At 42.6% G+C, this 57,671-nt stretch carries 47 protein-coding genes (2 of these 47 running past the window's edge); 33 read left to right on the plus strand and 14 right to left on the minus strand.

The window, feature by feature from the left end; all coding sequences use genetic code 11:
* The 4 genes from dpdE to V7L01_RS05125 form a co-directional block, all read left to right on the plus strand.
* Positions 1-360, plus strand: partial view of a protein DpdE gene (gene dpdE / locus V7L01_RS05110; RefSeq protein WP_335032525.1) — the 3' portion only. 2,949 nt of this gene lie to the left of the window's left edge; the window shows 360 of its 3,309 coding nt (coding positions 2,950-3,309); the start codon falls outside the window, past its left edge; the stop codon is at positions 358-360.
* A 508-nt stretch (positions 361-868) separates the two neighbouring features.
* Positions 869-1,960: a DUF4350 domain-containing protein gene (locus V7L01_RS05115; protein ID WP_335032527.1), complete on the plus strand. Its 1,092-nt coding sequence runs from the start codon at positions 869-871 to the stop codon at positions 1,958-1,960.
* Between the two features lie 53 nt (positions 1,961-2,013).
* Positions 2,014-2,964 carry an AAA family ATPase gene (locus V7L01_RS05120; RefSeq protein WP_335032529.1) on the plus strand — a complete coding sequence of 317 codons (951 nt, stop codon included), beginning with the start codon at positions 2,014-2,016 and terminating at the stop codon, positions 2,962-2,964.
* A 154-nt stretch (positions 2,965-3,118) separates the two neighbouring features.
* Positions 3,119-3,592, plus strand: a complete 474-nt coding sequence (locus tag V7L01_RS05125; RefSeq protein WP_335032531.1) for a hypothetical protein — start codon at positions 3,119-3,121, stop codon at positions 3,590-3,592.
* 153 nt (positions 3,593-3,745) lie between these two features.
* Here V7L01_RS05125 and V7L01_RS05130 read toward each other — a convergent pair whose 3' ends face one another.
* Positions 3,746-4,066 (minus strand): hypothetical protein, encoded by a 321-nt coding sequence (locus V7L01_RS05130; protein ID WP_335032533.1) that lies wholly within the window; start codon positions 4,064-4,066, stop codon positions 3,746-3,748.
* Positions 4,067-4,146: 80 nt separating this feature from the next.
* Between V7L01_RS05130 and V7L01_RS05135 the strand changes: the two genes are divergently transcribed.
* From V7L01_RS05135 to V7L01_RS05145, 3 genes are all read left to right on the plus strand, one after another.
* Complete coding sequence (locus tag V7L01_RS05135; protein ID WP_335032535.1) at positions 4,147-4,626, plus strand: YbjN domain-containing protein; 480 nt, start codon at positions 4,147-4,149, stop codon at positions 4,624-4,626.
* A gap of 158 nt (positions 4,627-4,784) precedes the next feature.
* Positions 4,785-5,447 carry a lipoate--protein ligase family protein gene (locus tag V7L01_RS05140; RefSeq protein ID WP_335033162.1) on the plus strand — a complete coding sequence of 221 codons (663 nt, stop codon included), beginning with the start codon at positions 4,785-4,787 and terminating at the stop codon, positions 5,445-5,447.
* Between the two features lie 61 nt (positions 5,448-5,508).
* Positions 5,509-5,925, plus strand: coding sequence for a hypothetical protein (locus V7L01_RS05145; RefSeq protein ID WP_335032537.1), 417 nt, complete (start codon positions 5,509-5,511; stop codon positions 5,923-5,925).
* Positions 5,926-5,943: 18 nt separating this feature from the next.
* Here the strand turns inward: V7L01_RS05145 and V7L01_RS05150 are convergent, their stop codons facing one another.
* On the minus strand, positions 5,944-6,996 hold the full coding sequence (locus V7L01_RS05150; RefSeq protein WP_335032539.1) for an aldo/keto reductase: 1,053 nt from the start codon (positions 6,994-6,996) through the stop codon (positions 5,944-5,946).
* 91 nt (positions 6,997-7,087) lie between these two features.
* Positions 7,088-7,822, minus strand: a complete 735-nt coding sequence (locus V7L01_RS05155) for an SDR family oxidoreductase (RefSeq protein ID WP_335032541.1) — start codon at positions 7,820-7,822, stop codon at positions 7,088-7,090.
* A gap of 325 nt (positions 7,823-8,147) precedes the next feature.
* On the opposite strand from V7L01_RS05155, the gene V7L01_RS05160 reads away from it, so the two are divergent.
* On the plus strand, positions 8,148-9,068 hold the full coding sequence (locus V7L01_RS05160; protein ID WP_335032543.1) for an AraC family transcriptional regulator: 921 nt from the start codon (positions 8,148-8,150) through the stop codon (positions 9,066-9,068).
* 1,160 nt (positions 9,069-10,228) lie between these two features.
* Here V7L01_RS05160 and purH read toward each other — a convergent pair.
* Positions 10,229-11,749, minus strand: a complete 1,521-nt coding sequence (purH, locus tag V7L01_RS05165; protein WP_335032545.1) for a bifunctional phosphoribosylaminoimidazolecarboxamide formyltransferase/IMP cyclohydrolase — start codon at positions 11,747-11,749, stop codon at positions 10,229-10,231.
* Positions 11,750-12,089: 340 nt separating this feature from the next.
* Here purH and V7L01_RS05170 point away from each other — a divergent pair, with 340 nt between their 5' ends.
* Positions 12,090-12,875 carry an RNA ligase family protein gene (locus V7L01_RS05170; RefSeq protein WP_335032547.1) on the plus strand — a complete coding sequence of 262 codons (786 nt, stop codon included), beginning with the start codon at positions 12,090-12,092 and terminating at the stop codon, positions 12,873-12,875.
* A gap of 77 nt (positions 12,876-12,952) precedes the next feature.
* Positions 12,953-14,089, plus strand: coding sequence for an AAA family ATPase (locus tag V7L01_RS05175; RefSeq protein ID WP_335032549.1), 1,137 nt, complete (start codon positions 12,953-12,955; stop codon positions 14,087-14,089).
* A 62-nt stretch (positions 14,090-14,151) separates the two neighbouring features.
* Here the strand turns inward: V7L01_RS05175 and V7L01_RS05180 are convergent, their stop codons facing one another.
* Entirely contained in the window at positions 14,152-16,536 is a 2,385-nt protein-coding gene (locus tag V7L01_RS05180) for an ankyrin repeat domain-containing protein (RefSeq protein ID WP_335032551.1), read from the minus strand.
* 578 nt (positions 16,537-17,114) lie between these two features.
* The gene (locus tag V7L01_RS05185) at positions 17,115-17,282 is read right to left on the minus strand and encodes a hypothetical protein (RefSeq protein WP_335032553.1); all 168 of its coding nucleotides are present in this window, start codon (positions 17,280-17,282) and stop codon (positions 17,115-17,117) included.
* A 47-nt stretch (positions 17,283-17,329) separates the two neighbouring features.
* Here V7L01_RS05185 and V7L01_RS05190 point away from each other — a divergent pair, with 47 nt between their 5' ends.
* The 10 genes from V7L01_RS05190 (at position 17,330) to V7L01_RS05235 (ending at position 32,267) form a co-directional block, all read left to right on the plus strand.
* Positions 17,330-18,349 (plus strand): helix-turn-helix transcriptional regulator, encoded by a 1,020-nt coding sequence (locus V7L01_RS05190; protein ID WP_335032555.1) that lies wholly within the window; start codon positions 17,330-17,332, stop codon positions 18,347-18,349.
* Positions 18,350-18,475: 126 nt separating this feature from the next.
* Positions 18,476-21,031 (plus strand): TonB-dependent siderophore receptor, encoded by a 2,556-nt coding sequence (locus tag V7L01_RS05195; protein ID WP_335032557.1) that lies wholly within the window; start codon positions 18,476-18,478, stop codon positions 21,029-21,031.
* Positions 21,032-21,126: 95 nt separating this feature from the next.
* Positions 21,127-22,218: an iron-siderophore ABC transporter substrate-binding protein gene (locus V7L01_RS05200; RefSeq protein WP_335032559.1), complete on the plus strand. Its 1,092-nt coding sequence runs from the start codon at positions 21,127-21,129 to the stop codon at positions 22,216-22,218.
* Positions 22,219-22,512: 294 nt separating this feature from the next.
* Entirely contained in the window at positions 22,513-23,511 is a 999-nt protein-coding gene (locus V7L01_RS05205; protein ID WP_335032561.1) for a helix-turn-helix transcriptional regulator, read from the plus strand.
* A 130-nt stretch (positions 23,512-23,641) separates the two neighbouring features.
* Positions 23,642-26,206, plus strand: coding sequence for a TonB-dependent siderophore receptor (locus tag V7L01_RS05210; protein ID WP_335032563.1), 2,565 nt, complete (start codon positions 23,642-23,644; stop codon positions 26,204-26,206).
* A 14-nt stretch (positions 26,207-26,220) separates the two neighbouring features.
* Positions 26,221-27,174, plus strand: coding sequence for an ABC transporter substrate-binding protein (locus tag V7L01_RS05215; RefSeq protein ID WP_335032565.1), 954 nt, complete (start codon positions 26,221-26,223; stop codon positions 27,172-27,174).
* Between the two features lie 87 nt (positions 27,175-27,261).
* Positions 27,262-27,693 (plus strand): EamA family transporter, encoded by a 432-nt coding sequence (locus V7L01_RS05220; RefSeq protein ID WP_335032567.1) that lies wholly within the window; start codon positions 27,262-27,264, stop codon positions 27,691-27,693.
* A 309-nt stretch (positions 27,694-28,002) separates the two neighbouring features.
* Entirely contained in the window at positions 28,003-28,380 is a 378-nt protein-coding gene (locus tag V7L01_RS05225; protein ID WP_335032569.1) for a DUF1636 family protein, read from the plus strand.
* 142 nt (positions 28,381-28,522) lie between these two features.
* On the plus strand, positions 28,523-29,521 hold the full coding sequence (locus tag V7L01_RS05230; RefSeq protein WP_335032571.1) for an AraC family transcriptional regulator: 999 nt from the start codon (positions 28,523-28,525) through the stop codon (positions 29,519-29,521).
* A 133-nt stretch (positions 29,522-29,654) separates the two neighbouring features.
* A complete protein-coding gene (locus V7L01_RS05235) occupies positions 29,655-32,267 on the plus strand; it encodes a TonB-dependent siderophore receptor (RefSeq protein ID WP_335032573.1) in 2,613 nt (870 codons plus the stop codon).
* 139 nt (positions 32,268-32,406) lie between these two features.
* Here the strand turns inward: V7L01_RS05235 and V7L01_RS05240 are convergent, their stop codons facing one another.
* Positions 32,407-33,669 carry an RNA-guided endonuclease InsQ/TnpB family protein gene (locus tag V7L01_RS05240; protein WP_335032575.1) on the minus strand — a complete coding sequence of 421 codons (1,263 nt, stop codon included), beginning with the start codon at positions 33,667-33,669 and terminating at the stop codon, positions 32,407-32,409.
* Between the two features lie 144 nt (positions 33,670-33,813).
* On the opposite strand from V7L01_RS05240, the gene V7L01_RS05245 reads away from it, so the two are divergent.
* The 4 genes from V7L01_RS05245 (at position 33,814) to V7L01_RS35340 (ending at position 38,581) form a co-directional block, all read left to right on the plus strand.
* Entirely contained in the window at positions 33,814-34,797 is a 984-nt protein-coding gene (locus V7L01_RS05245) for an iron-siderophore ABC transporter substrate-binding protein (protein WP_335032577.1), read from the plus strand.
* Positions 34,798-34,801: 4 nt separating this feature from the next.
* On the plus strand, positions 34,802-35,173 hold the full coding sequence (locus V7L01_RS05250) for a DUF1636 family protein (RefSeq protein ID WP_335032579.1): 372 nt from the start codon (positions 34,802-34,804) through the stop codon (positions 35,171-35,173).
* Positions 35,174-35,434: 261 nt separating this feature from the next.
* Positions 35,435-37,216: an ABC transporter ATP-binding protein gene (locus V7L01_RS05255; protein WP_335032581.1), complete on the plus strand. Its 1,782-nt coding sequence runs from the start codon at positions 35,435-35,437 to the stop codon at positions 37,214-37,216.
* Positions 37,217-37,579: 363 nt separating this feature from the next.
* Positions 37,580-38,581, plus strand: a complete 1,002-nt coding sequence (locus V7L01_RS35340; protein ID WP_442936938.1) for a sensor domain-containing phosphodiesterase — start codon at positions 37,580-37,582, stop codon at positions 38,579-38,581.
* A 209-nt stretch (positions 38,582-38,790) separates the two neighbouring features.
* Here V7L01_RS35340 and V7L01_RS05270 read toward each other — a convergent pair whose 3' ends face one another.
* Positions 38,791-38,946 carry a hypothetical protein gene (locus V7L01_RS05270; protein ID WP_335032583.1) on the minus strand — a complete coding sequence of 52 codons (156 nt, stop codon included), beginning with the start codon at positions 38,944-38,946 and terminating at the stop codon, positions 38,791-38,793.
* Between the two features lie 380 nt (positions 38,947-39,326).
* On the opposite strand from V7L01_RS05270, the gene V7L01_RS05275 reads away from it, so the two are divergent.
* Positions 39,327-40,451: a WD40 repeat domain-containing protein gene (locus V7L01_RS05275; RefSeq protein WP_335032585.1), complete on the plus strand. Its 1,125-nt coding sequence runs from the start codon at positions 39,327-39,329 to the stop codon at positions 40,449-40,451.
* A 54-nt stretch (positions 40,452-40,505) separates the two neighbouring features.
* Here the strand turns inward: V7L01_RS05275 and V7L01_RS05280 are convergent, their stop codons facing one another.
* The 4 genes from V7L01_RS05280 to V7L01_RS05295 form a co-directional block, all read right to left on the minus strand.
* Entirely contained in the window at positions 40,506-42,644 is a 2,139-nt protein-coding gene (locus V7L01_RS05280; RefSeq protein ID WP_335032587.1) for a serine/threonine protein kinase, read from the minus strand.
* 395 nt (positions 42,645-43,039) lie between these two features.
* A complete protein-coding gene (locus V7L01_RS05285; RefSeq protein WP_335032589.1) occupies positions 43,040-43,504 on the minus strand; it encodes a DUF1392 family protein in 465 nt (154 codons plus the stop codon).
* Between the two features lie 2 nt (positions 43,505-43,506).
* On the minus strand, positions 43,507-43,683 hold the full coding sequence (locus tag V7L01_RS05290; protein WP_335032591.1) for a hypothetical protein: 177 nt from the start codon (positions 43,681-43,683) through the stop codon (positions 43,507-43,509).
* A gap of 695 nt (positions 43,684-44,378) precedes the next feature.
* The gene (locus V7L01_RS05295) at positions 44,379-45,746 is read right to left on the minus strand and encodes an amidase (RefSeq protein ID WP_335032592.1); all 1,368 of its coding nucleotides are present in this window, start codon (positions 45,744-45,746) and stop codon (positions 44,379-44,381) included.
* 142 nt (positions 45,747-45,888) lie between these two features.
* On the opposite strand from V7L01_RS05295, the gene V7L01_RS05300 reads away from it, so the two are divergent.
* The 3 genes from V7L01_RS05300 to V7L01_RS05310 all read left to right on the plus strand — a co-directional run bounded on the left by V7L01_RS05300 (position 45,889) and on the right by V7L01_RS05310 (position 49,638).
* On the plus strand, positions 45,889-47,643 hold the full coding sequence (locus V7L01_RS05300; RefSeq protein WP_335032593.1) for an asparagine synthetase B family protein: 1,755 nt from the start codon (positions 45,889-45,891) through the stop codon (positions 47,641-47,643).
* Between the two features lie 251 nt (positions 47,644-47,894).
* On the plus strand, positions 47,895-48,149 hold the full coding sequence (locus V7L01_RS05305; RefSeq protein ID WP_335032595.1) for a DUF7219 family protein: 255 nt from the start codon (positions 47,895-47,897) through the stop codon (positions 48,147-48,149).
* A gap of 757 nt (positions 48,150-48,906) precedes the next feature.
* On the plus strand, positions 48,907-49,638 hold the full coding sequence (locus V7L01_RS05310; RefSeq protein WP_335032597.1) for a hypothetical protein: 732 nt from the start codon (positions 48,907-48,909) through the stop codon (positions 49,636-49,638).
* Positions 49,639-49,675: 37 nt separating this feature from the next.
* Here the strand turns inward: V7L01_RS05310 and V7L01_RS05315 are convergent, their stop codons facing one another.
* Positions 49,676-50,707 (minus strand): VOC family protein, encoded by a 1,032-nt coding sequence (locus V7L01_RS05315; protein ID WP_335032599.1) that lies wholly within the window; start codon positions 50,705-50,707, stop codon positions 49,676-49,678.
* 202 nt (positions 50,708-50,909) lie between these two features.
* Here V7L01_RS05315 and V7L01_RS05320 point away from each other — a divergent pair, with 202 nt between their 5' ends.
* The 5 genes from V7L01_RS05320 (at position 50,910) to V7L01_RS05340 (ending at position 57,452) form a co-directional block, all read left to right on the plus strand.
* Complete coding sequence (locus tag V7L01_RS05320) at positions 50,910-51,533, plus strand: DUF3859 domain-containing protein (RefSeq protein WP_335032600.1); 624 nt, start codon at positions 50,910-50,912, stop codon at positions 51,531-51,533.
* A gap of 5 nt (positions 51,534-51,538) precedes the next feature.
* A complete protein-coding gene (locus tag V7L01_RS05325; protein ID WP_335032602.1) occupies positions 51,539-53,413 on the plus strand; it encodes an asparagine synthetase B family protein in 1,875 nt (624 codons plus the stop codon).
* Between the two features lie 29 nt (positions 53,414-53,442).
* A complete protein-coding gene (locus V7L01_RS05330; RefSeq protein WP_335032604.1) occupies positions 53,443-54,702 on the plus strand; it encodes a diaminopimelate decarboxylase family protein in 1,260 nt (419 codons plus the stop codon).
* 64 nt (positions 54,703-54,766) lie between these two features.
* On the plus strand, positions 54,767-56,068 hold the full coding sequence (locus tag V7L01_RS05335) for a hypothetical protein (protein ID WP_335032605.1): 1,302 nt from the start codon (positions 54,767-54,769) through the stop codon (positions 56,066-56,068).
* 127 nt (positions 56,069-56,195) lie between these two features.
* Positions 56,196-57,452 carry a hypothetical protein gene (locus tag V7L01_RS05340; protein WP_335032607.1) on the plus strand — a complete coding sequence of 419 codons (1,257 nt, stop codon included), beginning with the start codon at positions 56,196-56,198 and terminating at the stop codon, positions 57,450-57,452.
* A 76-nt stretch (positions 57,453-57,528) separates the two neighbouring features.
* Here V7L01_RS05340 and V7L01_RS05345 read toward each other — a convergent pair whose 3' ends face one another.
* On the minus strand, positions 57,529-57,671 hold the 3' portion of the coding sequence (locus V7L01_RS05345; protein ID WP_335032609.1) for an rRNA large subunit pseudouridine synthase E. Its footprint extends 457 nt past the window's final position; the window shows 143 of its 600 coding nt (coding positions 458-600); its start codon lies off the right edge, out of view; its stop codon occupies positions 57,529-57,531.

The following is a 57,671-nucleotide window of genomic DNA, read 5'->3' on the forward strand; positions in this document are numbered from 1 at the left end:
GATTACAATCTGGCAAAAGAGCGCTTAGGAATTATTGACGATTTTGTTGACCCTAGTAAATGGCAAAATTTCTGTTATCAAGTACGTAACACTTCTGCGGAATTACTCTCTAATCGTCCCGATTTTATTGACTTATGCCAAAGTTGTGCTAAGGTTGCCGAAAAGAAATTAGCTAATAGAGTAGAACAATTTCGCCTGCGTCTGAACCAGCAAAGTTGGGATAATGCCTTAGCTGAAGAATTGAAGATAGAAACTGCTTTAAATGCAGCCATTCTTGAGGGAATTCGCCAGCCCCAGATTAGGCTTGATTCTGTCGGTTTCATTATTGTATCGGGGCGATCGCTTGTGCAATTTGAGTGATATTATCTGCGGTTAAATAGCCTTAGTCACTGTACTCACCGCGCCTCAATATGGTTCGGTTAAGGCAAGAGACGCGATAAATCGCCGTCTCTACAAAGGACTGATTATTGTAAAGACGACGATTTATCGCGTCTTTGCCATCTAGGGTGTGTCATCAAAAAACCTTATCCGAACCGTATTGAACCCCGCCCTGTCTCAGGGGTGGGGTTTTTTAGGACTTCCAATTCAATAATTTTCACTGCTGTTGCAACGCCATTTTATGAGCGGATTTTTTCACCAAGTGCAGTAGCGCGATCGCGTATACTTTGATCCAGCGCTTTGCAAACCTACCGCCACGCGCCAATCGTTAGGATTGTAATGTGCATAATTCAAATCACTTGTATGGTTTATTACCACAGGTGTTTTAATGCAGGATTTAATAAAATTAATGATATTTTTGACTTTACCTGAAAAATAAGTAAGTATTAGCACTAGCGATCCAGAAACGAAGTGATTATAGCGATCAAAAATGAAACGTTCAAATCGCCTTGCTTGGATGGGAGCGATCGCACTCGCTGCGATCGTTTTACTGAGTTTGTTTGCGGCTCCCAATAATACTAAAATTAGCACTGGCTCTACTTATAACCGCGCCTCTGATGGCTATGGTGCTTGGTATGCTTTTATGCAACAGCAGGGCATTTCTATCAAGCGCTGGCAAAAGCCTTTTAGTGACATTCAGCCAGATAACAAGCCAGTTACCTTCTTACAGGTAAGCAGCTATCCAAGGGAGACGACACTGGATAGTCAAGAGCGTGAATGGGTAGAAAAAGGGAATACTTTGGTAATTTTGGGTGCGGGAGCGCGGGTTACAGAAGCGGAGTTTAGCACTATGCAAAAATCCCCCCAAGGTGATATAAAAATTGATACACGTAGACGATATCAGAAAGCTAACTCTCAGCAAGTTGATTTAGGCGATCGCTTTGGTGCTGTTGTCTGGGAAAAAAATTACAAAAAGGGAAAGGTAATTTTTTCTACCACTCCTTATTTAGCCGCCAACGCCTACCAAGATTACTTAAATAATTTCAAGTATTTAGCCAATTTGGTTACCGAAAAAGGTAACACAGTATTTGTCGATGAATACATCCACGGCTATAAAGATGCCGATGTCAGGAAGAAAGAAAGTGAAGGAGATTTATCTAGTTTTTTTGCTAAAACTCCTTTATTTCCAATATTAGTGCAGGTAAGTATCCTGCTATTGGTGCTAATTTGGGCGCAGAATCGCCGCTTTGGCAAGCCAGTAGCTTTAGATACACCAGTTGTAGATAACAGCGAGGCATACATCCAAGCTTTAGCGGGAGTGTTGCAGAAAGCTGATACCACCGACTTTGTTGTAGAGATGGTGGGTAAACAAGAACAACTACAACTCCAAAAAGCCTTGGGATTAGGGCAAGTACTTTTAGAACCTCAAGCCTTGATCGATTTCTGGGTAGAAAAAACAGGCGCAAGTGCAGCAGAACTAGATGCAGTTTTAAAGTTACAATCTCGCAAACAACCCATCAGCGAACGAGAACTGTTAAGCTGGTTGGGGAAATGGCAAAACATTAGATTAATTCGTAATTAATTTTTAGAATTATGCATAATATTTATGCGTTAGTTATTTATCAATAAAAAAATATGAGCGAAACTCATCCTATCTTAATTCGCCTTGGTCAAGGTCTTAATCAAGTAATTGTCGGACAATCTAGCCTCATCCAACAACTTTTAGTAGCACTGCTAGCGGGTGGACACGTAATTTTGGAAGGTGTACCGGGAACTGGTAAAACTCTTTTAGTAAAAGTGTTAGCGCAGTTAATCCAAGGAGAGTTTCGCCGGATTCAACTAACACCAGATGTTTTACCTTCAGATATTACTGGTACAAATATTTTTGACTTGAATAGCCGCAATTTCACTTTAAAAAAAGGGCCAATATTTACTGAAGTGCTGCTAGCAGACGAAATCAATCGTACTCCTCCCAAAACACAAGCGGCGCTGCTGGAAGCGATGGAAGAGATGCAGGTAACGCTGGATGGTGAAAGTTTGCCCTTGCCAGATTTATTTTGGGTGATTGCAACCCAAAATCCCCTGGAATTTGAGGGTACTTATCCCTTACCAGAGGCGCAGCTGGACAGATTTTTATTTAAGCTGGTGGTAGATTACCCAGATCGAGATGCTGAAAAGCAAATGTTACTTAATCGTCAGGCGGGTTTTGCAGCACGGCGTATGGATATTAGCCGTTTGAAACCAATCGCAACAGTAGCCGACATTTTGCAAGCACGACAAGCAGTCAAAGAAGTAAAAGTATCAGAAGCGATCGTTGATTATTTGTTGGCGTTGGTGAGAATATCGCGTCAATCTCCTGATTTAACTTTGGGTGCATCGCCTCGCGCCGCCGGTGCTTGGTTGCAGACATCTCAAGCATTAGCGTGGTTAGGTGGAAGAGATTTTGTCACGCCAGATGATGTCAAAGCAGTTGCATCGCCACTGTTACGTCATCGCCTGATTTTGAAACCAGAAGCAATGCTGGATGGTTTACAAATGGATGCGGTAATTGCGTCGGTAATTAATCAAGTACCAGTTCCCAGGTGAAAAAATTCCTTTAAGTAATCTAAGTCAAAAACACAGTTGCAAGAATCTAAACTTATAAACTTTTTCTTTATCTGTCTTAAGTGTCTTAACTGTCCTTGTGTTAATTTTTTAACCGTGATAGCTTACTCAAAGCTTCAAATTGATAGATAGAAATATGACGGAAAAAATCACGGGAATTATCACTAAAATCGCACAAAGATTAATGGTAGTCCTCGTTTCACTGTTTATAAGTGGAATGATGCTCTTATCATCTCCTGCGATCGCTGCCACAATAACAACCCTGAATCCAGGTAATTTTGAAACTGAAGTTATAAAATCAAGTAAACCAACTGTGGTGATTCTGACCTCCTCTATAGTGGTAGACGATAATCCAAATGCCTTAGAAGAAACAAAGAAAAAAGCTGAATCATTTTTTGGCGATAAATATAAAATTGCTGTGGGTATCGCTGAACAAAATAGAGAAGCTTATTCTAGATCGCCACTACCATTAATATTCCCACCCGTATCCACAGTTTCGATTTATGAAAAAGGTGACTCAAACACAAGAGGCGCATTTTTTCCAATAGGAAGCGACCCCACAAGAGCTTTTGAATCAGCAAAAGACCAGTTTGAAAATCCAGATAATTAGTAGGGCTGTTTAATCCCGACTTTACTTGCCCCCACCCCAGGGCTATTTCATTCTCATCTAGCCCACCTCAGAATAAATTCTGAGGCTAATAGCACTCATTCGTCTAAAGACGACTAGAAAGGCTTTTAGTCCACTAAGCGTGGACTTGGGCTATTAGCCCGGAACTAAAGTTCCGGGCGGTTTATGTCTAGAACGAAATAGCCCTGGCCCCCACCCCGACCACACACCTACCCATAGTCCCCAGGAGCGATCGCATTTAATCAGAGTGCGATCGCTCCTGGGGTTTTGGGATTTGTAGGGAGCGGTGCGATCGCGCTTTGTATAACTAACTGCACGCGATAATGTTTCTTCGGAGGATGTCGTTTCAGCAGTGTAATACGCCTCTTTAACCCCAATATGGTGATAGTCATATAACCCGACATCCAAAAACGCGATCGCACCCCCACACTTTGGACATTTAGAAAGTAGAGGCAAATGGAAGCCAAACTAACTGCGTCCACAAGTTATAAAGTATGTGTAGATAAGACAGCAAGGATGTTGAGGAAAAAATCTGTATGACAAGCTACCAAGAAAGTATAACTAGTAACGAATCCATTAATGAGCTAATCGCCGAGACGTCAAGCATCAACCATCTAGAGGTAATTGAAAATGTCATTGACTCTTTGGAACAAGACGACAGTGCGATGGTTAAGCGCACTCCAGAGGGTGGTTATCTCTGGAAGTTTAAGTATGGAAGCGTGGAAGTATTTGTCCAACTCAACGGGACAACCGATGAAGACACCATAACGGTTTGGTCTACGGTGCTAAATTTACCTGCCAAAGATGAACCTAAATTGATGCGGTATCTTTTGGAGTTAAACTGCTCTAGTACTTTTGAAGCGCGTTTTGGTATTATTGAAAACCAAGTTGTTGTGATCTCAACACGCACTTTAGCGGAGTTATCTCCTGGCGAAGTGTCTCGGCTCATTACCATTGTAGCAACGATCGCTGATAATAACGATGAAGCTTTACAAACTGAATTTGGTGCAACTTGACTAATCGTTTCGCTTCAGTTAGGAGTTATAAGTGCTGAGTTATGTAAACTTTTTAATTCATAACTCCTAACTTCTAACTCCCAACTCCTAATTCCCAACTCTTGAATTCTAAAGTGTGGCGACTAATTCCTTTGCTAGAGGCAGATGGCAATGTGCAAATGGCGATTGACCGCTGGTTGCTAGAACAGCACCAGTTGGGACATCCGCCAACTCTGCGCTTTTATACCTGGTCGCCACCTGCCATTTCTCTCGGCTATCATCAACGCCAATATCCTGAATATTGGCAACATTTAACTTGGCAAGGGCAAAAACTAGATTTAGTGCGGCGTCCTACCGGTGGGCGAGCTGTGCTACATCAAGGTGATTTAACTTACGCTGTAGTCACATCTGGACTGATGGGTAGTCGCCTCCAGGTGTACGAAAAAATTTGTGAGTTTTTGATTCAAGGGTGGCGATCGCTCGGCGTAGAATTACATTACGGTACAGAAGGGCGAGGTTACATCCACAACCCTAACTGTTTTGGCACAGCAACTAGTGCAGATTTAGTTTTGCCAGATGGAGTCAAACTCATTGGTAGCGCTCAATTGCGACGTAGCGGGGCAATTTTACAACATGGTTCCATCCGTTTGCAACCCGACGCTGAACTGTTCGATCGAGTATTTGGTGCAGAGTTTTTTACGACTGTACAACTGTCTCAAAGTCTGAGTGTGGAAAAGATTATTCCAGCTTTAGTTGCCGCAGCTAGTGATTGTTTTGATATGCAAATAGAGTTGAAACCACTCTTGCAATCTGAGTGGGAGGAAATTTTGGCACAACTCTAGCAACATAGGCTGCGTTAGGAACAGCGTAACGCACCGAATCAAATTACAGTCATAAAAATCAATGTCAGAAATACCCTTTTTTGAACATATTAATTATTTGAAATCATTTGTAGAAGGTGATATTTCCATTTCTGATTGGCAAACTTGGTTTGATAAATATGCACCTCAACTATTTCCAAATATCAAGCGTCTAGATTATCTGCGTTTGAAATTTTACCCTCTAGAACACCTATGCAAAATTTTAGATAAATACGGCATTAGTTACAAAAAGCGGGAACGCTGCTCTAAGTGTAGCAATCTATTATTCCGGGTAATTCCCGGTATAACAATTAAAGAAGAAATCATAACCTTTGCTCAAAATGCCAAGTTTGAGGGAGCAGAAAAAATAGCTCAAGAAGCTTGGATACATCCAGGTTTGCACTGTCCAAATTGTGGTTTTAGTATTTTTTACAACTATAGCCCTACGAGTTTGTATTAGGACGTAACGCCGAAGTAGCTATCTCCAGCCTTGGACGATCGCGCCGCCGAAAATGCTACGATTCACCTCGCTTGTGAAGATGCCATAGGGGAAACTGGGGTCAAGGGCACTACTCTCGTCCAGCGTCCGCATCTGTTCCGGGGTGAGGCGGATGTCTAGTGATGCCAGGTTGTCGTGCAGTTGATCGAGCTTGCTGGCACCCAAAATCGGCGAGGTAATACCGGACTGCGTTGAAACCCAGGCAAGGGCAACCTGCGCCAGAGGGCGATCGACTTGGGCTGCCACCGTTCGCAGGGTATCGAGGACGCGCCAGTTACGATCGGTGAACAGCTGGTTCCCGAAAGGATTGGGGCCAATCAGCCGTCCTTGACCCCTCGCCCCCGCCTCCTCGCGCTGGTACTTGCCAGTGAGGAAACCGGCAGCAAGCGGACTCCAGGGACAGACGCCGAGACCGCATTCACGGGCGGCAGGCAGATGTTCGCGCTCAATGCTGCGCTCAACAAGCGAATACGCCAGTTGCATGGCGATGGGCCCGGGAATGTTATGCGCTGTGGCGATCGCGGCTGCCTTGGCAGTGTACCAGGCTGGCACATTTGAGAAGCCGAAGTAGCGGATCTTGCCGACGCGCACCAGGTCGCCGAGCGACTGTAGTACTTCTTCAACGGGCGTTACCATGTCCCAGGCGTGCATCCAGTAGAGGTCAACATAGTCGGTGCGGAGGCGGCGCAGCGAACCTTCAAGCGCCCGATGCATATTCTTGCGTCCGTTGCCGCCCGCATTCGCGTTGCCCGGTTCGCCGCCGTGAAAGCTGAACTTGGTTGCTAGCACCAATTGGTCGCGCAGGCTGCGATCGGCAATATAGCCGCCGAGCAGTTCCTCACTACGACCCTTGGCATACACGTCGGCGGTGTCGATGAAGTTGCCGCCAGCATCGAGATAGGCATGGAAGATGGACTCAGAAACCTCGTCAGGCGCACCCCATCGCGGGGTACCGAAGGTCATGGTGCCGAGGGTGAGCGGGCTGACGATCAAGCCGGAGTGTCCGAGAGTGCGGTAGGCAGTAAGGCTCATAGGTTTTTTTTCAAGTCGGTAAAAGTGTCTTGTCTGTGTCAATCAAGCTCATGACGCAAAGAGGGGATGGAGGAGTGATGTTGTTCGATGCCTAGAAGGCGCTGGCTGTCGGGCGGACAATGACTTCGTTGACATCGACATCATCTGGTTGAGACACAGCAAATAAGACAGATCGGGCGATCGCCTGAGGGGTGAGGGCAGTTTTGCGGAGTTCTTTCAAGAAGCCTGACGCTGCATCATCCGTGATATCAGAGCCGAGTTCGGTCTCAACGACACCGGGGGATATGATGGTTACCCGAATGTTTTTTGATTCCTGACGCAGCCCTTCAGATATTGCCCAAACAGCGTATTTTGTCGCGGAATAGACTGCACTGGTTGGCCCTACCATGTGAGCAGCGATCGACGCAGTATTGATAAACTGTCCGCCGCCTTGTGCTTCCATGATCGGTAAACCAGCTGCAATGCCGTTCAATACGCCACGGATATTTACATCAATCATGGTGTCCCACTCCTCAACTTTCAGGGCATTCATTGGGGACAAGGGCATCACGCCTGCATTGTTGAAGATGACATCGACGCGACCAAATTTGTCTAATGCAAAGTGGATGAATTCTTTCACATCCTCGCGATCAGTGACATCCACTGCTTTGAATTCTGCAATGTTTCCCTGCTCGCGGATATCTTTGACAATCGCTTCTAGCTTTTCTGTACGCCGTGCCCCCAGAACTACATTTGCACCGTTTTGAGCAAGTAACTTCGCGGTGGCTTCACCAATGCCACTACTGGCTCCAGTGATAACAATGACTTTGTTTTCTACATTTAACATGATAACTTTCCTTGCTGTTGAGGTTGATTTGACTTAGAGAAACATGCTTCTAGAGGCTTCAATGAAGAGGCAGGGGGCACCCATTGACGAGTTATTAACAATCACGCCCGATCCCGTGACTAAAGCAATTTTTGCCTTGTCTTTTTTCATTGCCTCATCCTTTCAGCCTTGTCTTTCAGTATGGGTTAATCATAAGGCTGAAAAGCTTTTCCCTAAATACATAAACCTCGCAGATGATTGCCTAATCCTCTCAAGTCAGGCGTTAGCAAGGGAGAAATATTCTCTATAATGGGCGCATGAGGATGGTATCAGTCAGGAATTGAGCATGGTGATTGAGACACTGAACTACAAGGCGGCAATCAGCAAGTGTGAAGAACTGGCAGCATTAGTGACTCGGCACACTGACGGTAAGGGGAAGGGTGTTCATGCAACAGCAATTAGTCAGTTAGAATTCATGCGGGAATCTGATACTTCAGCCACAATGCAGGGGGTCACCGAACCGATTCTCGGCATTGTCGTTCAAGGTAAAAAAGAAGTGTTGCTGAATGAAGAAACCTATTGGTATAGCGTGGCTCAATATCTAGTAGTCTCGGTGGATTTGCCGCTGTGTGGATGTGCGATCGAGGCGACACCCGCGAAGCCGTATCTAGGATTTAAGCTAGATTTAGACCCCGTTCAACTCTGTGACATCATTGCTCAAACTAACCCAGGTATGGGTAAGAAAGAAAATTCGGTTAGAGGCTGGTTCATCAGCGATGCCGATCCATCGTTGATTGATTGTGCTATCAGGCTGACACGGCTTTTGGACACACCGCAAGATATTCCATTCCTAGCACCCACGATCGTCCGCGAAATCTACTACCGTCTTCTCGTCGGCGAACAAGGGGAAGCGGTTCGCCAGATTGCGACATCTGGCAGTAACATGCAGCGCATAGCTGAGGTGATAAAGCTCATCAAGGCTGATTTTACAAAGCCGCTGCGGGTTGAGGATCTAGCTCTTCAAGCCAATATGTCTCCTTCCTCGTTCCATCGCCATTTCAAGAAAGTCACCTCCATGAGTCCGCTGCAATATCAAAAGCACTTAAGACTATTGAAAGCGCGTCACCTGATGCTTGCCGAGAATGCCGATGCGACTCATACTGCCTATCAGGTGGGGTATGAAAGCACCTCACAGTTTAGCCGCGAATATTCTCGGATGTTTGGTGCGCCTCCCATGAAGGATATTGAACGGTTACGAACAGCTTGACCAAAGACTGTCTAGTTAGCTGTAACGAACTGCAAACATCCAGAAATATAGCCCTATGCATATTTGCTGCGTCACGTTGTCTCCCCACAACGATCGCAAACTGCTGTAGGTCTTATTCCCATACTGTTGAAGAAACTTACAAAACCTTTGTCAGTCTGTGATTTTATATCTACAGCCGACGTTGTTGTGGGTGGGGTTGACTGGATTTTGGACTGTAGGTGATTATTTCAATAATTCCAGCAAATCTGCAAGGACTTTTTTCTGCATACCCATCAAAAAGCGCCTGGGAGTGTTGCCGTGTTTCCACCCCAGGCGCTTTTTATTTTTAACTTGCTCCTCACACAAATAAATAGTATCACTGCCTCAATCAAAAGGTGAGTATAGTGAGTGACACTTTCAGAACTGCACCGCCTAATTTAATTTCTGATATTATTTCACGTACTTCCTGCTACAAATACGTTAGTAGGAAGGTACGTATCTACGCCTCTACAGTCGATTCATTTTTTGCCAAAACTTTTGCAAGCGGTATCATATCATGTCCGGTTGAACAATTGTCATTGCGTACCGCCCTTGGCGTTCCCGCAGGGTACGAAGTAAAGCAATCTCCAAACCCTTGCGATTGCTTCTCTACGAGACGCTCCGCGAACATTCCACTTCGTTGCATTCGCAATGACATATCACAAGTAATTTGCCGGACATGATAAGCTGTTAAGCATTTAATTTGCACATTGAGATCGCAGGGGGCAGGGAGCAGGGGAGAGGGTTTGCAGCTTTTATTACCATGAGAATGGTGCAATTTAAATGACGATTAGCTTATCACAAGCTCTTTAATTTTTATATAGAAACTAAAAAATGCCTGGGAGTGTTGCCGTGTTTCCACCCCAGGCATTTTTTATTCTCAACTTGCTCCTCACACACAACTAAACACTATCACTACCTTTATCAAATGGCAAGTATATTGAATGACACTTTTAAAATTGCACAAGCAATCCGATTTCTGAAAAATTAAAAAGCGCTTGGGAGTGTTGCCGTGTTTCCACCCCAGGCGCTTTTTATTTTTAACTTGCTCCTCACACACGACTAAAACATATCATTACTTCAATGAAAAAGCAAGCAAACTATGTGACACTTTCTTAACTGCACACCTCATAGTCAATAATTTAGTGTAAAAAGTGACGTACACCAGTTAAGACCATCACCAAACCCAGTTCGTTAGCAGCCTTGATTGAATCTTTATCGCGCAAACTTCCCCCTGGTTGAACAATGGCTGTAATTCCTGCTGCTGCGGCTGTTTTTACAGAATCATCGAAGGGGAAGAATCCATCGCTGGCGAGAATTGCACCTTTGGCTTTTTCTCCAGCTTGTTCTAGGGCGATTTTAACTGAGCCGACGCGGTTCATTTGACCAGCGCCTACTCCTAGTGTAGTGCGATCGCTTGTGACAACAATGGCATTCGATTTAACGTGTTTGCAAACTTTCCACGCAAACAGCAATTCAGCTAATTCGCTGTCGGTGGGTTGACGTTCGGTGACAACTTCCCATTGACTGGTGTCTGCAACAATATCATCGGCGGTTTGGACGAGGAAACCACCTGCGATCGCTTTCACTGTATCTTTAGGGCCACTGCTGAAATCAGCTAGAGTCAAAACCCGCACGTTAGATTTTTTGGCAAGGATTTCTTGAGCTTCTGCATCACAACTTGGTGCAACCACACATTCTAAAAATGTTTTAGTTAACTCGCTAGCTGTAGCCGCATCAATCGGACGGTTGAGTGCGACAATTCCACCGAAGGCAGAAGTAGAATCAGCATTGAAAGCTTTTTGGTACGCCTCGGAAATACTACTTCCTAGTGCCGTACCACAGGGATTTGTATGTTTAATAATCGTTGCGGCTGGAGTATCAGTGAATTCAGCAATGATTCGGCGTGCAGCTTCTAAATCAACTAAGTTATTGTAACTAAGTTCTTTGCCTTGCAGTTTTGTGGCGGCTGTCCATCCCGTTGGAGTAGTACCAGTTTGATACCAGGTGGCGGGTTGATAGGGATTCTCGCCGTAACGCAGAGATTGTAATTGTGTGCCGCTAAGGGTGTACTGCTGTGCTTGTGCGAGGTAAGATGCGATCGCTTGGTCATAGCTAGCAGTATGCGAAAATCCTTTTAAAGCCGCCTTTTGCCGAAACTCTAGGGATGCTTCCCCGTTATTTTGGCGCAATTCCTGCAAATACTCGTCATACTGGGCTGGATCGCATAATACAGCCAGATGGGCGAAGTTTTTCGATGAAGCGCGTAGCATAGCCGGGCCACCGATATCTATTTGCTCAACCGCTTGGGATAATGTTACCCCTGGTTTAGCGATCGTTTCCTCGAAAGGATATAGATTCACCACCACTAAATCAATCGGGCGAATTTGGTTATTTTCTAAATCTGTAATATCTTGGGGAACATCTCGCCGCGCCAAAATTCCGCCATGAATTCGGGGATGTAGGGTTTTGACTCGGCCACCTAAAATTTCTGGAGAACCTGTATAATCTGCAACCTTCGTAACTGGGAGTCCCGCATCTTTAAGTGCTTGGGCTGTTCCCCCACTGCTGATTAAATCAAAGTCAAATTCTTCAACCAAGCTACGGGCGAGGTCAATTAAACCAGTTTTGTTAGATACACTCAGCAGGGCTAGACGCGCCATTGATCGATTCCTTAAAAGTAGGCTAGAAGCGAAGGATCTCAAGTTTTGCATAAGCCTTGGTTCACTTCAAGTCCACTAAGAATCATAGCAGGGAGAAATTAAGAGTAAAACATTGCTTGTTTCCGAAAACGCTACCTCTGATTGTGAAATATATGTATTATACTAATACTATTCTTGTCTTGGAAATCTGCGGTAAAAGCATATGTAGTCTCTGGTCTCAATCAAATTTACTTCAATGGCGAATGGTAATAATCCTGAGATAACTGCCTCTAGGAGACTTACTTATTCGTGACATCTCGCTACGAAATTATTTGATTGCAGCCACCAAGGTAAAAAAGTCATGGAACAAATTTATAAATATCCGCGTACCCATCACATTGAGGGTTCGCGCTTCCAAGCTGGGGATGAAGACCTCAATAGCATTCCTTTTAGTGCGATTAAAAACCAGTATGTAGTAGTTGAAGAAAAAGTTGATGGTGCAAACGCAGCTATTAGCTTTACCTCTGATGGACAAATCCGACTGCAAAGCCGGGGACACTATTTAACTGGTGGGGCGCGGGAAAAGCACTTTAACTTGTTTAAACAGTGGGCACACGCTCACACAGCAGCATTTTGGGAAGTTTTAGGAAGTCGTTTTATTCTCTTTGGAGAATGGCTGTATGCCAAGCACACAGTGTTTTACGATGCCTTACCCCACTACTTTCTGGAGTACGATGTGCTGGATTTAGATAACCAAGTATTTCTGGCCACTAAGAACCGTCAGCAGTTACTTGCTGGCTTACCTCTAGTTTCAGTGCCCGTATTGTTTGCTGGTGAACTCCAATCTTACAAGCAACTCATAAAGTTGGTGGGTGAGTCGCATTATCAAACTGCTGAACATTTGCAACGTTTCCAGCAAATTTGTCAGGAACTTGGACTTGATGTTGAGCGTTCCCTTAAGCAAACCGATCAAAGTTCTTTAATGGAAGGCTTATACATCAAAGTTGAGCCGGGAGATATCGTTACTCATCGATATAAATATGTGCGTTCCAGTTTTTTAACAATCATTCTGCAATCGGATGGGCATTGGCTCAACCGACCGATAATACCAAATCAGCTGTGTATCGGTGCTGATTTGTTCGGATGACCTTCTGGACTTCGTAGCGAAGGGCAGTTAAAAGTCATTGAAAATACAACACAAATAGTAAATTTAAGGTTAGCGATATGAGTACTTCGGTGCAATTTTGGTCATTTCCTTATTGCCCCAGCGAGGACAACTGGTTGATAGATTGGTCAGCACTGGAAGCAAAATTTGATTGGCTGCGATCGCTTGCTGATTGCCCCCAAGATCCACGTTACCATGCTGAAGGTAATGTTCTCATCCATACAAAGCTAGTATGCGAAGCATTAGTGGCATTACCTCAATGGCGGGCATTACCAGTTAAAGAACGTTCTGTGTTGTTTGCTGCGGCTTTGCTGCACGATGTCGCTAAACCTGCTTCTACTCAAATAGAAGCAGATGGCGGCATCACCTCCAAAGGTCACGTCCTCCAAGGTGCAAAAATGGCACAGGAGATTCTCTGGGATTTGGATGTGCCCTTTCATCAACGACAGGCAATTGTGGCTTTGGTGAAATACGGCAGTTTGCCCTTGTGGTTTTGGGATAAACCCAACCCCGAACGGGCAGTCATTAAAACAAGTCAAATTATTCGTTGCGATTTACTGGGTTTACTTGCAGAAGCAGATGTGAAAGGGCGCCACTGTGACGATCGAGTACAGTTATTGCAACGAATTGAGTTTTTTCGGGAATTTTGCCAGGAAAATGACTGTTTTGATCGACCACGAGTATTTTCGTCAGCCCATAGTCGGTTTGTTTATTTTCAAAAAGAAGATGGCAACCCAGACTATGCAGCTTATGATGATACACGCTTTCAGGTGGTGATGATGTCAGGATTACCTGGTTCGGGAAAAGATACTTGGATTAAAGAAAATCTCCCTGACTGGGGCGTAATTTCTTTAGATAAACTGCGAAAAACAATGGGAATTGATCCTAAAGACGATCAAGGTGCAGTAGCAAATGCAGCGAAGGCGATCGCTAAAGAGTATATGCGAAATGGACAATCCTTTGTTTGGAATGCAACTAACCTCAGCCGCCAACTGCGGGGGATGCTAGTTCGTTTGTTTGGCAGTTACCAAGCCAGTATTCGGATTGTGTATTTAGAGGCAGCTTGGGAAGAACTGCTGAGAAGAAATGGCGATCGCACCGCAAAACTGCCAGAAAAAGTACTTTACCGGATGAAAAATCGTCTAGAAGTGCCTGATATTACCGAGGCACATGCTGTAGATTGGATAGTGGAGTGAAACTCTTGTTCGTTCCTCTCCTGCGAGGAGAGGGAAAATTTTATGCCTACAATCCCAAAAAATTAATCCCACCAAAAAAACAAGTTGTCACTTGAGCGGAGACTCTCAGCTAACCGCTCCACCGAACCACAGCCTTGCTCTACAATATCAGCACAAAAATCATACATGCGATCGGCAAGTCCTTTAGGATCTTCGATGGGGGTGAGGAAACGACCTTCAAGAGTATCATGAGCAACTAGAGTCAAAATAAAAGGTTGCACTGCTTCAAGTTCTCGTAGCCATTCCACAACATAACCAGGGCCGATTCCGTAGTTACAACCATTTGTTTGATGTAAGGCAATCACATCATATTTATTTGTGGTTGGCAAAATACAAAGTTGTTTCGGCCCTTCTGCGTCGTGGTAATGGTCTGGCTCGTAGACAAAGCAACCCCGTTGTAAAAACTGTTGTTGTAAATCTTCAGTTTTAATTTCGCTGCGGCGTTTGCTGTTCACATGAACTTTAAACCACCCGGAAATATCATCATAGGGTACTGGCTGACTGCCACAAATTTCTCCTAAATCTGCAACTGCTTTTTGATATTCAGGGTTCTGGGCAGCTTGAGAAAATTCTGGACGCGTTAGTTCTATTCCCCAGCGTTTATCGTCATCGCTGTTGTTTTCTCGATCGGTTTCATTTTCTTCATCCCAACGTCGTTTTTCAACACCATACTGAACCAGCATCTCTATGACATCTTGACGATCGAATAAATCTGCCAATGTCATTGCAGTGTCACCATCTTTAGAAACAGCGTTAACATCAGCACCCCGTTCAATCAGCATTTGAATTAGCTCTAAATGTTCTTCCTTTTGTACTGCCTCCATTAAAGGAGTACAATCTTCATTGTTTTTAGCGTTGACATCTGCTCCTGACTCTATCAGAAATTTTGCCAGTTCTATATGAGTATTTCTCAAAGCCATCAAAAGCGGCGTATCTCCCGCTATATCTTGCTGATTGATGTTTACTCCTGCCTGCATTAATATTTGCACAACCTCCAGATGTCCATTGATGCAAGCAAGACATAAGGCATCTCTTGCAAAACAATCCCGTGCTTGAAGATTCGCTTGATGTGAAACTAACAGTTGCACGATATTTTTATATCCTTTAATTGCTGCTAGCATCAAAGGAGTTGTGCCCAAGAACAATCTCATCGCAGTAAATGACTCGTAATCGTCTGAAATAATCCCACAAGGTTGTCGTTGATTGACATCAACAATATCAGTGGCATTGATATCAGCACCTGCATCAAGCAGCAAATTTACAACCTCTAAATGTCCAGTTGATGCTGCTAACATTAACGATGTGCGGTTCTTCGTTTTTCTTCTTTGGTCACGTGCATTCACGTTAGCACCTTCAGACAACCATGCACGTACAGCTGCAACATCTCCCTGTTCGGCGGCGTTCAGCAGATGTTCCTCTTGACTTACCCTTGGTGCATCCACACCAAACTGACGCAGAACTTCTAGAACGTCTGAATGTTCGTTTCGTACTGCCCAATCATAGGCTGATAATCCCTCGCCATCTTTATGGTAAGGGTCAGCACTTGCTGCCAATAACACTGCTAAAGCTTCTCCATGACCGCAACGTGCTGCCAGAATTGCTGGGAAGGTGTCAACTGCAATTTCTGGTTTAGCAATGTTGGATGTGGCAAGCTTCGCCCGATTTGCGGCAATATCAATAGATTCAATGGTTTCGCCTACCTCAGACAGTGGCGCATCTCCGGTTTCAACTGCGTCAAGCCTTTCAATAGCTTTACCAAGAGTCTCCAAAGTATTGAATGCTGTTTTTAACGCAGATCCAGCCTGTCTTTGAATTGTGGCATGATTGATTGTAATTCCTGATGTCAAAATATTGACATCTGCGCCAGCAGCTATCAGCGCTCTAATTACTGCTGCTGAACCTTGTGCTGCTGCCATTGCGATGGGTGGAATACTACCAAACTTTGTTGTTTTGCTTGGGTTCGCACCTGCGGCAATGAGTTTCAAAGCAATATTGAAGTTGCCTTTTTTAATCGCTTCTAATAAAGGGGTTGAAAGCATACTGCCGTCATCAACATCAGCACCCGCAGCAACTAACAGGTCAACGATTTCCGTATTTCCTACTCTTGCCGCTTCTTGTAATGGGTTGCCACCATAGGTTGCTACATTAACATCTGCGCCTTTGGCAAGCAAAACTCTCACGGTTTCTACTCGACTTGTCATAACTGCCCAAACTAACGAGTGTCTGAGTGAAGGATCGTTAGCACCCGCTTCAATTAACGCACATTTAATTTCATCTGGGCCGTAGCGTGCGAGTTCATAGGCTGTTTCATCACCTTTTTTAACATTTGGGTTTGCGCCTGTAGCCAGTAATTCTTTTACACGCTGGGTATCACGGGACTCAATAGCGGCAACTAGCTGCTCATCCATAACTTTTTATACCTATCTATTTGGAGTTATCTAGTTATTTTGCCCATTCAACTCCAACTAGTGTCTAATAGTTAACACCAAAATCTACTGCGGAAAAACCTTTACAGTATCAATACCTTTGCCAATTTACGAGGGTGAGTTCATATATTAACCCCCTTTTCTCTAATGTTTGGCAAAAACAATAAGTTCTAAAAATTCCTTCCAGGTTTCCCACAAGGCTTTTTTTGGCGTATTGTCGCAGTGCAGTATAAAGGGTTTGAGCTTCCAACCTAACTTGTATGCCTTACGCTTATGTATGGGTCATTTTGCCATTTTTGCCAAAATTTTTGTAACCTCATTGTTCACTCAAATCACAGCATTCAAGGTTTGATTCAGCTTTTGCAAAACCACGATGTAACTGCTCTGGCTGATGTGCGATCGCATCTCTATAGTCATCCATCAATTATCCCATTTTAACCGCTCAAGGGTGACATAAAAATATATATGTCCAATATGTCCGAGAAAATATCTGGAATTTAGCCCCACTACAAGCGACTGCGATCGCAGTCGCTTTTCTAACGGTGAATTTCGTGCAATAATTAAGAATCTTTCTTATTTAAAGAAGGGATTATATAGCTTGTTGGGGTAGTTACCGCCAGAGCGATCGCTATGACTATCACCATTTCACAATAAGCTGACTGGGAGCGATCGTTAGCATCCCAGATAGCATAGTTTTGCCTTTTGGATAATTCTAAACAGTACCTCACACCCAATCATATATCAGCTTGATAATGACATTAATTATTATTAAATCATGACAAAAATTCTTACAGATACAGAGTGGGAAGAACTGTGGCTAGAAAGTGAGCAAAATGGCGCAATTTCCAGTCAATCAAAGGGGGTTGAAACTATCTGCCAAGGGAAGATTTTAAATATCTCTAATACCTATGAATGCTGGATAGAATTACGCAATGGCTTATCTATTTGTATACATGAAGAGGAGTTTGTTGATGATCTTGTGTGGCTTAGAGATAGTTTGGATGAATTTAAATTTGGATTGAGTTTTTTTCTCTCAGGCAAAGTGAGAATTGAACGCCACGGTTTAACTGACAAGACAGACGAAATCGTAGGCAGATATTATTCAGAATGTAACTTCGATATCAAAGAAACGGAGTGGTGGAAAGCCGGTGAGAAGTTTTCACGAATTTATCTGAAAATCGAACCCCAGGAATTTTTTCAAAGTTTTGACGAGGAAGAATTAGAACAAATACCAATTTCCCTGCGCCAAGCCTTAATCGGTGATAAGTTACAACCCTATTACCACCAAGGAGAAATCACACAGCAAATGTGGACAGTGTTATCTAATATTCTCCAGTGTCCCTATCAAGGCTTGATGAAGCGAATGTATCTGGAAAGTAAGTCGATGGAATTGATTATGCTTCATTTTCAGCAATTTCAGGAGCAGGATGTTCATAATCATAGGTTTCCAGCCAGAGATTTGAGCGATGTTGACAAAATTTATCAAGCCAAGGAAATTTTGCTGGTTAATCTAGAAAATCCACCCAGTCTGATAGAGTTAGCACGACAAGTAGGGCTAAATGACTTCAAATTGAAGCGTGGGTTCCGTCAAGTTTTTGGGACATCTGCGTTTAAATATTTGCACGACTATCGACTAGAAAAAGCCAGACAACTTTTAGTATTAGGAGAAATGAAGGTTGAAGAAGTGGCATTTAGGGTAGGTTTTGATAGCCGCAGCTACTTTGCCTTTGCTTTCCGCAAGAAGTTCGGCTTAAATCCTAAACAATACTTTCAGCATCGCCAAAAATCCGTCTAGCGTTCAAATAAAATCCGTCTAGCGTTCAAATAAAAAATCCGCATCCTTTATTATGCATACACTGCCAGTTTAATTAGGAAATTTTCTTAATACTGTCAAGTAGTGTGAGGGAGTGTGGGTGACTAAATGAAGTTAGATAAATTGTTTCAAAGTCTGCTGCTGACGGGCGCAGTTGTTGTTTTGATCAACACTCCTGCTATAAGTGAGGAAGTAGGAGAGGATGTTAAACTGGGCGAGATTTCCCAGAGTGCAGAATTACTGGTACAGTCGCCAGCATCCTCATCAGAAATTGTGCAAGTCACAGGAGTGAAAGCCAATCCGACAGATAAAGGTGTGGAGGTGGTTTTAGAAACCACTCAAGGAGAGCAGCTAAAAATCACAAATCGCAGTGCTGAGAATAACTTTATCGCTGATATTCCTAATACGCAATTGCGTTTAGCCAGTGGCGATGCGTTTACATTCCGTTCCCAAAACCCAATTGCAGGGATTACTGAGATAACTGTTAGAAACCTTGATGCCAATACGATCCGGGTGACAGTCACGGGTGAGGGGGAATTGCCAAAGGTTGAGTTATTTGACGGTGATGAAGGGCTAATTTTTGGCGTGATATCAGCTGTAACTGCGGCACAACAACCCCAAACACCGCAAGCTCAAGAAAAGCCGACAAGTGAGACACCCCAAGAGGAACCAGCAGCACAGCAGGATGAGCCGATTGAGTTGGTGGTAACGGGTGAGCAAGATGGATATCGCGTGCAGGATGCGACAACTGCAACAAGGACAGATACACCGTTGCGCGATATTCCCCAATCAATTCAGGTAGTGCCGCGAGAGGTGCTAGAAGATCGCAACGTGAGAAGTGTGGCTGAGGCAGTGGAAACAGTCAGTGGCGTTTCCAGTGCAGGTACTCTATTCAACGCACCTGGAGGCAGCTATGTTATCAGAGGATTTGAACAGGCAGGAAATTTCCGAAATGGCTATCGAGATGTTAATAGGTATGCCATAACAGGAGTTGAGACGATCGAGCGAGTGGAAGTATTGAAAGGGCCTGCCTCAGTTCTGTTTGGAGCAGTAGAACCCGGTGGAATCATCAATGTAGTCACCAAACAACCCCTGAGTGAACCCTATTACAATCTCGCTTTTGAGGTAGGAAACCGTGGGTTTTATCAGCCCAGTCTTGATTTTTCTGGCCCATTAAATGACGATAAAACCCTGCTTTATCGCTTAAACGCCAGCTATCAAAGTTCAAACAGTTTTCAAGATTTTGTCACTTCAAATCTGACCACGATCGCACCCTCAATCACTTGGAAATTGGGACATAGGACAGACCTAAATCTATACTATGAGTATATTAATTTCAATGGTATTCCTGAGAGTTTCACTACTGTTTTCAGTGATAATACCTTCAGACTGCCTCGAAGTCGCTACTTAGCTTATCCTCTTGATGGTCAAGATTATACCGCTCAAAAATATGGCTATACCTTAAGCCACAAGTTTAGCGATAACTGGCAGATCCGTAATAATTTTTCTATATCTGCTTTTAATGCTAATGAAGAGTATACTGTTGGCACAAGTCTAAGAGATGACCGTTTCTTAGGCTTTTATGCTGCAAGACGTGACTACTTGACAGACAACTATTTTGGACAGATTGACTTGCTTGGTAAGTTTAATACAGGCTTGATCGCACACCAAGTTTTGTTTGGCTTTGATGTCAACCGCTATGTGCAAGTTTTTAATGCCACTCGCCTTAGTGTGCCTCTTCTAGATGTATTTAACCCAAACTATAATATTCCAGAACCACAAATTACTACTGGAGGTTTTAGTTCCTTTGAGACTGTTCAATCTTATGGGTTCTACCTTCAAGATCAGATTAGCTTTCAAGATAACTTGAAACTATTAATTGGCGGGCGCTTTGATTGGATTTCGCAAAAAAGTGGCATAAATGAACCGGAACAGAATGATAGTGCCTTCAGCCCCCGAATCGGGTTGGTGTATCAGCCCAGCAAATCGGTTTCTCTCTATGCCAGCTATAGTCAATCTTTTAACCCTACCCAGGGATTTAACCCTGGTGATAGAGCGTTTGAGCCGACAAAGGGAACCCAATATGAAGCGGGTATTAAAGCTGACTTTCTAGAAGGCAGACTTTCGACAACGTTGGCAGTTTATCAGATCGCTAAGACGAATGTTACAACAGACGATCCCAGTAATGATGACCCTAATTTTTTGATTCAGGTGGGAGAGCAAAAGAGTCGAGGGATTGAGTTGGATGTCGCAGGTGATATTTTGCCAGGGTGGAAAGTGAGCGCTTCTTATGCTTATACCAATGCAGAAATCAGCAAGGATAACTCCCTGACTGTAGGCAACAGATTGGAGGATGTACCAGAGAATCAAGCTAGCCTTTGGACAACCTATGAAATCCAAAATGGCGATTTGAAAGGTTTGGGATTTGGCCTGGGGCTATTTTATGTAGGTGCGCGGGCGGGAGATTCAGATAACTCGTTTGAATTACCAGATTACTTCCGTACCGATGCGGCAATTTACTACCATAGAGATGCTTGGAAGGCTGGGATCAATATCCGTAATTTATTTGATACGGAATATTACAGTTCCAGCGATGGATTAAGAACATTTGTGAGAACAGGTGCGCCTTTTACAATAATCGGTTCCATCAGCTGGGAGCTTTAACTCACGAACACAGTACTAGTCTTCTGGACAACCTGCCAAATATTAGTTAAAGAATAACATTCCTCACAATGAGAAAGAGAGTCATTAGTACAATTATGCCATTGTTACTTGTTGTTAAAGCTGTGTGTGTTTTGACTTTTGCTAAGTTTGTTTGGGTTGTCAAGACTGTTTTTTCTTGGTTGCGTATCTTATGGCAACCTCGGCAGATTTCGAGCAATTACAAATTTTTACCATTCTTTCTGACAATAGTTTTGGTATTAGCGATCGCAGCCTGTAACCACAACACACCTATGCGAACTCACAAGTCAACCCTTGCACGAACGCCAATAGAAACAAAAACCGTTAGCCATGCTTTAGGTAAAGTTGAAATTCCACTTCAACCGCAGCGAGTTATTGTGCTAGAAGAAAATATAATTCTCGATTCTGTAGTGGCGCTGGGTATAAAGCCAGTTGGTGTTGTGTATTGTAGAGGCTGTGAGGAAAAGTTTCGAGGTATACCCAGCGAGTTACTTGCTGACGTTCCAGTTTTGGGCAGTATTGGGAGTCTACCTTCCCTAGAGAAAATTCTTGCTTTAAAACCCGATTTAATTCTGGCGTTAACAAACCTCAAGAATTCTTATAAACTCCTTTCCAGCATCGCGCCTACAGTAATGATCGATTTTCCCACCATGTACGACTTTAAAGAAAGACTACGATATATAGCCCAGGTATTGGGAAAGAGCGATCGCGCCGAAGAACTTCTGACTCAGTACCAAAATCGAATCGAAAAATTGCGGCAGCAATTAGGAAAACAACTAGAAACAAAAACAATATCTGTAATTTATCTTGCAGGTTCGGCAGATATTTTCTATAGCTATAGAGGAGACTTTCTACCTTATGGTCAAATCATTAAGGACGCAGGTTTACGACTAATTCAACAAAATCAAAAACAACGGGAGTTAACATTAAGTATTGAAGTTTTACCAGAATATGATGCCGATTTTTTATTTATTATGACTGATTTATTAAAAAGAAATTTTAAAGAAGCAAATCCTGAATACTTATCTTTTTTGAAAAAGCCTATTTGGTCAAAACTTAAAGCTGTTCAGAATAAACAGGTATACAACGTAAATTGGAATGTTGGAGGGACTATTGGAGCTAATAAGATAATTGATCAACTCTTAAAATATCTAGTAAAAACATCTTAAAACCATGTAAAAAACAGCATGAGTTACGTCTTGATGGAATTTATGCCTATAGTACGTACAGTCTCGGATTCGTGAAAATCCCTGCGCCGCATCGAGTTAAAACTGTGAGATTACCGCGATCGCTCTAGACGAGCTTTTTGCCTTTTCCGGTGCATTAATGCCAGGTTTGACAGGCAATTTGTGGGATAATATTAGAAATATTTATCATTTATAACTCAGCAATTTTTACTTAATTTTAAGTTAATTACTGAGGAAAATAATATAAAATTTACCTTTATCTCAGTATTATTAACTATGCCTATCTCCATCTCCAGCCAAGTCTTCGACGAACTACTGCATCAGGAGAAGGTTGAGAGTTCCCAACATCCAGACCCCGACGATCGGTTAGATGTGATGTACAACTACCCAAAGCTACTGGGACAAGGTTTCTGGCGGGAAATCAAGCTGCGTGAGGGTTTAGATTTGTGCATTGGTGACTTACGGTTATGCGATCGCGTGATTTTTGAAGAGCCGCAAACAGAACATTCTCTACATTACCACTTTCATTTTTCAGGGGGACACGCAGATCAATATACATCCATTAGTGGTGGACAGTATATTTTCCACGGCAGTGGCTTAACTCCTCAAATCCGGTCTGAAACTTATCACGAACAGCCATTTCTGGAGGTGGAATTTACAGTGCAGCCTGAGTTGCTGCTTTCTTTTGCTGGCGATCGTGAAGGGCAATTACCAAAAGAGTTACAGCACTTAATTCGACCGGATGATCAGCTAAAATACCATCGCTGTGGCACAGCTACCCTACCCATGCAAAGGGTAGCACAGCAAATTTTGCATTGTCCCTATCGAGGAATCGCCAAACGGATGTACCTGGAAGGGAAAGTGCTGGAATTGATGGGAATCCTGATAGGGCAAGAGGTTGAGATTCGTGACGGTAAAAGCAATAGTCAGCCTCTGCAAGCAGATGTGGTGGACAGAATTCACCACGCTAGGGAAATTATACTGCAACGGTTGGACAATCCACTATCTTTGAACGAATTAGCGCGGCGAGTTGGTTTAAATGAATGCACCCTGAAACGGGGCTTTCGTTCTTGTTTTGGCACAACAGTATTTGGTTATCTGCGTCACTACAAACTTGAGCAAGCACGACAACTACTAGAAGCAGGAGAGATGAAAATTACCGACATTGCTCAGGCAATGGGTTACAACAGCCGCAGTCCATTTGCTGCTGCATTCCGCAAACAATTTGGCATGAACCCCAAGGAATACCAAAAACTGCGAAAAAATTCCGTTTAGCTATCGAAAAAATTCCGTCTACCTATCGGATTAGTCTTCTGCCATACCTAGTTTAACGGTATCTTATTGAAACTAATTATTATTAATGGTGTGAGCAGTGGTGTCAAATTATTGCTGGTTGAAGGTGTGGATGCTTAGTTCCTTTTGGGGATTGCTTGCCTTACCATCTGTAGCGGAAACTAATTTAAACCGTAGTAATTTTGATGCAAATATATATCCTGTAGCAACTGCGGCTACAAATCTACACGAAGTTGAGCATCCAACGACTACGGTTAAACAGTTGCTTTCCCAAGGAATAATTCAGGTAACGGGTGTAAAGTTAAGGCAAACAGACAAGGAACTGGAAGTAATTTTAGAGAGTACAGGTTCAGATAAGTTGCAACCTGTAAGTAAAAGTGAGGGAAATAATTTTATTGCAGATATTCCCAATACTCAGTTAAATTTGCCATCTGGTAGTGAGTTCCGTCAAGAAAATCCTGGTAGTGGAATCACAGTAGTGACTGTAATTAATCTTGATGCTAATACTATCAGGTTAACAGTAACAGGTGTAGCCAGTCCTCCCAAAGTAGAACTATTTGATAGTGATGAGGGTTTAATTTTCGGTGTGGCGGTAACTGGGACTGTGGCATTACCGCAGCCACCGGAAACAGAAAAACCAACGAGTGAAACACCACCAGAAGAACCAGTAGCGCAGCAGGATGAGCCGATTGAGTTGGTAGTGACGGCTGAGGAAGATGGATATCGCGTGTCGAATACCTCAACTGGGACAAAAACTGATACACCTTTGCGTGACATTCCCCAATCAATTCAGGTAGTACCACAAGAAGTATTGCGCGACCAACAGGTAACTCGCTTAGACGATGCACTCAGAAATGTTGCTGGTGTGAATCAGAGTTTTAACTTTGGGCCATTTACTTTCTATAGCATTCGCGGATTTGATGTGACAGAGACGAATCTTCTGAGAGATGGACTCATTGACACATTGGCTGGACAAGTGAGTGAACTTTCCAGTGTTGAGCGAGTCGAAGTTCTCAAAGGCCCTGCATCAGTTCTATTTGGTTTGGGTAATCCAGGGGGAAGTATCAACCTCATATCTAAACGTCCTTTACCCGACCCTTTTTATGCTATTGAGGCAACTATTGGCAGCTATAGTTATTATCGAAGTGCAATTGATTTTTCGGGGCCACTAAATGACTCGAAGACAGCTTTGTATCGTCTCAATTTAGCCTACAGAAATTCAGGTAGTTCTGTCGATTTTTTTGATGGTGAGAGCTTAAATATATCACCTGTGATCAGTGTGGCGATTGGCGAGAGAACTAATCTGACCTTGGAAGCAGAATACATCAAAACTAGAGATAGATACGCATCTGGCGTACCTGTAATTGGTAGTTTGTTACCTAACCCAAACGGGAAAGTGTCCCGTAATCTCAACCTTTTTGAACCTTCTGATAGTAATGAACAGACAATTATCAGGCTGGGATACCGACTAGAACATAAGTTTGACGCAAACTGGTCGTTAAACAATGCATTTAGATTTGTATTTCGCGATCTCGATCAACGACGCACAGATTCTAGAGGTTTAGACGAAGATAATCGCACTTGGCTGCGATCGGCTTCAGAAAGCTCTTCCGAAAATAGAAACTATGCGATGTCAACAAATCTGATTGGGAAGTTTGCTACAGGTTCAATTCAGCATCAGCTATTATTTGGATTTGATTTAAATCGTTTTGACAACTACAATCCAGTCACTCCTAATTTCGAGGCGGCATCAATTGATATCTTTAATCCTGTATATGGTCAACCGCGAGGATCGAATATTATTTTTTCTGAGGGTTTTCGACAGCAGACGAACTCATTAGGAATTTACCTACAAGACCAAGTTGCACTGATGGATAACTTGAAGTTTTTATTGGGTGGGCGGTTTGACGTGATTGATCGTAAATATGAAGATTTATTCAATAATACAGAAAGCAGTGGGACAGATAGTGCATTCAGTCCTCGCTTTGGTATTGTCTATCAACCCATTCCTGCGATCTCTCTTTATACCAGTTACACAAGTTCATTTACTCCACCAGGCGGCTCATACTTTTTTGGCGTTGACTCATCCTTTGAGCCAGAACGCGGTAATCAATATGAGATTGGCGTAAAAGCAGATTTGAATGATCGACTTTCAGCAACTTTGGCATTGTTTGATTTGACTCGTACCAATGTGACGACAGAAGATCCCAACAGACCAAACTTTTCTATCCAAGTAGGTGAGCAGAATAGCCAGGGGGTTGAACTGAATCTGGCGGGTGAAATTTTACCAGGATGGAATATTTTTGCTGGCTATGCTTATATCGATGCCCGCATTACGAAAGATAATACTTTAATAGTTGGAAACCGATTGGCAAATAGCGCCAATCATTCTTTCAACTTGTGGACGAGCTACGAAATTCAAAAAGGTAATTTACAAGGTTTAGGGGCAGGAATAGGCTTGTTTTTTGTAGGCGATCGCGCTAATTTTGATAATACTTACGAGGTTCCTAGCTATTTTCGGACTGATGCCTCTATTTTCTACAAACAAGATCGATTTAGAGCCGCACTCAACTTCAAAAATCTATTTGATATAGACTATTTTGAAAGTTCGCTAGGTAATCGTGTTTATTATGGACAGCCCTTTACGGTTCAAGGGACAGTTTCCTGGCAGTTTTAATCATCGAGATCATCATGCGACATTTTTTCTACTGGCTAATATTAGGCATCTTGGGATTTACTCTGCTTACAGCTTGCAATCATCACACACCTCAAAATATATCCTCTTTACCTAAACAACCAACCGCAGAATGTCGCATGGTTAAACACACAATGGGGGAAACCTGTGTTCCCATTCACCCCCAGCGTGTTATCACCTTATCATCATGTACTTTAGGTAATGTTCTAGCCCTTGGGGTGAAACCCATCGGCACAACTAACGAAGTTTATGTAGAAGGAAACTCTCTCTCATCCATTAATGGTAAAACGGAGGGAATAAAACTACTGGGACTTTCACAACCAAATTTAGAAGCAACATTACTACTCAAACCAGATTTAATTATTGGTGTAGATTGGTTTAAACCAATTTATCCTTTATTATCTAAAATTGCCCCTACAGTATTAGGTGAAATTGATTACATAAGCTGGCAAAGACATCTAAATTTTGTCGCTGAATCACTAGGGAAACAAGATGTAGAAAAAGCACTTTGGGAACGCTACTATCAGCGAATAGAACAGCTAAAGCAGGCATTAGGAACTCGCTATCAAGGCAAAAGAATATCCTTCGTAACTGTTGGGCGCAATCAGATATATATTGATTCCAAAAATTCATTTCCTGGTTCTATTATCAGTGCTGCGCTTTTGCAGCGTCCAGCCGCCCAAAATCTTGATTCAACCTATGGAGCATTTCCTATTTCCCTAGAGGAACTACAAAAAGCAGATGGCGATATTTTATTCGTGACAACCTTTTCAAAAACAGGTAATGAATTCTTGGCAAAAAAACAACAAGAGCCACTTTGGAAGACCCTGAAAGCTGTACAACAAAATCATGTTTATTATGTTGATTTTATGGCATGGGCTGGAACAAATATGCTGGCGACTGATGTAGTTATTGATGACTTGTTTAAATATCTTGTTAATGCTTCTTAATATAGCTGTTCTAAATAACTCATAAGAAAATACTTGTATATAGTGATATTATTTCTCAATAAATACTGATGCGAGCGGGGGCAATAAATGTCAGAGAATGAAACGAATGCAATATTTTTCGCCCTATTATCGGCATTTTTTGCCGCCTTGACGACTATATTTGCCAAGATTGGAGTCGAAGCAATTAACTCCAACTTAGCAACCGCAATCCGCACGGTAGTAATTCTCATCATGATTTGGGGTTGGGTTATCGCAAAAGGACAACAAGACACACTATTGACAATTAGCCCCAAAACCCTGCTATTTCTAGTCTTCTCTGGGATATCAACGGGTTTATCTTGGTTATTTTACTTTCGTGCTTTACAAGTCGGGAAAGCTTCTTTAGTCGCACCTTTAGATAAATCGAGTTTGCTCTTGGTGCTGATTTTTTCGGTACTTTTTCTTAAGGAACCGCTAACGCTGCAAGTGATATTGGGAACTGGCTTGATTTTAACTGGTACACTTGTTTTGATTCGTTGAGAGTCAAATTGTACCAGATATCTAAGACTGCGATCGCCTCACTATCTTTGCCTAATTTAATGAGACAATTTCTTAATTAGGGGATAAACTAGATTTGATCAAAATATGACTATCACCATTTCCCAACGAGCCTTTGAGAAACTATGGGAACATATACAGACCAATGGAACTAGTCACTATCCTGATCCCAATGACAGGTTTGATGTGATGTACAAATTTCCGCAGCCGCCCCTACTGTACTATTTGATTTCCGACAAAATAAAAAATTGATTGACTTATTTAAATACCTTGTCTACACACCCTAAATTTATGCCTAAACATACTATATTCGTCTGTAAATCTTGCCACCGTTCATCTGAAGAACGACCAGAAAAGCCGCCTTTCGAGGGGGATATTTTGCTTGACAAACTAAATACTTTATGTCTTGAAAAATTCCTTTCTGACGAACTGGAAGTTCAGTCAGTTGGGTGTTTGTGGGCGTGCAGTCAAGGCTGTGTTATAGCTGTATCAAGCAATGAGAAACCCACTTATCTCTTTGTCAATCTCACTCCAGAAGAAAGCGCAACTGCCTTAATAGAATTTATGCAACTATATATCAAAAGCCGTAAAGGTAATGTAGTTTGGGAAAAGCTTCCGCAAGTTTTACAGTCGGCTATTTTCGCGCAAATCCCGCCTGTGGAAGCGTAGTTGCACCTGCGATCGCCTCTCGATACTGTTCGGTTAAGATATCTCTAGGAAATTCACCCCACTGTTGTGCCGATAAAATCAAGAGCTAGGAGAAAATCGCGGTAAAATTATTGAAATTTATTATCAATAATTAACGCCATTCATGACCATCACCCTGACGATGAAAGATAATTGGGAACTGTGGGCGGAAGCTAACCAAAATAGCCATCAAACACCAGAAAAAGAGCCATTTGAAATCATCAGTGAAATGCCTAAGCAACTAGGTAAAGGCTATGTGCGCGATATTGAGGTGCATCCAGAACTCTGGCTAACGATTTGGGATTGTGAATATCACGATGATGTATTGATGAAAATCCCGGAATGGGATCACCCATTGCAATTTTGCGTCTACCTTTGTGGCAAAGTCATAGACGAATACGGTGGGCAGTTAGGGGAAGGATATACGTGCATTTCGGGTAGCGGAGTTCAACGCCAAATGATTTCAGAATCCACTAAATCTCGACGTGTAGGCGTTGACATTCATCTGCCTCCTGACTTGCTGGCAACTTTTTTCCCCGATGAAACAGGAGAAATTCCTTACCAGTTGCGTCTGTTGGCAAAGGGGAATGATTGGCAGACTTTGCTTTACCCAGAAACTACAACGGCTATTGAGGGAATCGCCCAGCAAATTATTAACTGTCCTTTCCAGGGAATGACGAAGCGGATGTATTTACAGGCGAAGGTGTTGGAACTAATGGCGTTACAGTTAGCTCCCATATTATCTACTCAGAATCAACTACAGCGATCGCCACGACTGAAGCCAGATACCATAGCCCGGATTCATCTGGCTAAGGAAATTTTACGCTCTAGGTTCGAGAATCCACCCTCATTGCTGGAATTGTCGCAGATTGTTGGAGTGAGCGATCGCACTTTACGGCGTGGATTTCAAGAATTGTTTAGCACTACAGTGTTTGGTTATCTTTCTAGTATCCGTATGCAGCAAGCAGAGCAACTTTTGCGAGCAGGTAAGCTGAGTGTTGCTGAAGTTGCCAATTTGAGCGGTTATTCCCAACAAGGACACTTTGCTGCTGCCTTTAAAAGAAAATTTGGTATTACACCTAGAGAATGTTTGTCAGGAAAGAGAAATATTTTAGCTTCTTAATGCCGTTTTGCGACTGTAATGCCGTTTTGGAATAGACTCTCACACCGACACTTCTCTAGACTATCCCTTATTGCAATTAATAAATATATGCAATAAGTCAGATTTTTATTTGAATTTTAGTAACTGTGGTGTGATGAGCAAGATGAAAGGTTGGATATTTCTGCACAAACAAAATTCCTGGCTATTACCCAGCTTGATAGGATACATTTTCAACTTTGCTGTTAGTGTCCCTGTTGCGGCTCAAGATAACCAAAAATTAACTACACAGATTCCTCGATTAAGTGAGCTTAAATTTCCAGCCTCTAATATTAAAGGTTTGCTTTCCCAATCACCAACACCAACTAACCAGAATGTTACACAAGTGACGGGAGTGAAAGCTAATCCGACTGAAAAAGGTGTGGAGGTGATTTTACAGACGACTCAAGGAGAACAACTGCAAATCACCAATCGCAGTGTTGATAAGAACTTTATCGCTGATATTCCTAATGCTCAATTGCGTTTACCCAATGGCGATGCTTTTACATTCCGTTCTCAAAACCCAGTTGCGGGAATCACTGAAATAACAGTTACAAATCTGGATGTTAATACTATCCGAGTGACAGTCACAGGTGAAGCCGGATTGCCAACGGTTGAGTTATTTGATGATGATGCAGGTTTAGTTTTTGGGGTAGTATCTGCTGCTGCAACTGCGACGCAGCCACCAGAGAAGCCGACCAATGAGACAAAACCGGAGGAACCCACAGCACAGCAGGATGAACCGATTGAGTTGGTGGTGACGGGCGAACAGGATGGGTATCGCGTTCCCGATACCTCATCTGCTACGAAAACCGACACACCCTTACGTGATATTCCCCAGTCGATTCAGGTCATACCGCAACAGGTCATTAAAGACCAGCAAGCAACTCGCCTAACAGACGTGTTAAAAAATGCGCCAAGCGTAGTGGTAGGAAGTCGAAGCCCTCGCGATCCTCTCAATATCATCAAAATTCGGGGCTTTGATGCTGGTACAGATACTCTACTCAATGGGATACAAGACCGTTCAATCCAGAGTATCGGGTTTGGCTCAAATATTGAGCGGGTCGAAGTCCTCAAAGGGCCCGCTTCGGTTCTATTCGGTCAAGGCGGACTTGGGGGCAAGGTCAACTTAGTCACGAAGCAACCATTAAGCGATCCGTTCTACTCCGTGGAAACTTCTATTGGTAACTACAATACCTATAGCGGTGCAATTGATTTATCCGGCCCGTTGAATGACAGTAAAACGGTGTTGTATCGCCTGAATGCTTCTGCTGGAACTAACGAAAGCTTTATTGATTTCTATGACCAACAGCAATATCTAATTGCACCTACTTTAAGCTGGCAAATTAGTGACAGAACAAAGCTGACACTAGAAGCAAGCTATTCCCTTGCAGAGGGGCCCTATGATTTTGGGATACCCGCACAGGGAAGCGTCCTGCCTAACCCCAATGGCAAAATTCCTCGTAATCGTTTTGTGAGTGAGCCTAATCTTAATGACGCTTCTAACGGTGCATTTCGGATTGGCTATAATTTTGAACATCGCTTTAGCGAGAACTGGCAAGCGCGGAGCGTTTTTCAGACTTATTTGTTTCGCCTAAAACGAAATATTGTGGCTTCTTACGGATTACAAGATGATTTGCGTACATTAGAAAGAGCCGTTGAGGATTTTGACTACGATGAAAATGCTTATAATCTAGACAATTATGTGGTCGCTAAGTTGACAACAGGTAGTATCAAGCATGAGCTAGTCGCTGGATTTAACCTGAGTAAAACAGATACTAATTCCAAAGCTCTTTTCAATGACACTACTCCTCTCGATGTTTTCAATCCTGTGTATGGAACTGCTACAGGAGCTAGTGTTCCAGATTTTGCTTTCAAAAATACGATCCAACAATTAGGTTTTTACCTTCAAGATCAAATTACCCTAGCAGAAAACTTCAAAGTACTTTTGGGTGGACGCTTTGATATTGCCAATCAAGAGTTTCAGGATTTATTGAACCAGACAACCGACTTTAAGCAAGCAGAAGCTTTTAGCCCTCGTGTTGGTATTGTTTACCAGCCCATTCAACCGATCTCACTCTACGCCAGCTATAGCCGTTCATTCAATCAGGCGACATCTGTATTCGGTGTTGCCCTACCGGAACCGGAGCGAGGAACGCAGTATGAAATCGGGGTGAAAGCAGATTTGACCGATCGATTATCTACAACCTTGGCATTTTATGATTTGACTCGCACCAATCTCTCAGCCCAAGATCCAAATAATCCACAACGAAATATTCAAATTGGGGAACAGCGCAGTCGTGGGATTGAGTTTGATATATCTGGCGAAATCTCCCCAGGGTGGAACATCATTGCTGGTTATGCTTACACTGATGCAGAAATCACAAGAGACAATCCATCGACAGTGGGTAATCAACTGAATAATGTGCCGAGACACGCGCTCAATCTATGGACAACTTACGAAATTCAATCCGGCAGTTTAAAAGGATTAGGCTTCGGTTTAGGAGCCTTTTACTACGGAGATCGGCAAGCTGACTTAGGCAACACGGTTGAGTTACCTAGTTATGTACGCACAGATGCAGCTATTTATTACAAGCGGGACAATTACCGGGCTGCGATCAATATCAAGAATTTGTTCGACACTGATTATTTTGTCTCTGCACAAAACGTAAATCGGATTATACCTGGCGATCCCTTGACAATACAGGGTACAATTTCCTGGCAGTTTTGAGCAAACCCCTTGGTATCCTACGCTTCTATCCATCAAGATGAAGCGTAGAGCATTCACTTTTTCTATTGTGTGAAGTAGGCGTTCTTGACATCCTCTCGCCGCTAACCGCTTGCGCGGTGTAGCGGGAGATTCCCAAGACTCACGACTTGGGTTTCTGTTTCTTTCCATTGCTGGATTTTCGCAACTGCCCTTTAGACTTATGCCTATCAGGTCTTATGTTCGCTCCACAGATTGCACGGGAGTCGCTACAACGGGGGGAACCCCCGCAACGCGCTCCCTTAACGGTGTGTCCCACCGCCAAAATATTTCGACTGGCGTTGATGTCTCGGTCGTGGTGTGTTCCGCAATTGGGACAGTCCCACTCTCTGACATTCAACGGCAATTTATCAACAATATGCCCACAGTTTCCACAGCGTTTAGAACTTGGAAACCAACGGTCAATCTTCACTACTGTTCGACCATACCACCTGGCTTTATATTCCAGTTGTCTCACCAATTCTCCCCATGCAGCAGACGCTCGAAGACTCGCTACCGCTGCGCTATCACTGATAGCACGGGCAAGCTTGGGATTTTTGACCATATTCTTAACCGCCAAATCCTCAACAACTATCGTTTGGTTTTCACGAATCAGTCGAGTTGTCAGTTTGTGCAGATGGTCAATCCTTGCATCAGAAATTTTAGCTTGAAGACGAGCTACCTTGAGCCTTGCTTTATCTCGATTTCGAGAGGCTTTGTGTTTACGACTCAAAGACTTCTGTGCTTTCCTCAACTTTTGATAGTGCTGATCAAACGCTTTGGGGTTAGCAATCTTTTCACCCGTACTCAGGGTCACAAGGCTACTCACCCCAACATCCAGTCCAACAGCACTATCAATCGGCTGCATGGTTTGGTCAGTCGGATCATTAATTCGCAAACTGACAAACCAGCGTCCAGATGGTTCAAGTTTAACTGTGATGGTGCTAGGTTCGCAGCCCTTGGGCAGTTGTCTAGACCATTTAACCCGCAATGGTTCAGAGCATTTAGCCAAATAGACTTGTCCATCTTTCCACCGGAAAGCAGACTTAGTAAACTCTGCACTACCACCGCTACGCTTCTTTTTGAAATTGGGATATTTCGCCCTACCCGCAAAGAAGTTAGTGAAAGCCGTTTGCAGATGTCTCAAACCTTGTTGCAGTGGTACGCAACTAACCTCGTTCAAAAATTGCAGGTCTTCAAGTTTCTTCCACTGCGTCAACATAGCAGAAGACTGAACGTAATCAACCTTCTCCTGTCTCTCGTACCAAGCTTCGGTTCTCGCCGCCAAAGCCTTGTTAAAAACCAACCGCGCACAACCAATTGTCCGGCGCAATATTTGTTCTTGCTCGGCAGTTGGATAGACTCTGTAACGGTAGGCTTTTTCCATACTTCACATTTTACTATTTAACCTGTGAAATACGTACAACTCGCTATGCACCAAAGTTTAATCACTCACTCGTCGCTCACCGCCACAGCGCAAGCGTCTCGCAGAGAAGCTTGCGCTGTGGCGGGAGTCTCCTGGGGGTGCTAGATGAAAATACCTTTACGTCACCTTACTTATTTATTATTATTGGGAGTCTTGACCTTTACACTCGCTTTAGCTTGTAGTAGAAATATTAACCACAGTGTTACAAACTTAAAACAGCTAACAGAAAATTGCCGAATTGTGCGACACGCAACGGGTGAAACATGCATTCCTCAAAATCCTCAGCGAGTTGTGACTTTATGGATGGGTACTTTTCGTACTGCTTTAGCATTGGGTATCAAACCCATTGCAACCTCGTGGGTTCCAAGTGAAGCTTTCCCAAAACATCTGGGAGACAAAGCAGACGGAGTTGAAAATATTGGATTTGAGCCAAATCTAGAAAGGCTCCTGCTACTAAAACCCGATCTAATTTTATCAAATACTCGGTTGCAGAATATTTACACGCAGCTAACCAATATTGCCCCCACAGTTGCATTAAATCATCCAACTCCACCTGCTTCTTGGCAGAAAACTTTAGAAGATATCGCCAAGATTCTCGATAAAGAACAGGAGGGTAAACAGTTAATTAAGGACTATTGGCAGCGAATTGAACAACTTAAACAAGCTTTGGGCGTTAGCCTAGACTCTCCAAAAGAGAATCGCCGTCTTCAGATGCAAGTATCAGTTGCCACAGTAGATCAAACCTATGGAATATTCACTTATGGAAGCAAACATCCTACTGGTAGACTTTTGAGTGACATTGGGCTACAACGCCCACCTGGCCAAAGCGGAGATTTTTTCACAAGGAGCAATATTTCTTACGAGAATTTATCTGAAATTGATGGTGACGTTTTGTTCCTTTCTTACACAAAAGGAGATGCTAGAAAAAATTTGGAAAAGTTGCAGAAATCACCTTTGTGGCAAAAGCTGAAGGTGGTTCAACAAAATCGGGTTTATTTTGTCGATTCCGATCATTGGTATGCTTTTGATGTTCTAGCGATAAATGCCGTTATTGATGACTTATTTAAATATTTAGTTAATACACCTTGAACTTATGCCTAAACATACTATATTCGTCTGCAAATCCTGCCATCGTTCATCTGAAAAACGACCAGAAAATCACCCTTGTGATGGCACAATTTTACTTGACCAACTAAACACTTTATGTGCCGAGCAATTCCCAGATGATGAAGTGGAAATTCAACCAGTGGGATGTTTATGGGCGTGCAGTCATGGCTGTGTTGTATCCGTCGCTAGTCCAGACAAACCCACCTATCTATTCGTAAATCTCACCCCCGAAGAAAGTGCCATAGCACTACTAGATTTTATGCAACTGTATATCAAAAGTGCTAAAAAAACTGTAGTCTGGAAACAGATTCCTGAACTGTTACAATCTGCTATTTTCGCCCAAATTCCCCCTGTATGAATTAATGCAACTCCAGGTAATTCTGATTAAAAAGTGGTGGGGGTTTAAGTCCCCTGTCTCTACAGGCAGCAGGTTTTGTGTCGGGGTCTAAATCCCCGGACGCGACGCTCGAGTACTCGCTAACGCTGCGCTATCGCAGACTCGCTAACACAAAACGTAATTGCGTTAGCGGAGCGGGGCGTTAGCGAGTCTGCGAATTGCGAATTGCGAATTGCGAATTGCGAATTGTTTTAATTATCTTCTCTCAATTGAGCATTTACTATGACCTCTTTGCCAGTAACAAAAAACCATCCACTCCTACGTTTATTACACTACGCCAAAAACTACCGATTTCAAGTATGGACTGCGGCAACTTTTACGATCCTTAATAAAATATTAGACTTAGCACCATCATATTTAATAGGTGTAGCCGTGGATACCGTGGTGGAAAAAGAAAATTCTATTATTGCCAAAATTGGGATTACTAACATCATTGGGCAATTGGCAATTCTATCATTATTAACATTATTAATTTGGACTTTAGAATCACTATCTGAATTTATCTACGATCGCCTATGGCGCAACCTAGCCCAAACCATCCAACACGAACTGCGTCTTGACGCCTATAGTCATTTACAAGAACTAGAATTGAGCTACTTTGAAGAACGTTCTACAGGCACACTTTTGTCAATATTAAACGATGACATCAATCAATTAGAACGGTTTCTTGATTCTGGGGCTGCGGAAATTCTGCAATTTATCACCACTATTTTAGCTGTGGGCGGTTCATTTCTTGTGATAGCTCCCAATATAGCTTGGTTGGCAATCCTACCCACACCCTTCATTTTCTGGGGTTCATTAGCATTTCAAAAACGACTCGCTCCCCGTTATGCCGATGTGCGCGACAAAGCCGGATTTATTAATAGTCGTTTAGCTAATAATATCTCAGGGATTGCCACAATTAAAAGCTTTACTGCTGAAACCTACGAGCGATCGCGTGTGTTTTCAGAAAGTGAAGCTTATCGTCGCAGTAATGCCCGTGCGATCGCTCTTTCTGCTGCTTTTTATCCAGCGATTCGCTTCGTGGTGGTAATAGGTTTCATCGCCACACTGTTTTTTGGTGGGGTTGCAGTGGCGAATGGTAATCTAACTGTGGGAACCTATGGTTTTATGGTGTTCATTGTACAGCAATTACTGTGGCCCTTTGCAAACTTAAGCCAAATTATGGATGAGTATCAACGAGCTATGGCTTCCACCAAACGAGTCATGGGATTGTTGGATACCACAATTGCAATTCCTACAGGTAATCTTTCTTTACCATTCAAAACAGCACGCGGCGAAGTGCATCTTGACAATATTACCTTTGCATACAGCGATCGCACCAATGTACTGAAAAACCTATCATTGCATATTCCCCCAGGAGCAAATATTGGGATTGTTGGTGCAACGGGTTCTGGTAAAAGTACCCTAGTCAAATTACTACTACGCTTTTACGAAATCCAAGGCGGACAAATCTTGGTTGATGGTATCGATATTCGAGAGTTACAACTCTTAGAATTGCGGCGCTGCATCGGTTGGGTAAGTCAGGATGTGTTTTTATTTCATGGTACGGTAGCGGAAAATATTGCTTATGGTAGCTTTGATGCCAGTCATGAAGAAATTATCCATGCTGCTAAATTAGCCCAAGCAGATGAATTTATCCTGCAATTACCTCAAGGATACGATACTATCGTTGGCGAACGCGGTCAAAAACTTTCGGGTGGACAAAGACAACGAATTGCGATCGCTCGTGCTATTGTCAAAGATCCGCCAATTCTGATTTTGGATGAGGCTACCTCTGCGGTGGATAATGAAACGGAAGCAGCTATTCAAAAATCATTGGCGATGATTACCCAGAATCGGACGACAATTGCGATCGCTCATCGTCTTTCGACAATTCGGCACAGTTATTGTATATATGTGATGGATCGTGGTCAAATTGTTGAGCAGGGTAAGCATGAGGAGTTACTCGCACTTGATGGAATTTATGCCAGTTTGTGGCGCGTACAGTCTGGGATTCATTGATACTTTCTTTTAATTTTGATGAAAATAGGCTTCTCTGCAAATCAGGAAATCTATGGTAATTTGCTCTATTATCAAGCATTCACGGTAAGATTATTGAGAATAGATATTATTAATCTTTAAATATCATCCAGTATTCTCGTCCTTCTTCAAGGATTTCTTGTTGACATCCTCACCGCCGTGTTCGCCCTTGGCGTTCCCGTTCGCGCAGCGTCTCCGTCAGGAGAAGGGTACGCACGGTGATTCTGGAGTAATGAGTAATAATTGACATACTCCCCCGAATGCGCTCCGCTAAATTCGGGGGATTCTAGCTTCAAACAGCAATTGCAGCCTGAGACTGTCTAACATCACCTAAGCTAACAGTCGATGCCCCGACTGCTTGAATGTTCTTGGCGGCGTTTTCATCGCGTCCATTCACATCTGCCCAATGGGGCAATTTATAAGGTAATCCGCGAAGTGGATGGCAGCGATCGCTTTTCTTATATCAGCGCGGGGATTGAAAGACTGATGGAAGTCAGCGCAGAAGATGCACTGAAAGATTCAAGTTTGCTCTATCGCCAGTTTATCCCAGAGGACGCAGCACTCCTGTTGGCAGCAATCAAGAAATCGCGGCGGAATCTCTCAGTGCTTGATATACAACTGCGAATCCAAACGCCCAGGGCGTCTGGAACTTACGGGTCTACTATTTATACTGAGGCGATTGGACATGCAGAATTCAACGCGGATGGAAAAGTAATTCGCCTCTATGGGACTGCCCAAGATGTTACAGAACGGCAAGTCGCACTCAACGAACGCAAACAAGCTGAGGAAGAACTCCGACGCAGTGAAACGCTGCTAGCTACTGCTCAAAAGGTTGCCCATATGGGCAGTTGGGAATGGTACTTAGAATCTCAGAAACAAATTTGGTCAGCCGAAACCTTCCGCATCTTCGGACTAAATCCGACTCAATCAGCACCGACGCAGGCTGCATTTCTCCAGATGCTTCACCCAGAAGACCGACCAGTGTTGCAGAGGCATCTACTACAGGCGATCGCCAACCTGCTCAAAGCCAGGAAGTTCATTCAAGAACTTCAAAAGATGGGCTGTCGCTTCGCGTTGGACGATTTTGGGGTGGGGATGTCGTCGTTTGCCTATCTCAAGTCTCTGCCTGTGGATTACCTCAAAATTGATGGGAGTTTTATTCGTAACATTGTCGATAATCCTGTAGATAATGCGATCGTGACAGCAATCACGCAGATTGGCAGTGTGATGGGTATTCAGACCATTGCTGAGTTTGTGGAGAATGACGCGATTTTAAAGAGAATTACGGCGCTAGGAATTGATTACGCACAGGGATATGGCATTGCAGTACCTTGCCCATTGAGTTAGATATAGCCGAATGGCACTAAGTTAAGCTGAAGGGTAGGCGGCGTAAGGATTGCAGAGGGGCAGGGGTGCAGGGGGGCAGAGGGGAATTTCTAAATATCTGAACGCAATGCCTAAAATTTTTTCTTTCTCCCCTGCTCCTTTGCTCAAGAGCACCCCTGCTGCCTCAACGATTTTACCTTTTCTTAGTGCCATTCAGATATAGCCTGTAGTTACTTATGTGCGGCGGCGTTAGAGATGGAATTGCGATCGCAATGACAACTAATCAGCCGGACATGATATGAGAGTTGATATTCTTGATAAGTGCCATGAATTGAGGAGTTAACAGCAATAGAAGCTACTACTGTTAACTCCTGCTTTTGGATCAATATATACAGTTAGTTGCCGCATAGTAGCACTATTGTATAAACCTACCAATTTCCTAACTGCGCTGCTAACTCAGCGCTTCCCTTATCTGACTATCTTTTCATGAGCCTACCCCACAATTCTAAAAATCCCTAATTCTTTTCGTAAATGTGCTTGAAAACCTTGATTTTTGGTTTCTCGTTCTCAATAAGCTTAGGCTTTGTAGCACAGATATTAGCATGGCAAGATAGAGGGTTCTGTCATGAGCTATGAGGTGTAGTAGTAAATGGATCGCTCATCGCTGATTCAACTATAGAGGCGATGGCGTACCCGCCCACCGGAGGCGATCGCTGAGAACAAAGCAGCTATATCATACTTAAGGTTACTTTAAACATGAGGTCTTATGTTTCCTCAAAAAAATATTTACGTTAATTGGATTACCATCTCATTAATTCTTTCAATTCCACCTTTATTTCATTTTTCAACTTCTTTCTTTGGATACCAGGCATCGGCTAAAACCTTACCTGTCCCTCAAACAAAGGTAAACCAATTATTATCTAAACCACTCGAACAGCCCCGAAGCGAGCAAAATGACCTTGCTGTCTTAAATCCTTCTTGGCAACCAGGAACTGTTGACGTGTTGACCATTGGTCGTGGCGAAGGAGGACATACACTTCCAGTTCGTTCCGTCGGCTTCAGTCCAGACGGTCAATACCTGGCCAGTGGTAGTGCAGACAAAACGATCAAAATCTGGAATTTAGCAGGGCAGAAACTAGAACGCACCCTTAACGATCGAAAACAACCAGCTCAAGTTAATGCCCTTGCCTTTAGCCCAGATGGTCAATTCCTTGCTAGTGGTGGTTTAGATGGTGCTGTTAGGCTATGGGATTGGAGGAATGGAAATTTGATCGAGACTTTTCCTAAGCATTCCAATATTGTTACAAGTGTCGTCTTCAGCCCTGATAGTCAGACTCTTGCTAGTGGTAGTGGTGACAAGACTATTAAATTGTGGAATGTCAGGACGGGTGATTTACGTCGTAACATAGCAGAGAAACAATGGGTTACTTCATTAGCCTTTAGCCCAGATAATCAAACCCTTGCTAGTGGTGGTTTAGGTAGGAATGTTGAGTTGTGGAATCTAAAAACTGGCAAATTTCTCCGCACGATTGCCAAGCATACACATCCCGTTAACTCTATTGCTTTTAGCCCAGATGGCAAAATTATCGCCAGTGGCGGTGGAGATAAGACAATTAAACTATCGGTTGTGGAGACGGGGAATTTGCAAGCCTCTTTGGTAGGTCATTCAGATGAAATTACTTCCATTACTTTCAGCCCTAATGGTCAGATCCTCGTGAGTGGTAGTTGGGACAAAACTGTAAAGATATGGAATGTGAAAACTAGACAAAAAATTCGTGATTTTGCAGAAAACTCCCAGCGAATTTTGTCTGTTGCCTTCAGTCCAAATGGAAAAACCTTTGCCAGTGTTAGCGGAGACAATACTATCAAAGTTTGGCAGTCAGTGAAGTAATTTACAAGTGCAGGGGAGTAGGGGGAGAAAAATTACTAATGACAACTAACTCTTTTACAATCTCTTTTTGCTCCAACCTGTATTTGGTGCAGATTCAGACTGGGTTTTTCGGGGGGGTTTAGACTGAACTAGTCTTGGTGGTGAGTGAGCTTGAGTTTTTTGTGGTGATTTAATCCGAACTGATTTTGGTGCTGATTCAGACCTCACTACTCTTGGTAAATACTTAGTCCGAACTGGTTTTGATGGCGATTCATATCTAACTACTCTTGGGGTTGATTCAGACTTAACTGGTCTTGGTATCGACTCAGACCGATCTGGTTGTGGAAGAATTGTTGGTTTGGGAGTATTTTTACTAGCTGTTATCTGTTCCTCTGCTTTTTCAATGATTGGCTTCATCTTAGTTTGCCAATAGTGGGTATCTTGCTTTACCACTTCTCCGAGTATTCTTACCTGATTAGCTTGATTTATTGCTTCTGCCCACTTGCTTCTATTGAATGCATTCTGAGCTAATTGTAGATAATTTTCATTATTTTTCCACTCAGTTTGCCATTTTTGGATGGTTTCGTTAGCATTTTTGGCAACAGAGCTAGTTTTCGGAATAGCTTTGATGAGATTAATTGCATTTTCAAAGCCTTGAGAGTTGTAAGATTTGAGGTATAGTTCTTGAGCTTGTGTAAAAAGCTTTTCAGACCATTGGCTAATTAACTGTTGAGCTTCTTGGTAAAAACTGCTATTTGGTGCGATGATAGTGAGTTTTGCGATCGCATCTTTAATATTGTTGTTTTGCGCCAAATCTTTAGCATGTGCAAGCTGACACTCGTTTATTATATTTTGAGCAGCAATATAAATACTTGATTTCTGTGGCACTGCTTGTGCTTTCTTGGCGCACTCGTCAAATTTATTTCCAGCTTTTAGCTGCTTGGCGCTCTCTAAAACAGCCTGATACGGGTCGGCTTGCAATTGAGTAAAAGTGTAAATAGCCAAACTTACACTTGCGGCAAGAGCAGCAGTCACAAGTGTTGCTTTACGCAAAAGTGGTTGTAATTTTCTCCGATCCTGCCCTGTTTCTGCTCTTTCTTCTTTTGTCTCCTCTATTAAGGTATTTGGGAGCAAATCATATGTTTTAACTTTTTCTATTGATTCTAAAACTGTTTGATTCAAATAGGAAATACTTTTATTTGGGGGGTTTGGCTCATCAGTGTCTACAGGAATTTCTTGCCCAAACTGGATAGTAGATTTGCTGAACTCGCTTTCATTAGCAAAAGCCAGTTGCAGCACTCGTTTCAAGTCGTCTACTGTAGCAAAGCGATCGTCTGGGGCCTTTTGTAAACACTGCATAACCGCCGCTTCTATTTCTGGCTGAATGTACTTACAATCTAGTTGTGACCTCAGCGGTATAGGTTGCTCAGAGGTGTGGGCTACCAACCACGACATCGGGCTGATTTCTTGGGGATTGCGACCAAGCCCAAATGGATCGGTTCCACTGAGCATTTCGTACATTAGCATTCCCAAACTGTAAATATCTGCCCGCCTATCCACACCTGTTGTTTTAGTGGCAAATTGCTCAGGGGCAGCGTAATGGATTGTACCAATGAACATACTTGTTAATTTTGTATGTTCAGAATAGTCATTACGGATTTTGGCAATGCCGAAGTCCAAAATCTTCACTAGTTCGCCTAACGATGTAGGCATTAGAAAAATATTGTCAGGCTTTAAGTCACGATGGATTACCTGTACGTGCTCGCTGCACCTTCCTCGATCTCGCCAGAGGGTGATCCCTTCATGAGCAAGTTTAAGTCCGTCACATACCTGGCTAATAATGGTAACCGTCCGCTCTACAGTTAGCCGTTGTTTTTGCTGCAATAATTGTCTAAGTGTCTGCCCGCGTAGATACTCCATGACGTAAAAGGGTTGCACTTCATCAGTCACCCCATAATCACTGACCTCAACAATATGCTCGCTTTTGAGGGCAGCAGAGACAGTTACTTCACGTTCAAAGCGTTTTCTCAAATCTGCCGACTTTACAAATGTATCCTTGAGTAGCTTTAGCGCCACTTGCTTACCTATCAAGGTATCCGTTGCCAGGAATACATCTGCCATGCCGCCCGTCCCTAGACGCTTGTCTAGACGATAACGCTGACCATCGCCTATACGGCGACCTATCCAAGGCTCTGACAAATGAGTTGAGTTCATCTAGCAGGCTCCATCTAATTACTTGCAGCTGAATTGCGCGAAAATTCGCACCGTAACTACTAAGTTAGAAGTGCTGTATTTAACACACTCTTCTTTAGCGTGCATCTGACTTTATGCATAAGTTTACTTATTGAAGTTTCAGCTTTCCGTATTTCTTCTTAGAGTAGCATCTCGCAGCTCTGTGTGTTCCTCACAGCTACTTATCTTGACTTAATCAGGACTTACGCAAGAACTCTCTGAAACTCTTATTCCTTTGTGTCCTTTGTGGTTCGTTTTATCATGGTTTTGCGTAAGTCCTATTAATATCTGGTTTCACGAGAAACTTAGTACAGCCCATCGGAGACATCGCTGTACCTTTGATTGAAGCAGGGTAGTATGAAGTGTAAATAGACATATTACACTCCGATTAAATCATAGTCACTGACCCAAGCCTTGCGTTCGCCAGAGGTAAAAATTTCGCAACTAGATTCGCTCAATGTTGGGGATGCAAGCTCTACGATATAAACCCACTGGGAATCGATCAGCTGTAGACCCAGGACAGTACGAATCTTTAACCTATCATCAGCGAAGCGAAATCTTACTAATTCCCCCACCATAAACACGGGACTTTCAGCAGGAAAAGCCTGAAGCCTTCCTGTGCCAATAATTTCATGTCCTAATACTGAGACAATTTTGCGATCGCAGGCAACAGCATAGTTCCATCCATTATCAGACCATTCTACCCCGCAGCAGTAGCCGAATGATTTAGTGGTACTGATGTACGCGATCTCCAGCAAATTGATGACCAACGGGGGAATTTCTTTACCCCAAGGTGGCGAAAGATACCAACACGACTCTAGAGTGTGGACAAGTTTAGTCATGCTTATGCCTCATTATGCCCCATTAGAAGACTGCACAGAGAATCAATTCGTTTCCAAGCCACAGCAACTTGTCGTGGAGAACAACTCAAACCATAAGCGCGACGGGCATCGTAAACAAATAGACCAAGCTCCTGCTCATAAGCTGTTCCACATTTAAATTGCATAACTAGGGCGGGCAAGATGCCCACCCCACAAGAGTTTGATTTAATCTGATTATGCAATTTAGATATTTTTTAGCTTATCAGTGGTGCAATTAATTGGCCTGAAAATATTATTCTCCTGCAACAAAGCTACCTTATTCCCCTGAACTTAATCCAATTGAAAGGATGAGAGCAGTTTCTCAAAAAATCTCTCAAAAATGAACTTTTTTCTGGTTTGCAAAACTTACGCACTCGCATACAAGAATTGTTCGAGCAATTAACATTTGAGCAGGTAATATAGCGATTCTCACTTGAGTGAGGTACAAGAACCCCACCCCCAACCCCCTCCCCGCAAGAGAGGTTACGGTGTACACACAAGTCGTCCTCTACCCACATTTTTGTCATAGTGAAACTGTCACTCTGACCGATATCCCGCCCAGAACTGAAGTTCAGGGCTGATAGCTAAAGTCCACGCTTAGTGGACTAAATGATTAATTCAGTCCACGCTTAGTGGACTTGGGCTCTGAGACTCGGAATTCATTCCGAGGCGGAATAGAAACGCAGTGCGAGATTTATTAACAAAGATATGGCTGCGGTAAGACTTGTGTGTACACCGTAGGCAAGCGAGGAGGGGACTATGATGTACCTCATGTGATTAGGAAAAGCTATATCTATCTCCTCGGATAACTTTATTTTAGAAGCTCTTTTCTATGCAGCTTCAGATTAAATTGGGATCACTTGGTAGCAAGTTGGAAAGTAAAGGCAACTCTCAAAATCAAAGCTTCAGTATAGGAATTACCAACAAGTTGCAATCCTATAGGTAAACCTTGACTGCTTCGCCCACAAGGCAGCGATATTGCAGGTAAACCCATAAAACTGAAAGGTAACATAAATCGCCGATTTAATTGATAAATTTTAGCGTCTGCATCAATGAGAGGTGCAACCATTGGTGTTGTGGGCGTTACCAGAATATCCACTTGCTGAAACAGTTTTTGCCGTTGCAGAAAGCATTTTTCCCATTTATCCTTTGCTTTTTTGTAACTGTCACGAGAAATTTTTACTCCTTTGGATAAGTCACTTTGTACTTTAGATCCAAATATATTGGGGTTTGTAGCGTATTCTGCCTGCAAAACTTGATGAAATTCATAAAGAGCAATGGTGGAGTAGGTCACCTCATCAAATTCCTTTTCTAAAAATGAAGAATTTATGGTGACAATTTCCGCTCCTAGTTGTTTCAAGATGGATATGGCGTTATAAATTGCCTTAGCAACTTCTCCTTCAATTCCCCGAAATGTATAGTTACTAATTATGCCCAACTTTAAACCGTTGATATTGGTTGGTAGAGGATAGAGTTGTTTTAAATTTGTGGAGATAGGGAAGAGTACAGCATCAAGTAAAATAGCAATATCTTCTACACAATTTGTCAAAAACCCAACTGTATCAAAACTAGGAGCGCGGGGAAAAATACCCTCATTGCTAAGTAGTCCGTAAGTCGGGCGCAATCCCACAACTCCTGACCAACTGGCGGGAACTCGAATTGAACCACCAGTATCGGTGCCTATCCCAGCTAAACAAAGATGAGCAGCAATAGCGGTTGCGCTTCCGCTAGAAGAACCTCCCGATGAGTGGTCGTGGTTCCAGACATTGCAGGTATGTCCATAAAAAAGATTGTTTCCAGAAAGGTCAGCCGCAAACTCGCTTAAATTTGTCTTACCTAAAATTACCGCACCTGCTGCCTTTAGCTTTTGGACAATTAGACTATCAGATAATGGTATGCGATCGCGCCAGCGCTGATTTGTCAGTTCGCAAAAAAGTTGTGAGCCAACTGTAGTTTTTACTTCTGCTGTATCAATATTATCTTTTATAGCAACAGGGATTCCGTGCATTAACCCGCGTTCTTGACCGTTGCTTCGCTCGAAATCTAGTTTATGAGCCGTTTCTAGCGCTTCTTTCTCTAGAACGGTAATAAAGGCATTAAGTGTAGGGTTTAACTTTTGGATACCTTCGAGATAATGCTCGACTAACGTCTTGGAAGTCAATAAGCCACTTCGCATTTGCTGATTTGCTTGTGCGATCGTTTTAGGGATAGAATCTGCTTCCATGTTGGAAAAAGGTGCAATTACAGTGATTTTTAGTGAAACCCCTTCCCTACAAGAGAATGGGGGAATTCAAAGCCTCTCTCCTAAAAAAAAGAGAGGTTTGTGCAATACCCTAAAATTACTGATTATGCGTTAAAAATTTCCCATGCTATTTGATGCGTTTAAAAATCGTAAATCTCCTAAAATCGAATTCATCAAGACTGACCCAACCTGGCGCGTAGCTTGGGGAGGAGTTGATGAAAATTATGAAGATATCGCTTGGCGAGATGAAAAAATTTCTGTAATTCTACCACGCACAGCTTCTGGATTTCTGACGGAAAAATTAGCAATCAGTTCTGGAGGACGATTTGTTGTTGTTGGTGATGTTTGGTTAACTAACCGAGTCCAGTTGCTGCAAAAGTTGGGAATTGAACCGGATAGCTTTCAAGGAAGTTCTTTGCAACTAATTGCCAATCTTTGGGAACGATGGGGTAATGAAAGTCTTAGCCAGCTTGTAGGGATGTTTGCGTTAGTGGTTTGGGATAGAGAAAAACAGGTGTTGAGGTTGGTTCGCGATCGCATCGGTGTTCGTACTCTCTATTACACTACCACTGGTTCGGTTCGTTGGATTGCGCCTCAACTGAGAACTTTATCACCATATCGCTCATCCGATTTAGATTTGGTGGCGTTGCGAGATTATCTTTGTTGTGCCTTTGTTCCAGGCGAACGAACGCTTTGGGAACAGGTGCGGGAACTGCGACCTGGAACCGTTTTAGAATTTCCCGACCACAAAGTTGAAGCTTATTGGCAGCTTCAAGAACAGATTATAGCAATAGATCGACCCTTAGCATGGCATGGCGATCGCTTGCGAGAATTGCTATACCAAGTTGTTCAAGAATATTTACCACCAGCAAATGAACCCGTCGGCGTTTTTCTTTCTGGTGGTTTAGACTCTAGCGGTATCACTGCTTTAGTAGCAAAATTCCACAAAGCACCAGTCCATACCTTCTCGATTCATTTTGGTGACCAATGTCCCAATGAGCTAGAATTTTCCAGTCTTGTTGCATCCCATTGTCAGACACAGCACCACATTTTGGAAATTACTTTTAAGGATATGTGGGAACGTCTGCCAGAAACAATGGCCTATTTAGATGACCCCATTGGCGACCCACTGACTGTTCCCAACCTTTTGCTGGGACGACTGGCCAGAGAAAAGGTAGAAGTAGTTTTAAATGGTGAGGGTGGCGACCCTTGTTTTGGCGGGCCAAAAAATCAGCCCATGCTAATTAATAGTTTATATGGCTCTGTCACCAATCAGGATGCATTGCAAGCTTATTTAATTTCCTTCCAAAAGTGCGCTGTTGACTTACCGCAACTTTTAAAACCAGAAGTTTGGACAGCTGTCCAAACAGCACCTTGGGTTTTTGAAGAAGATTTATATTCCCAAGCTAGCTATCTGAATCGTTTGATGGCAATGAACATCAAATTTAAAGGCGCTGACCAAATTCTGACAAAAGTCAGTAACTTGACTCAAGCAGCCCTTTTGCACGGTCGTTCTCCCCTGTTTGACCAACGAATAGTAGACTTAAGCATGGAAATTCCTCCAGAGTATAAGCTTTCTGGAGTGGAAGAAAAAGCAGTCTTAAAACAGGCGATTGCAGATATTTTACCAGATACAATTATTCATCGTCCCAAAAGCGGCATGATGGTGCCAGTACAGTTAGGATTTCGGAAATATTGGCAGCAAGAAGCCAGAGATTTATTGCTCAATCGGAATGCGGCTATAACTCCTTACTTGAACCAGTTGCCAATTCGCAATTGGTTAAATTATCAAGGAGATACTTGGAGTCGTTATGGCGTAAAGCTGTGGTTGCTTGTGAGTTTAGAAATTTGGTTGCAGGTGAATCAAAAAGTGCAGTAGTGAAAGCAACAAAATAATCCGCAATAGTGTACACTGTGGCGAAATTTTACTTACCTTTAATCTGTTACTTTGAGCAACTTGTCTTGTTAATTGAGATGCTGGCTAGATTTCCGCCGTGCGGCACTAGCCATAAAATATATTATTAATTAGAATAATAACTTATTCTGGAATTTGAATTTTATCGTGTGTATTTACACTTAGGTAACAAACAAGTCTAAAATAAGTAAGAAAAAGTTACATAGAGCGAACTAATGACACAGCCTAACTCGGAAGACAAAAACAACTTTCTTTTCCCTCGTAGTCGATATTATGGAAAATTCCAGCCAGAGACTTTAGTCTTTAATGCCAACCTCCAAGAATTTGCCCAAAAAGTTAGTTACATTACTTCTTTAGAAACAGGCGGAAAGCTTACTCCAGAAGAAGCTTACCTGCAAATCAAGGCGCTTTGGAAACAGTTGAAATCTAGCAAAAAAGAACTGACTATTGGTGGAAATCAAGAAATTTAAGCTTTTGAAATGACGCGCAAACTATTAGCAGATTTTCTCTGATTTGGCTCTCACTAAAGTCATCAAAGAAGGCGATCGCAGCTTCTATATTATATTTTTTTAAAGAAGTTGTGTATACAGCAACACAATTATATTTAACAACGAGCATTCCTTTTGAAGGATGTAACAGCAGCTATTATGGTGCTCTTTAATAGCATCTTAATGTAAGCAGTCGGCACAATAAAAGCAAACTATGTAAAGAAAACGAAACAAGGCTCAAAACCTTTTTCCCCTGCCTCCTGCGGTCTTAAAGAAGGTTAGCCCAGCTTCTATGCTTATATTTTTTAAGAGTAATTTGGTATACAACAACACAATTATATTTAACAACGAGTATTCCTTTTGAAGGATGTAACAGCAGCTATTATGGTGCTCTTTAATAGCATCTTAATGTAAATAAGTCGGCAGAATAAAAGCAAACTGTGTGAAGAAAACTAAACTCCAGTCAAACTCGAACGTTCAAAAATCTAGGGTTTTGCCTTAGTCAAGGTTCTGTAATAATTCGTTCGGATCGTTTGCGATCGGGAGATAATTTCCTGTTAACTGCTCGGCATAAAGGAAATTATCTCAGGACTTACGCACAGTCTACGAATTCTCGGCGCTCTTCTCTAACGAGACGCTACGCGATGGCGTCAACTCTTGGAGACGCGAAGCGCGATGGCGGTTCGATAAATTAAGCTTTTTAGCAATTTTTGCGTAAGTCCTGTATCTCAATAAGCGTATGCAGGAAGTATCAAGCTATATTGTGGAGTTACCAATTCATCTCAGTGCTAAAAAAATTGCTCGGCGTTTAAGTGTCACAGTTGTGTGCCTCACCTTAGCAGGGGTTCTAAGTGGCTATTTCTGGCTCTCGAAGTTTCCCTTTCCAGCGACAAAATGGTTTTATGAACTATTTAGCTTAGATGCAGAATTGAATATTCCTGCTTGGTATTCCGTATTTACTCTCTTATTTTGTTCGCTATTACTTAAAGCAATTAGCGTTATTAAGACGAAAGACCGCTATTTTGTTTACTGGAAAACCTTATATTTTATATTTGTATATTTGAGTTTGGATGAAGCCTTTAGTTTTCACGAAATTTTGATCGTTCCGTCAGTGCGAGAATCGCTTCATCTCAACCCTATATTTTTCCAAACCTGGGTTATCCCTGGTACTATTTTAGTGGGGGTTTTTGCATTTAAATATCTAAAATTTTGGCTCCATCTCCCTCACAAAACTCGATATTTATTTCTGATTGCCGCAGTTGTTTATGTGAGTGGAACCTTAGGTATGGAAATGGTGGGAGGGCTTTTGAGAGAAGATTTTGGGCGACGCAGCCTTATAGCCTTAACTGGCATCATTCTTGAAGAGTTTTTGGAAATGGTCGGAATTGTGATTTTTATTTATGCGCTGCTAGCTTACATTAGCAGTTTGAAAGAAACCATTCAACTGAAAATCCATATATCTGAAAAGTAATAATATGATGTTCGGCAAATCAATTAATTAATGATGGCTATTTAGTATCTAGCAAAGTCCAGAAGTAGCCATCTGGCGCAACGAAGGAAAAACTGGTCTCGCCAAATTCATTACTAATGATGTCTGTAACTTTTTGTGCAGTACTTGCTTTGATGCGATCGCAATACTCCTGTATTCCCTTTACCCGATAGGTATATAAACACATACCCAAGCTACCTGGTTGAGCTGCCTCAAAGCGCGATTCTAAATTAATCTCTTCAGGGAATCGAATGATATAAAGTCTACCACTACGTGCAGCCATCAAATCGGACTTAGAAGAACGAGGATCGTCAAAGGTAGTAACAATAAACTTTTCACCAGAGTTAAGGTCAAAAATATCTCGACCGGCTGGCGAAGATTCATAGCTAGTTTCGACATCATCACGCACACGCAGCAAACCCAAAACTTCTTCATAAAACTTCAGGGTTTCTTTGCTATCATCCTGAACGATGATTCCCATGTGGGTAAACTGACTAGTCTTGAGTGCAGAATTATGGTTAACTTGTCCGTAATGCGGTAGTGTATAGCCAAACCGTTGAAAGAAAACTTGTCGAGCTAAGGGTTGCAGTAGCAGCATTTCTCGCACACCAACTGCTGGCTCAATAAAAGGACGGCTTTTCCTCTCTTTGTTGTAGATTACTTCCCAATAAGGGTTAGAGTGCCTAATAGGCAAACCTGCGGCTTTTGCATCCTCTATATGATTTAAGATATTTAACACATCCGCCGTTAAGCTTGTCGCCCAGCGACTTCCTTTAATTTTCATCGATGCAATTCCCAAACCTTCATGGGTGGGGTTTTGCCAAACCATCAGCCGAATCAACCCATGATCTGAATTTTGGTGGTAGAGGCGGATTGAGCGTAAAGATGAATTCACGCCATATAATTGATGCGCTACATCTGCGGTTAATTCACCCACTTCACCAATGCGATAGCCAAATTGCTCCCAATACTGAATTGCAGAAATTGGCTCCGGGATGCCAATACAGACTTCATAAATACCTTCAATTGCAGTTTGTTGTTCGTGAGTCATAATCTAGTGGTGAGTTGGGAGAGACGCGATTCATCGCGTCTGTACAAGAGTGAGTTGTAGAGACGCGATTCATCGCGTCTGTGTTTACAAAAGTATCTCTTAAAGAATCCGAAAAGCAACAACTTTATTTTGTAGCTTATGATGTACCTACAAAAGTGAGATTTAACGATCGCTATAAAGTTTTTTTAACAGGAGTTAAGCTATGACGCAGCGACTGACTCAAGAGCAATTATCCCAAATAGTCACGGAAGTAGAAGGTCTGCAAATGCGTCGGGAAGCGGAATTAGACCAACAGCAAGTTAGAGAAATTTTACAGGAGTTGAATTTACCGCCAGAGTTACTAGATGAAGCGCTGATTCAGTTAAATCGCCGCCAAGCACTGGAGGTGCAACAACGCCGAAATCGATGGATTACCTCTGGAGTGGTAGCAGTTGTGATAGTTGCGATCGCATCTACAATATTTTTCATGCAGCAGCATAATTCTACACTTTCTCGTGTTTCTGCTCAACAAGACCGCATCACCTTGGTACAAAATAGTGGCGACGACTTGAAGACAGTTTCTCGTCAAACCAATCCAGAAGTGTTCTACCGTGTCACTTTAAAGGATGCACCCTTGGGTAAAAAGCTGGCTCTCTCCTGTAATTGGATTGACCCAAGCGGTCAAATTGTCAAGCAAAATAACTATCAAACCCGCGAAATTAATACCTCTGTCTGGGATACCCAATGTCGCTACACTATTAATCCTGCTGCAACTGTTGGCAATTGGAAGGTGCAAATGTTCCTAGAAGGTCGGCAAATTAGCGATGAAACCTTTGAAGTTAAGTAGTCCAAATGGGCAACATCCCGCATCACTTTCTTGGCTATTGGGGTTACGGCGCTCAACACGAGTTGGAAGCGTTGTTAAATAGTGTTCTGGAAAACCTCGCCCCTAAAAGGGAAAATTCAAAGTCTTTTCCCATCTGGAATGTTGTTTATATAGAAATCGATGGAAATTCCAGAAGGCAACAAAATCAGGACTTACACGCTGAACACCTGAAATCTAGATCCCCCCTAGCCCCCCTTAAAAAGGGGGGAACCTTGAAAGCCCCCTTTTTAAGGGGGTTGGGGGATCTCTTCTGTGTAAGTTCTAAAAATCAAATTGCTGCCATCTCAGCATCAGGATTATTCACTTCACCCGATGCTTGGGCAAGTCTCCAGGAAAACAACTGCCTAGTTTTGGGTAGAGAACCTTTCGGCAAAGTGCCTTTGTATTGGACTCAGCAAGGACAAGTTATCTGGTTTGCATCTCAACTGCAACTACTCTTACCGATTTTGCAACAGTCAGAAGTTAGCATTTCTGGCTTATACGGCTATAGCTGTTTTTCCTACGTTCCCACACCCTTAACCCCTGTTAACGAAGTGTTTGCAGTGACGGCGGGAACTGAACTAGTTTGGCAGAGTAATTGTCAATCAGGTATTTTGCGATCGCCTGAATCAAAGAACATCCACTCGTGGCGGGAAACCCCAGAACAGTTAACAGATGAAACTACAGCAATTAGCGAATTGCAAACTCTCCTTAAAGACTCCATTCAGCGACAAATTGCCGATTTAAAGGATGAGCCGGTTGGAATATTTCTCTCAGGCGGACTCGATTCTTCGGTGGTGGCGGCGCTGCTGGTGCAAGCAGGGGTGAAAGTCCGCGCCTACACTCTAGATTTTGGTGAGGCAGGTATTCCAGAATATCCCTATGCCGAACAAGTCGCCCAGTTTCTCAAAATTCCGCTAATAAAAGTTGCTGCAAACCCAAGTTCGATCGAGAATGCCCTAATTCCGACTGTGCAAGCATTGGATTCGCCTTTTGGAGATGGGGTGTGTGTGCCGTTGTATCTCCTATCTCAAAGGGCGAGTCAGGAAACTCAAGTAATTTTTAACGGCGAAGGTGGAGATCAATTGTTTGCTGGTTGGACGAACAAACCTTTAATTGCCGCAGGTGTTTATCAAGCAGAAAATCCCGCCGGACAGGAAACTTTTATCCAGCAATATCTCCGCACCTTTCACCGTCTTGGGGGATACGAATCTCAAGTTTATCAGCCAGAGGTATATGCACATATCCAAAATTTGCATCTCGAAAATTGGCTGTTGGCGGCTCTCGATCGCAATGAGTGTCCATCTTTGCTGCATCGCCTCCGCCGTGCTAGTTTGATGCTCAAAGGAGCGCAGAATATCCATCCCCGTGCGACTGCATTGGGGTTTGCTCATGGATTATGGGTGCGATCGCCTTTTTGTGATTTAGCTTTAGCCGAGTGGACATTCCGCCTATCTGGAGAACTCTGCTTACAGGGAGCCTGTGAAAAATATATCCTCAAGCGGGCTGTAGAAAATTGGCTCCCACCCGAAATTGTTTGGCGACAAAAGCGGGGTATGGGAGTTCCCTTAACTTCTTGGTGTTTAAATGATTTTTGGCATCAGCTGGGCATCTGGCTCAATCCTGAGATACTTCGCGCCAACAAGCACTTTTATCCTCACATTGCCGCTCAAATCGTTGAAGGCAAACTAGGAGCAGGAATTCAAGGCCGTCGGATTGGTGAAACACTCTGGTTACTTATTATGTGGCAACTTTGGCGATCGCATGTTTTAAATGAAGAACTAAGCAAACAGTCTTGGGATCATCCCTTTTGGTTACCTCGTTTGCTATGGAAAAATTACAAAAAAATTCTTAATTCGTAATTAATAGACGGAGCAACTAACTTGAAGTTATGGAGAGCAAGAACTTTTATGATTTGCAAAATTCCCTTAGTCCGCCATTTTCTGGGGAACTTGCCCAGGAGTTACTGAGTACTTACGGTTCTCCACTTTATGTTTATAATGGCGATCGCTTGGGCGAAACTATTAAGCGGATTAACAAAGCAGTCAGCTATCCGCGCACGCAATTTCGCTTTGCCAGCGTTACCAATGGCAACATTGCGCTATTAAAAATTTTTCGTTCATTTGGGTGGGGACTTCACGCCAATACCCCAGGAGATATTTATCTGGGATTGCAAGCTGGTTTCGATCCTAGTCAGATTGTTTATAGCGGCAGTAATTTGAATCGGGCTGAGATGCTACAAGTCCTGAATTGGGGAATTAGAACTCTCAATCTCGATAGTCTGGCTCAGTTGCAGTTGTGCTGCGAATTGCCCAAAGGCAGAGAGGAATATATTCGGCTGGGTTTACGGCTGAATTTGCCGGAAATTACCGGAGATAGCCGCATTGGTGTGCGTCCAGAGGAATTTGGTGATGCGATCGCTTTAACTCGTGAGGTGGGACTAAAGCTGAGTGGTTTACACTTCTATCGCGGGACTGGAACTAATGCCACAGCCGCTTTTACCCAGGTTATTGATACAGTAATCACCACAGCACAACAGTTACCAGATTGGGAATATTTAGATTTTGGTGGTGGCTTTGGCTATCCGTATCACCACAACAAAGCAGCCTTTGACTGGGAAATGTTTGGGGCTGAGTTAACCGAGAGAATTACTCGTTTAGGACGGAAAATTGATTTGGTGATTGAACCGGGACGAAGTGCGATCGCTGGATGTGCCACTTTGCTTGCTCAAGTTGTTTCGGTGAAATGGCAAGGAGAAAAACAGATTGTCGGAGTTGATACCACCGTTGCTAATCTTTCAGTACCCTCAGTACACGGCGGCTACCGAGAAATTGTCACTTGGAAGCAAGCAGACAAATCCTCAATTCCCCACTCTGTATTTACAACTGATATTTGTGGTAACACCACATATTCACGAGATTATCTGGGGAAAAATTGCCCACTCCCAGCGCTAGAAATTGGCGATATCGTCGCCATTCTAGATGTCGGTGCTTATGGTTATGCCATGTCGTCTCACTTTTTACACCGCCCCAAACCTGCGGAAGTCTTGCTAGAAAATAGTACACATCGCTTGATTCGTCAGCGAGAAGACTACAGTGTTTTGCTAACAAATCAGGTGCTTGATAGTTCCCCCCTTAAAAAGGGGGGTTAGGGGGGATCAAGCCCAATCTCAACCATATTGACTAACAATTAATAACTAACATAAAACAACCATTATGAAGTGTATTAACTGCGGAACTGACAATAATCTGAAAGACCGGACTGCTAAACAAGGTAGCTGTGTAAAATGTGGTCATCGGTTTGCCTTTGAACCAACCAACATGGGTAATGTTAAAATTACTGACCCTATGTTTGTGAAAGCGATCGCTGACATTTCTGCAAATAACACTCTATTTTTCACTCCAAAGCAACTTTTTTACCTATTAGATAATCGGATAAAACTCAAGTCTGCTTCAAAATTTGGTTTGTTGTTTCTATATTTGTTTTTTAATATTTGGGCACCAGGATTCATCGGTGGCTTTGCTTCGTTCTTGTTTGGTTCTAATTCTTTCCTAATAGTATCCATACTATTTAATATATGCTTTATATTATATTTATATAAAAAATCTCTATCAAACAAAACAAACATTAAGTCCCGCCAAGAATATGCTAGATGCTTACAAATAATAGGATGTATAATTCTTACTGGAGGAATTTACGCTAGCTTAATGCTATACAACTCATTTGTTTTATTTGTTATCGCCGTTATTCTAGGGATGTTCTCGATATACTTTGGAACTCTACAGCTTCGACGAACTAAATTTACACAGGAGTTTTTATTTTCTCAAAATGATTTTCAAGGTTGGCTAAACCGCTGGCGGAAAATCAATGGTTCAATTCTCAAAATCCTTCCTTCTCCAAACCAGGAAAATACACCAGTTACGGTTAATCCTGATGTAACTGCTTACAGTTTTGATAGATTAGTCGTTTGTGATAGTGCTAGTATTGCTCAACTATTAATTGCTAATAATTTTCACTTTGAAAATAACTGTGCAATTCTCAGCATTACTGGATATCCCCAAAGCATTTTTGACACCACAATGCAAATGCTGCGTCGCAATCCCGATTTGAAAGTCTATGCAGTGCATGATTGCAATCCACGAGGAATTGGTTTAGTTCATAAATTGAGAACCAATGCTAATTGGTTCCTCAATAGCGAGATTGTGATTATTGATATCGGATTAACGCCACGTCAAATAATTGCTACTAAGCGCGGAATGTTCATTCAATCCTCTCCAGAATCGGCACAAGCAGCTAAACAATTGCCTGAAGAAGTTCGTCAAAGTTTATCTGCTGAAGAATTAACATGGTTAGAATCTGGAAAATTCGTGGAATTGGAATCTTTCACTCCTCAAAGAATAATTAAACTTCTACAAAAGGGCATTGCTGGCGGTCAAAATTTAGAAACTGATGACAGTAGCTTACTTTTAGTAGGCGATACGGGTAATGATATGTATATTGTTCAAAGTTTTGGTTGATATAGCCAGCGCATCTCAAATATATAAAATACCCCCTAAATCCCCCTGAAAAAGGGGCATTGGGGGCGATAAAGCCCGATCTCAACCGTATTGACTAACAATTAACAACTAATATAAAACAACCATTATGAAGTGTATTAACTGCGTAACTGACAATAAACTAAAAGACCGGACAGCTAATCAAGGTCGGTGTGTAAGATGCAATCATCTCTTTGCCTTTGAACCGACTAGTATGAGTAATGTTAAGATTACCGATCCTTTTTTTGCAAAGGCGATCGCTGACATTTCTGCAAATAACACCTTATTTTTTACACCCAAGCAACTGCTTTATTTTCTAGATAATCGTTTAAGAAAAACCTCAAAGTCAATTTCGCGATTTGGCTGGTTACTTCCTTTTCTATTTATTAATCTTGTTACATCGCTAACGATTTTTATACCGCTAATAGTAAATCTTGCGTTTATTAATTTCTTTCATGAAAGTAGCAAATCAACTCAACTCAATCTTGTAAGTCGCAAACAGTATGCGAGAAATTTACAAATCATAGGAGGAATTATTCTTGCCATAGGAATTCTTGCTTTAAAGTCATTTACCCTCTTTGTCATTATTGTTCTTGTGGGAATGTTGCCCATATATTTAGGAACTAGACAGATAGGGCGAATTGAATTATTAACACAAGAATTTTTAATTTCTGAATCTCAAGTTAAAGATTGGTTAGATCGCTGGCAGCAAATCAATGGTTCAATTCTCAAAATCCTTCCTTCACCAAAGCAGGAAAATACACCAGCCGCGATTAATCCTGATGTAACTGCTTACAGTTTTGATAGATTAGTCGTTTGTGATACTGTTAGTATTGCTCAACTATTAATTGCTAATAATTTTCACTTTGAAAACAACTGTGCAATTCTCAGCATTACTGGATATCCCCAAAGCATTTTTGACACCACAATGCAAATGCTGCGTCGCAATCCCGATTTAAAAGTTTATGCAATACATGATTGCAATCCCGAAGGAATTGGTTTAGTTCATAAATTAAGAACTAATGCTAATTGGTTTTTCAATAGCGAGATTGTGATTATTGATATCGGCTTAACGCCACGTCAAATAATCGCTACGAAGCGCGGAATGTTCATCCAATCCTCTCCAGAATCGGCACAAGCAGCTAAACAATTGCCTGAAGAAGTTCGTCAAAGTTTATCTGCTGAAGAATTAGCATGGTTAGAATCTGGAAAGTTTGTGGAATTAGAATCTTTCACTCCCCAAAGAATAATTAAAGTTCTGCAAAAGGGTATTGCTGGCAGTCGAAATTTAGAAAGTGATGACAGTAGCTTACTTTTAGTAGGCGATACGGGTAATGATATGTATGTTGTTCAAAGTTTTGGTTGATATAGCCAAACGGTTCAGATAAGCCCAAAATCCTCATGTAGAGACGCGATTTATCGCGTCTTCAAAAACAAATTATTTACACCAATTTCGATTTACCGAAATTATGCAGAAATTGCAATTCAGATGTGGAGAGGTCGCGCCATTGACCCAATTGTAGGTCATCTAATTGTAGGTGGGCTATGCTAACCCTGACCAGCCGCAAAGTCGGAAACCCTACAG

Source organism: Nostoc sp. (genome assembly GCF_036917095.1).
In the GTDB taxonomy this organism is placed as follows: domain Bacteria; phylum Cyanobacteriota; class Cyanobacteriia; order Cyanobacteriales; family Nostocaceae; genus Nostoc.

Bases quoted from the DNA above. Each gene is read 5' to 3' on its own strand.
- V7L01_RS05115 (WP_335032527.1), top strand. From the start codon at position 869: ATGAAACGTTCAAATCGCCTTGCTTGGATGGGAGCGATCGCACTCGCT.
- V7L01_RS05120 (WP_335032529.1), top strand. From the start codon at position 2,014: ATGAGCGAAACTCATCCTATCTTAATTCGCCTTGGTCAAGGTCTTAAT.
- V7L01_RS05125 (WP_335032531.1), top strand. From the start codon at position 3,119: ATGACGGAAAAAATCACGGGAATTATCACTAAAATCGCACAAAGATTA.
- V7L01_RS05135 (WP_335032535.1), top strand. From the start codon at position 4,147: ATGACAAGCTACCAAGAAAGTATAACTAGTAACGAATCCATTAATGAG.
- V7L01_RS05140 (WP_335033162.1), top strand. From the start codon at position 4,785: ATGGCGATTGACCGCTGGTTGCTAGAACAGCACCAGTTGGGACATCCG.
- V7L01_RS05145 (WP_335032537.1), top strand. From the start codon at position 5,509: ATGTCAGAAATACCCTTTTTTGAACATATTAATTATTTGAAATCATTT.
- V7L01_RS05150 (WP_335032539.1), bottom strand. From the start codon at position 6,996: ATGAGCCTTACTGCCTACCGCACTCTCGGACACTCCGGCTTGATCGTC.
- V7L01_RS05155 (WP_335032541.1), bottom strand. From the start codon at position 7,822: ATGTTAAATGTAGAAAACAAAGTCATTGTTATCACTGGAGCCAGTAGT.
- V7L01_RS05160 (WP_335032543.1), top strand. From the start codon at position 8,148: ATGGTGATTGAGACACTGAACTACAAGGCGGCAATCAGCAAGTGTGAA.
- purH (WP_335032545.1), bottom strand. From the start codon at position 11,749: ATGGCGCGTCTAGCCCTGCTGAGTGTATCTAACAAAACTGGTTTAATT.
- V7L01_RS05170 (WP_335032547.1), top strand. From the start codon at position 12,090: ATGGAACAAATTTATAAATATCCGCGTACCCATCACATTGAGGGTTCG.
- V7L01_RS05175 (WP_335032549.1), top strand. From the start codon at position 12,953: ATGAGTACTTCGGTGCAATTTTGGTCATTTCCTTATTGCCCCAGCGAG.
- V7L01_RS05180 (WP_335032551.1), bottom strand. From the start codon at position 16,536: ATGGATGAGCAGCTAGTTGCCGCTATTGAGTCCCGTGATACCCAGCGT.
- V7L01_RS05190 (WP_335032555.1), top strand. From the start codon at position 17,330: ATGACAAAAATTCTTACAGATACAGAGTGGGAAGAACTGTGGCTAGAA.
- V7L01_RS05195 (WP_335032557.1), top strand. From the start codon at position 18,476: ATGAAGTTAGATAAATTGTTTCAAAGTCTGCTGCTGACGGGCGCAGTT.
- V7L01_RS05200 (WP_335032559.1), top strand. From the start codon at position 21,127: ATGCCATTGTTACTTGTTGTTAAAGCTGTGTGTGTTTTGACTTTTGCT.
- V7L01_RS05205 (WP_335032561.1), top strand. From the start codon at position 22,513: ATGCCTATCTCCATCTCCAGCCAAGTCTTCGACGAACTACTGCATCAG.
- V7L01_RS05210 (WP_335032563.1), top strand. From the start codon at position 23,642: ATGCTTAGTTCCTTTTGGGGATTGCTTGCCTTACCATCTGTAGCGGAA.
- V7L01_RS05215 (WP_335032565.1), top strand. From the start codon at position 26,221: ATGCGACATTTTTTCTACTGGCTAATATTAGGCATCTTGGGATTTACT.
- V7L01_RS05220 (WP_335032567.1), top strand. From the start codon at position 27,262: ATGTCAGAGAATGAAACGAATGCAATATTTTTCGCCCTATTATCGGCA.
- V7L01_RS05225 (WP_335032569.1), top strand. From the start codon at position 28,003: ATGCCTAAACATACTATATTCGTCTGTAAATCTTGCCACCGTTCATCT.
- V7L01_RS05230 (WP_335032571.1), top strand. From the start codon at position 28,523: ATGACCATCACCCTGACGATGAAAGATAATTGGGAACTGTGGGCGGAA.
- V7L01_RS05235 (WP_335032573.1), top strand. From the start codon at position 29,655: ATGAGCAAGATGAAAGGTTGGATATTTCTGCACAAACAAAATTCCTGG.
- V7L01_RS05240 (WP_335032575.1), bottom strand. From the start codon at position 33,669: ATGGAAAAAGCCTACCGTTACAGAGTCTATCCAACTGCCGAGCAAGAA.
- V7L01_RS05245 (WP_335032577.1), top strand. From the start codon at position 33,814: ATGAAAATACCTTTACGTCACCTTACTTATTTATTATTATTGGGAGTC.
- V7L01_RS05250 (WP_335032579.1), top strand. From the start codon at position 34,802: ATGCCTAAACATACTATATTCGTCTGCAAATCCTGCCATCGTTCATCT.
- V7L01_RS05255 (WP_335032581.1), top strand. From the start codon at position 35,435: ATGACCTCTTTGCCAGTAACAAAAAACCATCCACTCCTACGTTTATTA.
- V7L01_RS35340 (WP_442936938.1), top strand. From the start codon at position 37,580: ATGCCCCGACTGCTTGAATGTTCTTGGCGGCGTTTTCATCGCGTCCAT.
- V7L01_RS05275 (WP_335032585.1), top strand. From the start codon at position 39,327: ATGTTTCCTCAAAAAAATATTTACGTTAATTGGATTACCATCTCATTA.
- V7L01_RS05280 (WP_335032587.1), bottom strand. From the start codon at position 42,644: ATGAACTCAACTCATTTGTCAGAGCCTTGGATAGGTCGCCGTATAGGC.
- V7L01_RS05285 (WP_335032589.1), bottom strand. From the start codon at position 43,504: ATGACTAAACTTGTCCACACTCTAGAGTCGTGTTGGTATCTTTCGCCA.
- V7L01_RS05295 (WP_335032592.1), bottom strand. From the start codon at position 45,746: ATGGAAGCAGATTCTATCCCTAAAACGATCGCACAAGCAAATCAGCAA.
- V7L01_RS05300 (WP_335032593.1), top strand. From the start codon at position 45,889: ATGCTATTTGATGCGTTTAAAAATCGTAAATCTCCTAAAATCGAATTC.
- V7L01_RS05305 (WP_335032595.1), top strand. From the start codon at position 47,895: ATGACACAGCCTAACTCGGAAGACAAAAACAACTTTCTTTTCCCTCGT.
- V7L01_RS05310 (WP_335032597.1), top strand. From the start codon at position 48,907: ATGCAGGAAGTATCAAGCTATATTGTGGAGTTACCAATTCATCTCAGT.
- V7L01_RS05315 (WP_335032599.1), bottom strand. From the start codon at position 50,707: ATGACTCACGAACAACAAACTGCAATTGAAGGTATTTATGAAGTCTGT.
- V7L01_RS05320 (WP_335032600.1), top strand. From the start codon at position 50,910: ATGACGCAGCGACTGACTCAAGAGCAATTATCCCAAATAGTCACGGAA.
- V7L01_RS05325 (WP_335032602.1), top strand. From the start codon at position 51,539: ATGGGCAACATCCCGCATCACTTTCTTGGCTATTGGGGTTACGGCGCT.
- V7L01_RS05330 (WP_335032604.1), top strand. From the start codon at position 53,443: ATGGAGAGCAAGAACTTTTATGATTTGCAAAATTCCCTTAGTCCGCCA.
- V7L01_RS05335 (WP_335032605.1), top strand. From the start codon at position 54,767: ATGAAGTGTATTAACTGCGGAACTGACAATAATCTGAAAGACCGGACT.
- V7L01_RS05340 (WP_335032607.1), top strand. From the start codon at position 56,196: ATGAAGTGTATTAACTGCGTAACTGACAATAAACTAAAAGACCGGACA.